This window comes from Providencia sp. CIM-Carb-044 (genome assembly GCF_033901115.1).
In the GTDB taxonomy this organism is placed as follows: Bacteria; Pseudomonadota; Gammaproteobacteria; order Enterobacterales; family Enterobacteriaceae; genus Providencia; species Providencia hangzhouensis.
This window is the reverse complement of sequence record NZ_JAXADV010000010.1, coordinates 57672-115342: the sequence shown is the minus strand read 5'-3', so window position 1 is coordinate 115342 and position 57671 is coordinate 57672. Positions and strand designations below refer to the sequence as shown.

The 57671-nt window shown below is 41.2% G+C and carries 57 protein-coding genes (2 of these 57 cut by a window edge); 26 read left to right on the top strand and 31 right to left on the bottom strand.

The window, feature by feature from the left end; all coding sequences use genetic code 11:
* The 4 genes in view from mlaC to mlaF are tightly spaced (at most 35 nt apart) and all read right to left on the bottom strand, a layout consistent with a single transcriptional unit that may run on beyond the window.
* Window positions 1-75: the beginning of a phospholipid-binding protein MlaC gene (gene mlaC, locus SJ312_RS17685; RefSeq protein WP_004258271.1), read on the bottom strand. 555 nt of this gene lie to the left of the window's left edge; 75 of the gene's 630 nt are visible here — the first part of the coding sequence; its start codon is at window positions 73-75; its stop codon lies beyond the left edge, outside the window.
* A gap of 35 nt (window positions 76-110) precedes the next feature.
* Entirely contained in the window at window positions 111-614 is a 504-nt protein-coding gene (mlaD, locus tag SJ312_RS17680) for an outer membrane lipid asymmetry maintenance protein MlaD (protein ID WP_004258272.1), read from the bottom strand.
* 3 nt (window positions 615-617) lie between these two features.
* On the bottom strand, window positions 618-1400 hold the full coding sequence (gene mlaE, locus SJ312_RS17675) for a lipid asymmetry maintenance ABC transporter permease subunit MlaE (RefSeq protein ID WP_004258277.1): 783 nt from the start codon (window positions 1398-1400) through the stop codon (window positions 618-620).
* Window positions 1401-1406: 6 nt separating this feature from the next.
* Window positions 1407-2210, bottom strand: a complete 804-nt coding sequence (gene mlaF, locus SJ312_RS17670) for a phospholipid ABC transporter ATP-binding protein MlaF (RefSeq protein ID WP_004258281.1) — start codon at window positions 2208-2210, stop codon at window positions 1407-1409.
* A gap of 476 nt (window positions 2211-2686) precedes the next feature.
* Between mlaF and kdsD the strand changes: the two genes are divergently transcribed.
* From kdsD to rnk, 11 genes are all read left to right on the top strand, one after another.
* The gene (gene kdsD / locus SJ312_RS17665) at window positions 2687-3655 is read left to right on the top strand and encodes an arabinose-5-phosphate isomerase KdsD (RefSeq protein ID WP_319868152.1); all 969 of its coding nucleotides are present in this window, start codon (window positions 2687-2689) and stop codon (window positions 3653-3655) included.
* 14 nt (window positions 3656-3669) lie between these two features.
* Window positions 3670-4230, top strand: coding sequence for a 3-deoxy-manno-octulosonate-8-phosphatase KdsC (gene kdsC / locus SJ312_RS17660; RefSeq protein WP_004258291.1), 561 nt, complete (start codon window positions 3670-3672; stop codon window positions 4228-4230).
* Between the two features lie 16 nt (window positions 4231-4246).
* Window positions 4247-4822: an LPS export ABC transporter periplasmic protein LptC gene (lptC, locus tag SJ312_RS17655; protein ID WP_004258294.1), complete on the top strand. Its 576-nt coding sequence runs from the start codon at window positions 4247-4249 to the stop codon at window positions 4820-4822.
* 1 nt (window position 4823) lies between these two features.
* Window positions 4824-5384 (top strand): lipopolysaccharide ABC transporter substrate-binding protein LptA, encoded by a 561-nt coding sequence (gene lptA / locus SJ312_RS17650; protein WP_004908264.1) that lies wholly within the window; start codon window positions 4824-4826, stop codon window positions 5382-5384.
* Window positions 5385-5389: 5 nt separating this feature from the next.
* The gene (lptB, locus tag SJ312_RS17645) at window positions 5390-6115 is read left to right on the top strand and encodes an LPS export ABC transporter ATP-binding protein (RefSeq protein WP_004908261.1); all 726 of its coding nucleotides are present in this window, start codon (window positions 5390-5392) and stop codon (window positions 6113-6115) included.
* A 42-nt stretch (window positions 6116-6157) separates the two neighbouring features.
* Window positions 6158-7603 (top strand): RNA polymerase factor sigma-54, encoded by a 1446-nt coding sequence (gene rpoN / locus SJ312_RS17640; protein WP_004258305.1) that lies wholly within the window; start codon window positions 6158-6160, stop codon window positions 7601-7603.
* 22 nt (window positions 7604-7625) lie between these two features.
* Window positions 7626-7913: a ribosome hibernation promoting factor gene (hpf, locus tag SJ312_RS17635; RefSeq protein WP_004258306.1), complete on the top strand. Its 288-nt coding sequence runs from the start codon at window positions 7626-7628 to the stop codon at window positions 7911-7913.
* A gap of 93 nt (window positions 7914-8006) precedes the next feature.
* The gene (ptsN, locus tag SJ312_RS17630; protein ID WP_004258311.1) at window positions 8007-8474 is read left to right on the top strand and encodes a PTS IIA-like nitrogen regulatory protein PtsN; all 468 of its coding nucleotides are present in this window, start codon (window positions 8007-8009) and stop codon (window positions 8472-8474) included.
* A gap of 119 nt (window positions 8475-8593) precedes the next feature.
* Window positions 8594-9445 (top strand): RNase adapter RapZ, encoded by an 852-nt coding sequence (gene rapZ, locus SJ312_RS17625; protein WP_004258318.1) that lies wholly within the window; start codon window positions 8594-8596, stop codon window positions 9443-9445.
* Between the two features lie 5 nt (window positions 9446-9450).
* Window positions 9451-9723, top strand: coding sequence for a PTS phosphocarrier protein NPr (npr, locus tag SJ312_RS17620; protein ID WP_004258320.1), 273 nt, complete (start codon window positions 9451-9453; stop codon window positions 9721-9723).
* A gap of 214 nt (window positions 9724-9937) precedes the next feature.
* Window positions 9938-10348, top strand: coding sequence for a nucleoside diphosphate kinase regulator (rnk, locus tag SJ312_RS17615; protein ID WP_004908251.1), 411 nt, complete (start codon window positions 9938-9940; stop codon window positions 10346-10348).
* Between the two features lie 133 nt (window positions 10349-10481).
* On the opposite strand, the gene pmbA is transcribed toward rnk, so the two are convergent.
* A complete protein-coding gene (gene pmbA / locus SJ312_RS17610; protein WP_319868151.1) occupies window positions 10482-11822 on the bottom strand; it encodes a metalloprotease PmbA in 1341 nt (446 codons plus the stop codon).
* Window positions 11823-12007: 185 nt separating this feature from the next.
* On the opposite strand from pmbA, the gene yjgA reads away from it, so the two are divergent.
* The 3 genes from yjgA to SJ312_RS17595 all read left to right on the top strand — a co-directional run bounded on the left by yjgA (window position 12008) and on the right by SJ312_RS17595 (window position 13286).
* Window positions 12008-12553, top strand: coding sequence for a ribosome biogenesis factor YjgA (yjgA, locus tag SJ312_RS17605; protein ID WP_004258329.1), 546 nt, complete (start codon window positions 12008-12010; stop codon window positions 12551-12553).
* A gap of 173 nt (window positions 12554-12726) precedes the next feature.
* Window positions 12727-12960, top strand: a complete 234-nt coding sequence (locus SJ312_RS17600) for a hypothetical protein (RefSeq protein ID WP_094961512.1) — start codon at window positions 12727-12729, stop codon at window positions 12958-12960.
* The gene (locus tag SJ312_RS17595) at window positions 12957-13286 is read left to right on the top strand and encodes a low molecular weight protein tyrosine phosphatase family protein (RefSeq protein ID WP_004258336.1); all 330 of its coding nucleotides are present in this window, start codon (window positions 12957-12959) and stop codon (window positions 13284-13286) included. Before SJ312_RS17600 ends, SJ312_RS17595 begins: the two co-directional genes overlap by 4 nt.
* Here the strand turns inward: SJ312_RS17595 and SJ312_RS17590 are convergent.
* The 11 genes from SJ312_RS17590 to SJ312_RS17540 all read right to left on the bottom strand — a co-directional run bounded on the left by SJ312_RS17590 (window position 13283) and on the right by SJ312_RS17540 (window position 25654).
* Window positions 13283-13870 (bottom strand): RBBP9/YdeN family alpha/beta hydrolase, encoded by a 588-nt coding sequence (locus SJ312_RS17590; protein WP_094961511.1) that lies wholly within the window; start codon window positions 13868-13870, stop codon window positions 13283-13285. The two genes, SJ312_RS17595 and SJ312_RS17590, sit on opposite strands and share 4 nt — an antisense overlap.
* A gap of 60 nt (window positions 13871-13930) precedes the next feature.
* On the bottom strand, window positions 13931-14218 hold the full coding sequence (locus tag SJ312_RS17585) for a barstar family protein (RefSeq protein ID WP_096864405.1): 288 nt from the start codon (window positions 14216-14218) through the stop codon (window positions 13931-13933).
* Window positions 14219-14231: 13 nt separating this feature from the next.
* On the bottom strand, window positions 14232-14720 hold the full coding sequence (locus SJ312_RS17580; RefSeq protein WP_004258351.1) for a ribonuclease domain-containing protein: 489 nt from the start codon (window positions 14718-14720) through the stop codon (window positions 14232-14234).
* A gap of 109 nt (window positions 14721-14829) precedes the next feature.
* The gene (gene tldD, locus SJ312_RS17575; RefSeq protein WP_319868150.1) at window positions 14830-16275 is read right to left on the bottom strand and encodes a metalloprotease TldD; all 1446 of its coding nucleotides are present in this window, start codon (window positions 16273-16275) and stop codon (window positions 14830-14832) included.
* Between the two features lie 5 nt (window positions 16276-16280).
* Window positions 16281-17132 carry a deaminated glutathione amidase gene (nit1, locus tag SJ312_RS17570; protein ID WP_004258360.1) on the bottom strand — a complete coding sequence of 284 codons (852 nt, stop codon included), beginning with the start codon at window positions 17130-17132 and terminating at the stop codon, window positions 16281-16283.
* Window positions 17132-20923 carry an AsmA2 domain-containing protein YhdP gene (yhdP, locus tag SJ312_RS17565; protein WP_319868149.1) on the bottom strand — a complete coding sequence of 1264 codons (3792 nt, stop codon included), beginning with the start codon at window positions 20921-20923 and terminating at the stop codon, window positions 17132-17134. The genes nit1 and yhdP overlap by 1 nt, the downstream gene beginning before the upstream one ends.
* 12 nt (window positions 20924-20935) lie before the next feature.
* Window positions 20936-22405, bottom strand: a complete 1470-nt coding sequence (gene rng / locus SJ312_RS17560) for a ribonuclease G (protein WP_004258373.1) — start codon at window positions 22403-22405, stop codon at window positions 20936-20938.
* Window positions 22402-22989 carry a Maf family protein gene (locus tag SJ312_RS17555; protein WP_096864402.1) on the bottom strand — a complete coding sequence of 196 codons (588 nt, stop codon included), beginning with the start codon at window positions 22987-22989 and terminating at the stop codon, window positions 22402-22404. Before SJ312_RS17555 ends, rng begins: the two co-directional genes overlap by 4 nt.
* Window positions 22990-23024: 35 nt before the next feature.
* On the bottom strand, window positions 23025-23513 hold the full coding sequence (mreD, locus tag SJ312_RS17550) for a rod shape-determining protein MreD (protein WP_004258382.1): 489 nt from the start codon (window positions 23511-23513) through the stop codon (window positions 23025-23027).
* A gap of 44 nt (window positions 23514-23557) precedes the next feature.
* Window positions 23558-24526: a rod shape-determining protein MreC gene (mreC, locus tag SJ312_RS17545; RefSeq protein WP_004258388.1), complete on the bottom strand. Its 969-nt coding sequence runs from the start codon at window positions 24524-24526 to the stop codon at window positions 23558-23560.
* Window positions 24527-24610: 84 nt separating this feature from the next.
* Window positions 24611-25654: a rod shape-determining protein gene (locus SJ312_RS17540; RefSeq protein ID WP_004908213.1), complete on the bottom strand. Its 1044-nt coding sequence runs from the start codon at window positions 25652-25654 to the stop codon at window positions 24611-24613.
* A gap of 603 nt (window positions 25655-26257) precedes the next feature.
* Between SJ312_RS17540 and SJ312_RS17535 the strand changes: the two genes are divergently transcribed.
* From SJ312_RS17535 to fis, 9 genes are all read left to right on the top strand, one after another.
* Entirely contained in the window at window positions 26258-27238 is a 981-nt protein-coding gene (locus SJ312_RS17535; RefSeq protein ID WP_110591209.1) for an oxidoreductase, read from the top strand.
* Window positions 27239-27473: 235 nt separating this feature from the next.
* Window positions 27474-27938, top strand: a complete 465-nt coding sequence (aroQ, locus tag SJ312_RS17530; protein ID WP_004258402.1) for a type II 3-dehydroquinate dehydratase — start codon at window positions 27474-27476, stop codon at window positions 27936-27938.
* 18 nt (window positions 27939-27956) lie between these two features.
* Window positions 27957-28427 (top strand): acetyl-CoA carboxylase biotin carboxyl carrier protein, encoded by a 471-nt coding sequence (accB, locus tag SJ312_RS17525; protein ID WP_004258405.1) that lies wholly within the window; start codon window positions 27957-27959, stop codon window positions 28425-28427.
* Between the two features lie 12 nt (window positions 28428-28439).
* The gene (accC, locus tag SJ312_RS17520) at window positions 28440-29786 is read left to right on the top strand and encodes an acetyl-CoA carboxylase biotin carboxylase subunit (protein ID WP_004258411.1); all 1347 of its coding nucleotides are present in this window, start codon (window positions 28440-28442) and stop codon (window positions 29784-29786) included.
* A 175-nt stretch (window positions 29787-29961) separates the two neighbouring features.
* On the top strand, window positions 29962-30204 hold the full coding sequence (locus SJ312_RS17515) for a DUF997 family protein (protein WP_004258419.1): 243 nt from the start codon (window positions 29962-29964) through the stop codon (window positions 30202-30204).
* Complete coding sequence (gene panF / locus SJ312_RS17510) at window positions 30194-31654, top strand: sodium/pantothenate symporter (protein WP_036958029.1); 1461 nt, start codon at window positions 30194-30196, stop codon at window positions 31652-31654. Before SJ312_RS17515 ends, panF begins: the two co-directional genes overlap by 11 nt.
* A 198-nt stretch (window positions 31655-31852) precedes the next feature.
* Window positions 31853-32737 (top strand): 50S ribosomal protein L11 methyltransferase, encoded by an 885-nt coding sequence (prmA, locus tag SJ312_RS17505; RefSeq protein ID WP_036958031.1) that lies wholly within the window; start codon window positions 31853-31855, stop codon window positions 32735-32737.
* A 317-nt stretch (window positions 32738-33054) separates the two neighbouring features.
* Entirely contained in the window at window positions 33055-34038 is a 984-nt protein-coding gene (gene dusB, locus SJ312_RS17500; protein ID WP_004258432.1) for a tRNA dihydrouridine synthase DusB, read from the top strand.
* A gap of 7 nt (window positions 34039-34045) precedes the next feature.
* Window positions 34046-34342 (top strand): DNA-binding transcriptional regulator Fis, encoded by a 297-nt coding sequence (fis, locus tag SJ312_RS17495; RefSeq protein WP_004258438.1) that lies wholly within the window; start codon window positions 34046-34048, stop codon window positions 34340-34342.
* A 79-nt stretch (window positions 34343-34421) separates the two neighbouring features.
* Here the strand turns inward: fis and SJ312_RS17490 are convergent, their stop codons facing one another.
* A complete protein-coding gene (locus tag SJ312_RS17490) occupies window positions 34422-35978 on the bottom strand; it encodes a methyl-accepting chemotaxis protein (protein WP_110591208.1) in 1557 nt (518 codons plus the stop codon).
* Between the two features lie 470 nt (window positions 35979-36448).
* Between SJ312_RS17490 and SJ312_RS17485 the strand changes: the two genes are divergently transcribed.
* Together SJ312_RS17485 and SJ312_RS17480 are read left to right on the top strand one after the other, a co-directional pair.
* Window positions 36449-38584 (top strand): TonB-dependent receptor, encoded by a 2136-nt coding sequence (locus SJ312_RS17485; RefSeq protein WP_319868148.1) that lies wholly within the window; start codon window positions 36449-36451, stop codon window positions 38582-38584.
* A gap of 20 nt (window positions 38585-38604) precedes the next feature.
* Window positions 38605-39570: an energy transducer TonB gene (locus tag SJ312_RS17480; protein ID WP_319868147.1), complete on the top strand. Its 966-nt coding sequence runs from the start codon at window positions 38605-38607 to the stop codon at window positions 39568-39570.
* Window positions 39571-39661: 91 nt separating this feature from the next.
* Here SJ312_RS17480 and SJ312_RS17475 read toward each other — a convergent pair whose 3' ends face one another.
* The 7 genes from SJ312_RS17475 to SJ312_RS17445 form a co-directional block, all read right to left on the bottom strand.
* Window positions 39662-40909: an aromatic amino acid transporter gene (locus SJ312_RS17475; protein WP_036958033.1), complete on the bottom strand. Its 1248-nt coding sequence runs from the start codon at window positions 40907-40909 to the stop codon at window positions 39662-39664.
* A 63-nt stretch (window positions 40910-40972) separates the two neighbouring features.
* Window positions 40973-42376: a tryptophanase gene (locus tag SJ312_RS17470; RefSeq protein ID WP_004908186.1), complete on the bottom strand. Its 1404-nt coding sequence runs from the start codon at window positions 42374-42376 to the stop codon at window positions 40973-40975.
* Window positions 42377-42909: 533 nt separating this feature from the next.
* A complete protein-coding gene (locus SJ312_RS17465; RefSeq protein ID WP_094961484.1) occupies window positions 42910-43566 on the bottom strand; it encodes a DUF799 domain-containing protein in 657 nt (218 codons plus the stop codon).
* Window positions 43563-43916 carry a DUF4810 domain-containing protein gene (locus SJ312_RS17460; RefSeq protein ID WP_094961483.1) on the bottom strand — a complete coding sequence of 118 codons (354 nt, stop codon included), beginning with the start codon at window positions 43914-43916 and terminating at the stop codon, window positions 43563-43565. The genes SJ312_RS17465 and SJ312_RS17460 overlap by 4 nt, the downstream gene beginning before the upstream one ends.
* 9 nt (window positions 43917-43925) lie before the next feature.
* Window positions 43926-44600, bottom strand: coding sequence for a CsgG/HfaB family protein (locus tag SJ312_RS17455; protein ID WP_094961482.1), 675 nt, complete (start codon window positions 44598-44600; stop codon window positions 43926-43928).
* A 515-nt stretch (window positions 44601-45115) separates the two neighbouring features.
* Complete coding sequence (locus tag SJ312_RS17450; protein ID WP_110591205.1) at window positions 45116-46246, bottom strand: hypothetical protein; 1131 nt, start codon at window positions 46244-46246, stop codon at window positions 45116-45118.
* Entirely contained in the window at window positions 46243-47496 is a 1254-nt protein-coding gene (locus SJ312_RS17445) for a hypothetical protein (protein ID WP_165119765.1), read from the bottom strand. Before SJ312_RS17445 ends, SJ312_RS17450 begins: the two co-directional genes overlap by 4 nt.
* Before the next feature lie 276 nt (window positions 47497-47772).
* Between SJ312_RS17445 and SJ312_RS17440 the strand changes: the two genes are divergently transcribed.
* Complete coding sequence (locus SJ312_RS17440; protein ID WP_004258469.1) at window positions 47773-48486, top strand: UTRA domain-containing protein; 714 nt, start codon at window positions 47773-47775, stop codon at window positions 48484-48486.
* A gap of 89 nt (window positions 48487-48575) precedes the next feature.
* Here SJ312_RS17440 and SJ312_RS17435 read toward each other — a convergent pair whose 3' ends face one another.
* The 7 genes from SJ312_RS17435 to hutU form a co-directional block, all read right to left on the bottom strand.
* Entirely contained in the window at window positions 48576-50258 is a 1683-nt protein-coding gene (locus tag SJ312_RS17435) for an electron transfer flavoprotein-ubiquinone oxidoreductase (protein WP_319868146.1), read from the bottom strand.
* Between the two features lie 11 nt (window positions 50259-50269).
* Window positions 50270-51220 carry an electron transfer flavoprotein subunit alpha/FixB family protein gene (locus SJ312_RS17430; protein WP_153673839.1) on the bottom strand — a complete coding sequence of 317 codons (951 nt, stop codon included), beginning with the start codon at window positions 51218-51220 and terminating at the stop codon, window positions 50270-50272.
* 15 nt (window positions 51221-51235) lie between these two features.
* A complete protein-coding gene (locus SJ312_RS17425) occupies window positions 51236-51991 on the bottom strand; it encodes an electron transfer flavoprotein subunit beta/FixA family protein (RefSeq protein WP_110591202.1) in 756 nt (251 codons plus the stop codon).
* 152 nt (window positions 51992-52143) lie between these two features.
* Window positions 52144-53583 carry a cytosine permease gene (locus SJ312_RS17420; RefSeq protein WP_319868145.1) on the bottom strand — a complete coding sequence of 480 codons (1440 nt, stop codon included), beginning with the start codon at window positions 53581-53583 and terminating at the stop codon, window positions 52144-52146.
* A 274-nt stretch (window positions 53584-53857) separates the two neighbouring features.
* Window positions 53858-54997: an acyl-CoA dehydrogenase family protein gene (locus SJ312_RS17415; RefSeq protein ID WP_004258492.1), complete on the bottom strand. Its 1140-nt coding sequence runs from the start codon at window positions 54995-54997 to the stop codon at window positions 53858-53860.
* The gene (locus SJ312_RS17410; protein ID WP_110591201.1) at window positions 54994-56178 is read right to left on the bottom strand and encodes a CaiB/BaiF CoA transferase family protein; all 1185 of its coding nucleotides are present in this window, start codon (window positions 56176-56178) and stop codon (window positions 54994-54996) included. The genes SJ312_RS17415 and SJ312_RS17410 overlap by 4 nt, the downstream gene beginning before the upstream one ends.
* Before the next feature lie 56 nt (window positions 56179-56234).
* Window positions 56235-57671: the 3' portion of a urocanate hydratase gene (hutU, locus tag SJ312_RS17405; RefSeq protein ID WP_153673840.1), read on the bottom strand. The gene runs 231 nt beyond the window's last position; 1437 of the gene's 1668 nt are visible here — the last part of the coding sequence; its start codon lies beyond the right edge, outside the window; it ends in the stop codon at window positions 56235-56237.

The window sequence follows — 57671 nt, the reverse complement described above, 5'->3', positions numbered from 1 at the left end:
AGGGTTGGTTTGGTCTACTGCCATGGCAAATGGCGCAATTGCCAACATAGCAACCATCATTAAACGTTTAAACATAATTCATTCCTTTATTCTTCAAAGGGAGCATCAAATTACTGTGCAGTTGACTCTGGCTCTGCACCTTGGCTATCACCACTTTTATATAAAAACTGGCCAATTAAGTCTTCTAATACCATAGCTGGCTTAGTATCTTCAAGACGCCCGCCATTTTTTAAGATTGCTATACCTAATTCTTCATCATCTGGGCCGATATTCATTGCAATATACTGTTCACCCAACAAACCTGACGTGCGAATTGACAGCGAGCTTGAATCAGGAATATTGTCGTATTCACTCAATAAATCAATTTTAACTTCAGGAACATAATTCTTTTTATCTAGTGTGATACTGGCAACGCGGCCAACCACCACACCACCAACTTTAATTGGTGAGCCTTCTTTTAAGCCACCAATATTTTCAAAAGAGGCTGAGATTTGATAGGTGGATTGGCTTCCTATCGATTTTAAATCAGCGACTTTTAAACATAAAAAGATAATTGCGGCAATCGCCAGCAACATAAAACAACCAACCCATATTTCACTTTTTTTACTTTGCATGACTTAGTTCCCAAACATCAGTGCGGTAAGTACGAAATCCAGTCCTAAAACAGACAATGACGCATGCACAACTGTTCTTGTTGTAGCTTGGCTTATCCCCTCCGAAGTTGGGATGGCATCATAGCCATTAAATAATGCGATCCAAGTCACTGTGATAGCAAAGACTAAGCTTTTAATCACACAGTTGACTAAATCTAGCCGCCAATCGACGGAAGATTGCATTGAAGCCCAGAAAAAGCCCTCATCAATCCCCTTCCAGTCAACCCCAACTAGTGCGCCACCTAAAATACCGACAGCAACAAAAATAAGAGATAACAACGGCATACTAATAAAACCAGCCCAAAACCGTGGGGCTATCACACGCCTAAGCGGGTCAACTGCCATCATTTCAAGGCTAGAAATTTGTTCAGTCGCTTTCATTAAGCCAATTTCAGCTGTTAATGCAGAACCCGCTCGTCCAGCAAACAACAAGGCGGTCACAACAGGGCCTAATTCACGTAATAGTGAAAGTGCCACCATCATACCTAAGCTAGCTTCAGCACTAAACGTAGTGAGAACCAAATAACCTTGTAACCCTAAAACCATCCCAATAAATAACCCTGAGACAGCGATGATCAGCAATGACTGCACACCAATGGCGTACAATTGCTTCATCAATAATGGCCATTGTTTACGAAACTCTGGTTTGCCGAGTAAGGCGCGAAACAGCATGTAACCTGCTCGACCAAACGCGGAAAATATATCAATCCATCGGCGTCCGAAGGCTGCTATCGCCTTTATTATCATCTTATTTTACCCTAATAAATCAGCTAGATAATCATTGGCGGGAAAACGGAATGGAACAGGCCCATCCGCAATACCATCAAGAAATTGTCGCACACGAGGGTCTTGGTTTTCACGTAATTCCTCGCCTGTTCCCTGAGCAATGACGTGCTGCTGTGCAACAATATAAGCATTATCTGCGATGCTCAATACTTCTGGAACATCATGGGAAACCACGACACAGGTCACACCCAGTGCTTGATTAAGCTCATCAATCAATTTAACCAAAACCCCCATAGTAATCGGGTCTTGACCGACAAAAGGTTCATCAAACATGATTAAATCTGGGTCAAGTGCGATAGCACGCGCTAATGCAGCACGCCGTGCCATACCACCTGACAATTCGGATGGCATTAATTTTGCGGCGCCACGTAAACCAACCGCCTCTAATTTCATCATTACCGTGGTGTGAATCAGCGATTCTGGCAAATTCGTATGCTCACGTAGAGGGAAAGCCACATTATTGAATACGTTCATATCCGTAAATAGCGCCCCTGATTGAAACAGCATGCTCATCTTTTTACGGGACTGATATAGCTTTGAGCGTGACAGTGTTGGAATATTGTCACCATCAAACCAAATTTCACCTTCGTTTGGCCGTAATTGGCCCCCAATCAAGCGCAGTAATGTGGTTTTACCAATCCCTGACGGCCCCATAATTGCCGTAATTTTTCCACGGGGAACGGTCAGATTAATATTCTCAAATATTTTCCGATTTCCTCGAGTAAAGGACATGTTCCGTACTTCAATTAAGTTGTCTGTCTGTGCTTGCATGTTAAATAACTCGTTATACACCACGCGTAAATGTTTTTATCCGTTCAGATGTTACCGAAAGATAAACTGAAAATCGTCAAATATCACAACAAAATAGAATTTATAGTATTATAGCGTCGAAAATATGACTTTTAGAATTACAACTCTGTTTTTATCAAAAGGAAACAGAGAAAAGACAATATAATTTATTTATAGTCAGCAAAAACTATCACTATTAACAGCAGATAGCTCTTAGAATGTTGTGATTACCTAACTTGAGGATACGCGAATTTGCATATCTATTTTTGGTTCAAGATGCTAATAAAACCATCTTGTACGTATTAAATTCTACATCGAAGCACCCTAAAATACTCATTAAGTATAAAACTAACATTAAAAAGTGCTTAACTGACAAAATACTTACTGATACTAAGTATTCGTTATACAATTTGATTTCGCTAATCCGATTAACTTAAAAGCTACGCATGGAACTAGAAATGTCAAACTTCGATTTTCAGAAAGTAGGTAAAGAAGTTCTCCATATCGAACACGAAGGTTTAAAAAACCTAGAACAATATATCAATACTGACTTTGACAACGCTTGCCAGCTTATTTTTAACTGTGAAGGCAAAGTCGTCGTAATGGGAATGGGGAAATCGGGGCATATTGGCCGTAAAATTGCCGCTACACTAGCAAGTACAGGAACGCCATCATTTTTTGTTCACCCAGGGGAAGCTAGCCACGGTGACCTTGGGATGATTACTCATAAAGATGTTGTGTTAGCTATTTCAAATTCTGGCGAGTCAGGGGAAATTTTAGCCTTACTTCCTGTTTTAAAAAGAATTAAAGTGCCTTTAATCTGTATGACTAACAACCCTGAAAGTAATATGGGAAAATATGCAGATGTCCACTTGTGTATCAAAGTACCTCAAGAAGCCTGTCCTTTGGGGCTAGCACCGACCACGAGTACAACAGCGACACTTGTAATGGGAGATGCATTAGCTATTGCCTTATTAACTGCACGCGGGTTCACGGCGAATGATTTTGCGCTTTCGCATCCAGGTGGCGCACTTGGGCGCAAACTTTTACTCCTCGTTCGTGATTTAATGAATACGGGTGATGAAATCCCCCATATTCCTAAAAGCGCGTCTTTACGTGAGGCTTTAGTGGAAATCACCCGTAAAAAACTGGGGATGACAGTCATTTGTGATAATGACATGAATATTGAAGGTATTTTCACTGATGGGGATTTACGCCGTATCTTTGATATGGGAATCGACCTAAATAACGCTAAGATTGCTGATTTAATGACCCCCGGTGGAATTCGGGTATCACCAACAATGTTAGCGGTTGAAGCACTAAATTTAATGCAATCTCGGCACGTGACTTCGTTATTAGTCGCAAATGATAATAAATTAGTCGGTGTGCTACATATGCATGATCTGCTACAAGCCGGTGTTGTATAACATAAGGAAATACCATGACGTCTACCTTTTTGGAAACCTGCTATGGCCCTGTTGCCAATACTGTTTTAAATAAAGCAGAAAAAATCAAATTACTGATCTGTGATGTTGATGGTGTCATGTCAGATGGCTTGGTCTATATGGGGAATAATGGCGAGGAACTCAAAGCTTTTAATGTCCGTGACGGCTATGGGATACGCTGCTTATTAACTTCCGGTATTGAAGTCGCCATCATAACAGGAAGAAAAGCGAAACTTCTTGAAGATAGGGCTCAAACATTAGGCATTACATATCTTTACCAAGGTCAAAGCGATAAGCTTTTGGCGTATTACGAACTGTTAGATACACTACAATTATCAGCTGAAGAAATAGCTTATATTGGAGACGATCTGATTGACTGGCCTGTTATGGCCAAAGTAGGCTTATCCGTCGCCGTCGCTGATGCCCATCCTTTGTTATTACCGAGAGCTGATTACGTGACTCGTATTGGTGGGGGAAAAGGTGCAGTCCGCGAACTTTGTGACCTTATTTTGCTTTCTCAAGACAAACTGGAAGAAGCAAAAGGTTTATCAATATAACGAATAGATTGAATTCATGAGCAATGCGAAGAAGTGGTTAATTGTTATTTTATCCTTAGTAGTATTAGGCCTTATCGGCTGGAATTTAGCGGGTAATGATTCCGACAGTGCAGAGGATAAAGTAATTAATGATGGGCAACCTAATTATCAAACTGATGATTCAGTGACTTTTGTCTATAATCCAACGGGTAATTTAGCGTATAAACTCGTTTCAGAGAAAATAGATAATTATACTGAAGGAAAAATCACGTGGTTTTCGAAACCTGTTCTAACCACTTATAACGAAGCTGGCGAGCCAACCTGGACGGTTAAGGCTTTCAAAGCACGGTTAACGAACGATAGAATTCTCTATTTATATAGCGATGTTCAGGTTGATAGCTTAACCAAAGAGTCGCAGATCCAACGAATTACAACTGAGAGTGCAGTTGTCAATTTGACAACACAAGACGTTTCATCTGATGATAAAGTGACCATTATTGGACATGGTCTCAATTCTACCGGTATGAAAATGAAGGGAAACCTTCGTACAAAAACGGCTGAATTAATCGAAGATGTAAAAACTCATTATGTGTTACAACCAGAAGAGCATTAAAATGAATCAAGTAACTAAGAAACGTTTTATTCAAGGAGCTGTTGCCAGTGCAATTTTGGCTCTTAGCCTACCTGCGATGGCATTAAAGAGTGATACGCAGCAGCCAATGACGATTAATTCGGTCAAACAATCTCTTGATTTAGAAAAAAACGTCACCACCTTTACTGATGATGTTGTTATTAAACAAGGTTCTATTGATATCAGAGCCAATAAAGTGGTTGTAACACGTCCAAGTAGTGACTCGGATAAAATTGTGATTGAGGCCTTTGGGACCCCGGTTACCTTTTACCAATTACAGGATGATGGTAAACCGATTAAAGGCCATGCCAGCAAAGCCCGTTATGAGGTTGATAAACAACTCGTCACATTAACAGGTAATGCCTATCTTGAGCAGTTAGACAGCAATATTCAGGGTGACAAAATTACCTATTTAGTTCCAACGCAACAAATGGAAGCGTTTAGTGATAAAGGTAAACGCGTCACCACCGTGATACTGCCGGCACAATTGCAAGAAAAAGGCCCTGCGGCAAATAAAAATTCATCAGCAAGTAAGAGTAAATAACTGTTATGGCGACACTAACCGCTGAAAATCTAGCTAAAGCCTATAAAAAACGTAAAGTCGTTGAAGATGTCAGCTTGGAAGTTAAATCAGGTGAAATCGTTGGCTTATTGGGGCCAAATGGTGCCGGTAAAACAACGACCTTTTATATGGTGGTGGGTATTGTTCAGCGGGACGCTGGCAAAATTATGATTGATGGTGAAGATATCAGCCTTCTACCGCTGCATGAACGTGCGCGCCGCGGAATTGGCTATCTTCCTCAAGAAGCCTCAATTTTTCGCCGCCTCAGTGTTTATGATAACTTAATGGCTGTGTTAGAAATTCGCGAAGATTTGAGTTCCCAACAACGTAAAGAACGTGCTGAAGAACTGATGGAAGAATTTAGTATTACCCATCTTCGCGACAGCATGGGGCAGTCGCTATCTGGTGGGGAGCGCCGCCGTGTGGAAATTGCTCGTGCACTTGCTGCTAACCCAAAATTTATTTTATTAGACGAACCTTTTGCGGGTGTTGACCCTATTTCCGTCTTAGATATCAAAAAAATTATTCAGCACTTAAGGGATTACGGCCTCGGTGTGTTAATCACCGACCATAACGTGCGTGAAACCTTAGATGTGTGTGAAAGAGCCTATATTGTCAGCCAAGGGCACTTAATTGCTCATGGGTCACCAACCATGATCTTAGAGAACGAGCAAGTAAAACGTGTATACTTGGGTGAAGGTTTCCGTTTATAAATTATCGTGTTGTCATTTTTTTAGGGAGATTAAAGCAGATTCATGAAGCAAAGTTTGCAGCTTAGAGTCAGTCAACAACTTGCAATGACCCCTCAATTGCAGCAGGCTATCCGCTTGTTGCAGCTGTCTACACTTGAGCTTCAGCAAGAAATTCAACTCGCCTTGGAAACAAACCCACTGCTTGAGCAAGAAGAATTAAATCCCGAGACTGAATCTATTGACTCCCTGAATGAAAATGCGGATACCAGTGAGCTTGATACCAAAGATGCGCTCGAAAACCATGATATGCCGGATGAGCTCCCTTTAGATACTAATTGGGATGAAATATATACGGCAGGAACGCCGTCAGGCACCAGTAATGATTATAATTTTGATGAACTCCCTGTTTATCAAGGTGAAACTACGCAAACATTACAAGATTACCTGACGTGGCAAGCTGAACTGACCCCTTTTACTGACACGGACAGAGCAATAGCTACAGCTATTATTGATTCAATAGATGATTCCGGTTACCTGACAACAGCCATTTCTGATATACATGAAGGGATTGATAACCCAGAGATTAGTATTGAAGAAGTCATTGCTGTCCTAAAACGTATTCAGCATTTCGACCCATTGGGTGTCGCAGCACAAGACTTAAAAGAGTGTTTATTAATCCAATTGTCACTCTACCCTAAGGAAACTGATGGGCTACAAGATGCAAAGCTCATTATCAGTAATCATATTGATTTATTGGCTAACCGTGACTTTCGTCAGTTGGGGAAATTAACTCGTTTAAAAGAAGATGCTCTAAAAACTGCGATAGACTTAATTTTAACGCTGAATCCAAAACCAGGCCAATCCATCAATACTGGGGAGTCGGAATACGTTATTCCAGATGTTTTAGTGAAAAAAATCGCAGGGCACTGGCAAGTTGAATTAAATACAGATAGCATCCCTAAACTAAGTATTAATAACCATTATGCTTCGATGCTAAACAATTCAGCAAATGAAGATGATTCTCAATATATTCGTAGTCATCTACAAGATGCAAAATGGCTGATTAAAAGCCTTGAGAGCCGCCATGAAACACTATTAAAAGTCGCGACTTGTATTGTAGAACAGCAACAAGAATTCTTTGAGCTGGGTGAGGAACACATGAAACCGATGATACTGGCCGATATCGCCTATCAAGTGGACATGCATGAATCAACTATCTCACGAGTGACAACTCAAAAGTTTCTCCATAGCCCACGAGGCATTTTTGAGTTGAAATATTTTTTCTCCAGCCATGTCAATACGGACACAGGTGGCGAAGCCTCCTCAACCGCAATTCGAGCATTGGTGAAAAAACTGGTTGCTGCTGAAAACCCAGCAAAACCATTGAGTGACAGTAAATTGACGAGTATGCTTGCAGAACAAGGCATTCAAGTCGCTCGCAGAACTGTTGCTAAGTATCGAGAATCGTTATCCATTCCGCCCTCTAACCAGCGTAAGCAACTGGTTTAATTGATAAAATAAGGAAGATTGTATGGAATTTCAGATTACTGGACACAATATTGAAGTTACTCCTGCATTGCGCGAGACTGTTGAGAAAAAACTCAAAAAATTGGAGCAATTATTTGATCGCATTAATGGTATCCAAGTTGTCTTGAAAGTTGAAAAAGTTCAGCAAATTGCTGAAGCAACCGTGCAAGTTAATGGAGCGGATCTCCACGCATCAGCGGAAGAAAATGATATGTACGCTGCTATAGATATACTCGTAGACAAGCTGTCGCGCCAATTAACCAAACATAAAGAAAAACTGAGACAACATTAATGCATTGATGCGGCTTATTAATTAGCCGAATAATGTTTCAAACCAGATGGTGGGATACACCATCTGGTTTTGTAGTCCTAAGTGAACAATAAAATGAATAGTGATATAGAAATCCAGTTAAACGTTGTTTTATCATCAGCCTGTACACGTAATAATATTGTGTGCACGAGTAAAAAAAGAGCTTTAGAAATTATTAGTGAGCTGGCTGCCGTTGAATTGGAATTACCTGAAAATACGGTATTTGAAGCGTTATTAACCAGAGAAAAAGTTGGCACAACAGGTATTGGTGGTGGTATTGCCATTCCTCATGGAAAGCTGAATGAAGGTGAAAGTAGTCGTGCTGTCGGCGTCTTTTTACATCTAGAGGAACCCATTGCTTTTGATGCAATTGATAATCAACCTGTGGACTTGCTTTTCGCTTTACTTGTGCCATCTGACCAATGTAAAACGCACCTGCATACGTTGTCGCTTATCGCCAAAAAACTAGCCGATAAAACGCTCTGTAAACGCCTACGCAGTGCACAAAGTGATGAAGAGCTATACAGCATAATTACAGAGTAAGTGATAAATTATGTATCTTGCCATATGCAAATGATATTGTTATGGTTTCTAAATAATATTAATTGGCAAGTACTGCTTTTCAAGAAACTCATTATTAGGAAACAAAAGGGAGCAAGCTCATGGTGCTGATGATAGTCAGCGGCCGTTCCGGTTCGGGGAAATCCGTTGCCTTACGTGCGCTGGAAGATATGGGTTTCTATTGCGTAGATAACCTACCGGTTGTATTACTACCGGAGTTAGCGAATTCACTGGCTGATCGTAACATTTCAGCAGCGGTTAGTATCGACGTGCGTAATATGCCCGATAATCCAGAGATTTTCGAAGAAGCGATTGATAAATTGCCTTCAACCTTCTCTCCTCAATTGTTGTTTCTAGATGCTGACCGCAACACGCTTATTCGCCGTTACAGTGACACTCGTCGGTTGCACCCACTTTCAAGTAAAAATCTTTCACTTGAGAGCGCAATAGATGAAGAAAATGAGTTACTTGAGCCTTTACGCTCTCGTGCTGATTTAGTCATCGATACTTCTGAAATGTCCGTTCATGAATTAGCTGAAATGCTAAGAACACGTTTGATGGGCAAGCGTGAGCGTGAACTGACAATGGTGTTTGAATCCTTTGGTTTCAAACATGGTATTCCTATTGATGCCGATTATGTATTCGATGTACGGTTTTTACCCAACCCACACTGGGACCCGAAATTGCGCCCGATGACAGGCCTTGACCGGCCAGTCGCTGCATTCTTGGATAGGCATACTGAAGTCCATAACTTCATCTATCAAACTCGTAGCTATTTAGAATTATGGCTGCCGATGTTAGAAACCAATAACCGTAGCTACTTAACTGTTGCTATTGGCTGTACGGGAGGTAAACATCGTTCCGTGTATGTCGCAGAGCAACTTGCCGACTATTTCCGTTCCCGTGGTAAAAACGTGCAGTCACGCCACAGAACATTGGAAAAGCGCAAATAACAGCAATGACAGTAAAAGCCACAATAACGCTCAAAAATCGGCTTGGAATGCATGCAAGGCCTGCTATGTTACTCTATGATTTAGTTAAACAATTTAACTCAAGAGTTATTTTGCGTAATAATAATCAAATTGAGGCTGAGGCCGATAGCGTTATTGCGATGTTGATGTTAGACTCAGAACAAGGCAGTAAGATTGATATCGAAGTTAGCGGCCCAGATGAAAACCAGGCCTTGTCCGCAATTATCAACCTATTCGAAAACAGGTTTGATGAAGAATAGCTGATATCGCTGATGAAAAGCAGCTGAGTTTCAAGCTAGCTACTGATAATATCAATCAGTAGATTTTTATCTAGGCAGGCTTAGAGATCGTGATCATGATCTCTTCCCTTTAAAGCGTATAGCGCCTAATATTTTAAACAAACTTATTTCTAGCGACACCCCCTACCTTATGGGTGGGGGGTGTTTGCTTTGTATGTCTCTATTGGAGTGTGGTATGACAAAGCCAACAATTATTATCAATGATTTAGATGCTGAACGTTTAGATGCACTGATGGAACAGCCGGCTTATGCGGGCACACCAGTTGCTGAAGCGCTCAATGATGAACTTGACCGTGCAGATATCTTAAGCCCGCAAGAGATCCCTGCGGATGTGGTCACGATGAACAGTACCGTTCGCTTTTTGGATTTAATCAGCAACGAAGAACGCACACGCACCTTAGTTTACCCTGCGTCCCTGAAAGATAGTGCAGAGCAGCTGTCTGTTATGGCACCGATTGGGGCAGCTTTGTTGGGATTGCATGTAAACGATGAAATCAGCTGGGAACTGCCAAACGGTGTTCAAACGCGTGTTCGCGTACTGGAAATCGTTTATCAGCCAGAAGCGGCTGGTGAGTTCCACCGTTAATAACGATAACGGCTGAATTAAGGAAGGCTTAGCGAAAAAAGTTTTATTTAAAAAACTCAGGTAAGTCCTCTGACATATTCAGGCACTCAATTGAGTGCCTTTTTTGTTGCCTTTAAATGGGCAGAGTAGAAACCTACTCCCCGGCAATACTCATTTCTGGGATCAGTACCGAACCACACTGAATATTACTGCGAGTTTCAATATCATCAGCGATAGTAACCATATTCGCCCACATCTCTTTTAGGTTACCAGCAATGGTAATCTCACTCACAGGATACTGAATTTTACCGTTTTCGACCCAAAAACCTGAAGCCCCACGAGAGTAATCACCAGTGATACCACTAACCCCTTGTCCCATTAATTCAGTAACGACTAGCCCTGTTCCCATTTGTTTCAGCAATGCTTCGAATGAAAGCCCTTGCCCTGCAATACGCCAGTTATGGATGCCTCCAGCATGCCCAGTACTTTGTAAACCCAATTTTCTTGCAGAATAGCTGGTCATTAACCACGTTTGCAAAACGCCATTTTCGACAATATTGCGCTCACAAGTGCGTACGCCTTCGCTATCAAAAGGTGATGACGCCAACCCGCCCATTAAATGGGGTTGCTCATTGATAGTTAGCCAGCTTGGTAAAATTTGCTTTCCTAAGCTATCGAGCAAGAAAGAAGATTTACGGTAAATACTGCTGCCACTAATGGCACCAACTAAGTGACCAAATAGGCCTGTTGCCACTTCTGCAGCAAAAATAACAGGGGCTTTCATTGTCGGTAATTTACGTGGCGATAAACGAGATAAAGTACGACGAGCACACTCCTGCCCAACCCACTCAGGCGACTGTAATGCCCCTAAGCTACGGCCAATCGTATAAGCGTAATCACGCTCCATTTCACCATTTTGCTCAGCAATCACACAACTTGACATCGAATAGCGGCTTGAACAATAGCTTTGCAGCATGCCATGGGAGTTACCAAATACACGAACCCCGTAGTGCCCATTAAAGCTACCGCCTTCCGTATTCACAATGCGGGAGTCTGCATTTAATGCTGACATTTCCGCAATCGACGCTAAGCGGATCGCCTCTTCAGGAGAAAGTTCGCTCGCTTGAAACAAATTGAGGTCTGGTGCTTCAAAAGCCAGCAAAGATTTGTCTGCCGGCCCTGCACACGGGTCTTCTGAGGTATAGTTAGCAATATCAATTGCCGCCTGAACAGTCCGTTCAATAGCTTCAGGGCTTAAATCTGTTGAAGACGCACTGCCTTTACGTTGTTGATAATAAACAGTGATCCCTAGCGCTCCATCACTGTTAAACTCAACATTTTCGACTTCCCCTTGGCGGGTACTTACACTAATCCCAGTGCTTTTGTTTACTGCGACTTCCGCAGCATCACAACGTGTTTTAGCAAATTCTAATGCGTGCGCGACGGCTTCTTCGAGTTTTTTACGTTGTTCGGTGACTTGTTCAGTTACACTCATGCTTTAGTCCAATCAATAATGTGGGGGAAACGTGATTTTCTGCCCTAACAAGCAAATGCTAGGTAGTCATAGAGGGGTTTTCCCAGTTACAATATATAATAGATGAATGTTAACACTCACAACACAGTAAATCATATTAATTACGCGTAATTAAACCACTGTGTTCGGTAAAAAGGAAAATCGATATGGCCAAACAGCCTGATGACTGGCTGGATGATATCCCAGCGCCGCAAGACGAAGAAGACGAGGAAATCATTTGGGTCAGTAAAAGCGAAATTAAACGCGATGCTGAGATCCTCAAAAAGTTAGGGGCTGAGCTCGTTGATTTAAGTAAAAGTGAATTAGAACGCATCCCGTTAGATACTCAATTACTTGAAGCCATTGAACTTGCCCAAAAAATCAAACGTGAAGGCCGTCGCCGCCAATTGCAATTGATTGGTAAGTTATTACGTTCACGTGAGGTTGAGCCCATTACTGAGGCTCTGGACAAGCTTAAAAACCGCCACAACCAGCAAGTGGTAATTTTACATAAACTGGAAGACTTACGTACCCGTTTATTAGATGGCGGTGATGAAGTCATTGAAGACGTGGTTGCCCTGTTCCCACAAACAGACAGGCAACAACTGCGTGCATTAGTCCGTAATGCAAAAAAAGAGCGTGAAGGCAACAAACCGCCGAAAGCTTATCGCCAAATCTTTCAATATTTGAAAGATCTCTCTGAAATGGCTTAATGAATTATCCCCTATGCTACGGCTAGGGGATTTTTCTTTGTAAATTAAGCAATAATCTGAAAAAGCCAGAAGCGTGTTGATAGCGCTGCCGAAACAACCTATCATGCCATTGTTAGACATACTCTGACCCGTATTATCGCGGCTGCTGAACCCCGATAAATAATGAGGAAGATATGGATAATACCCGAAATAGAGCATGGCGCAGAGCCAAAGCTCGAATCAATAAATCCCGTGATCAACTAAATTCACGACTAGTTGACTGCTATACACCTGAAAAAAACTGGAAACAAATGTACGGCCGTAGCGAAAAAATGATCCGTGCAGCCCAATTAGGTATGGCATACCCGCAAGTAAGTAATATACAGCTTGCCCGTATTAGCCTTGAAGAGATACACAACAACTCGTGAATATTTTATTCATTTGCAGTAAAAACCAATGGCGTAGTCCAACCGCTGAACAGATCTGGCGCAACCATGAAAGTTGGGTCACCCGTTCAGCGGGAACGAGCCGCAATGCGAAGCGCCCTGTTAATGCGGATTTAATCCGCTGGGCAGATGTAATTTTTGTGATGGAGCAAAAACATAAAAACCGCTTAAAAGCAGATTTCCCCCGCCTTTTGGAATACAAACCGCTTCATGTTCTGGATATTCCTGATGATTACCCATATATGGACCCAGAGTTGATTGAAATACTCAAAACCAGTGTGCCTAGTATTCTTACCAACCATAACTAGCTAAAATGCGTTTTGATCGTATCAAGTAGTGTTTTGAACTCAGTATAGCCTTCTCTATCAAGGAAATGCCCAGCAGATTCCTCAATAATAACCTGTGTTTTTAAGGCCTCTGCCAATGCTTTCGAAGACCCCGGCGACACAATTTCATCATTGGTTGATATAATCGATATTCGATTATTTGCCACTTTTATGAGTTCGTCATAATTCAATGGTTCAACGGTGTGAGGCTGTAATTCAGGCAATGTAGGCTGTTCTTCGTCAAACCCTGATACCAATACATAACCTGCCACCGATTGCCCTGCATGTTGAAGAAACCGCAATGCAGTAACGCAACCTAAGCTATGGCCAATCAAAATCGTATTTTCATCAATATCAAAAGGTAAATGCTGCAAGCGCTGCTGCCACCTTTCAGGGTTGGGGGCTAAAGAGTCAGGCATGGTGGGGACGTTAACAAAAGCGCCTAAGGCTTCAAGCTCTGATTTCAACCATGGAAACCAATTTTTTTCAGGGGATGCCGTGTAGCCATGAACAATAAGAAATTTTTTTTCTTTTAGTGGAAATGCAGTGCAAGTAACGTTATTCATCCTAAAGACCCCTATCAGCTCAGTTATCTTATTTAGACTTTACCATGAGTGATAGGAATATTAGTTAGAGCTTTTTGTTATATCTAAAGCAAAAATAAACTCTTCTTCCCACATGTCTTGTGCGTCATTCATCACATCAATAACATCTGCGAATTTTATACGTTGTTCCGCGGTCATATGTGAAAACGTGATGGTTACAGGTAACTCAATGCCTGCGGAAACCATGTCCCACAAAGCATCAAGATTATGACCAAACCAATCAGGAAGGGAAAATTGTTGAGCAAATTGGTCATAAAAATCATTCAATGAGTTTATCTGCCTGAAATCAAAGCTCACCTGTTTGCTCATCACGGTATTTCCTTTAGTTGACTTGTGTAAAGCTCTTATAATGGTCATGAGTCACAAAAATCATCCCATCTGATGAGTATAGCAAACGGTCCGCCCCGCGATGACCACAGCGATAATTAATGTCTGCTTCAAACCATTGGCGTCCTTGTGCAATGGGTAAACTTTTCTCACGGTTAGAAAAACGGTCGCCGCCAATCGCTCTTCCAGGTAACACATCGCAAAGATTACCTTTTTTCGCATCCCATCCGGCTTCACGGGCTTGTTTTTTCGTCATATAGAAAGCGGGAAGTTTTTGATATTTTTCCATAAAACTAACCACGTTATCTTGTGCAGTCAGCTTATCAATCGGTTGTGGTGTTTCTTTTGGCGTTATCGCTTCACGAGAAGGTGGATTGCTTTGATTAACGGATGGTTCAGATGGTGTTTTATCTCCACCATTAAAATAAAGGCTAATCACAATCAAAATAGCCATCAATACGACGGGTAAAAAACGTTTATTCATAACACCTCAGTTGTTTTGTGCTTTGCAGGCACACAATCGCCCCAGTCACAACATCGACAAGAAGTTGTTACAAGGGCGAGCAGAGCCTAGTTTATATCGCCAAGAACGATTATGCGGTACCGCCAACAGTCAGTTTGTCCAGTTTTAATGTAGGTTGGCCTACACCAACAGGGACACTTTGGCCTTCTTTGCCACAAACACCAACGCCTTTATCTAGCGCTAAGTCATTACCAACCATTGAAATCTGCTGCATAGCTTCAACACCCGAGCCAATTAACGTCGCTCCCTTCACAGGAGAAGTAATCTTACCTTTTTCAATCAGGTAAGCTTCTGATGTTGAAAATACAAATTTACCTGAGGTGATATCTACCTGACCACCACCAAAGTTTGGTGCATAAATGCCTTTATCCACACTCGCAATAATTTCTTCTGGCGTTGATGTACCTGCTAACATGTAGGTATTGGTCATACGCGGCATAGGTAAGTGCGCATAAGATTCACGACGTGCATTACCTGTTGGAGCAACTCCCATCAGGCGTGCATTCAGTTTATCTTGAATATAATTACGTAAAATACCATTTTCTATTAGGACGTTATACTGCCCAGGTACCCCTTCGTCATCAATGGCGAGAGAGCCTCGACGGCCCGCTATCGTGCCATCATCCACCACAGTGCACAGTGGTGATGCCACTTGTTCGCCTATTTGACCTGAAAAAACAGAGGTGCCGCGACGGTTAAAGTCACCTTCTAAACCATGGCCTACCGCTTCATGCAATAGAACCCCTGGCCAACCAGCACCCAGCACAACCTGCATCATTCCAGCAGGCGCTGCGATCGCAGACAAGTTCACCAGCGCCATACGCACCGCTTCACGTGCATATTGCTCAGCAACCACTTGCCCTTGATGAATTTCCAAGAAATATTCGTAACCATAACGGCCACCACCGCCACTTGCACCGCGTTCGCGCTTACCGTCATGTTCCACCAGCACGCTGACTGACAAACGCACTAACGGACGAACATCTGCCGCCAAAGTGCCATCTGTTGCGGCGACTAGCACTTGTTCATAAACACCCGTTAAACTGGCATTGACTTCGATAACACGTGGGTCTTCTGCGCGTGCAACTTGGTCAACACGGTGCAGCAAATCAATTTTTTGTTCCCGCGATAAGCTTTGCAGTGGATCTGCTGCTGAATACAGTTTTTTATATTCAACATTAGTTAAAATTTGTGATTTACCAGAGCCTTGCTCATTCACAATACTGCGTGCTGCGGTCGCACTTTGTGTCAGCGCATGTAGCGAAATTTGGTCTGCGTAAGCAAAACCGGTTTTTTCACCACTGACTGCTCTCACACCAACACCTTGGTCGATATTGTAAGAGCCATCTTTGATGATCCTATCTTCAAGCACCCATGATTCATGGAAGCTCGATTGAAAGAACAGATCCGCATAATCCAGATGGCGCTCAGATAACAAACCTAAAATGTCATACAGATTTTCTTGCCCAAGGCGGTTGGCGGCCAGCAAATGTTCGCTGACAGAAACTAAACTCATATTCGTTACTCTTTGGTTTCTTTTTTAATCAAGGATGTCAATTGCGGTCTAAAGCGGTTATGTTTCACCACTTTGATTTGCTCTCGCATGACACTCAAGCTGTCCGTTTTAATATTCAGTACCGTAGACGCGACTGCATCCACGTTCTTTTTCATCACTTTACCCCACCCATCAACCGCAAGGCTGTGCCCCCATGTGCGACGTGTGCCGTGCACACCGACTTGAGCAGGCGCTAAAATATAGCATTGGTTTTCTATCGCACGGGCACGTAATAACGGCTCCCAATGTGCTTGCCCGGTGTAACGAGTAAATGCCGCTGGTACAGAGATAATTTCTGCGCCTTGTTCACGTAATGCTTGGAATAAACCAGGAAAACGTAAATCATAGCAAATTGTCATACCAAGACGACCAACGGGTGTATCAACGACAGTGATATGTTCACCGCGTTGATAAATCACAGACTCGTTATAAGTGCCTTGCTCGTCTTCGATATTGACATCAAACATATGAATTTTATCGTAGCGAGCTTTAATATTTCCTTCGGAATCAAATAATAAGCTACTACTCGTAATACGTTCAGGATCTTCACGGCTAATCATTGGCATTGAGCCAATTAAAATCCAAACATGATAACGTTTGGCCATTTCGCTGATCGCACTTTGCAAAGGGCCTTTTCCTTGCTCTTCCGCTTGTTTACGATAAGTCGCCGCATCCGCAAATAACAATGCATTTTCAGGGGTCAGTACTAATTCAACAGTCTCTGGTAACTGTTTGATCTGTTGTTCGATTTGCGCCAAATTGTGTTTAGTATTATTTCCGCTACATAACTGCAAAAGTGCAACGTTGCCATTTTTCATTACTCTTGAGTCTCCTTCAGTTGACGTAATACTTCATCAATTTTCGGCTCGTCCAAACTACCTGTTACTCGGTAACGAATAACGGAAACTTTACTCCATAGTGGACCGAGCACTTTCGTTGCCGCAAATACGGCAGCGCCTGCAAATGGGTTTACTACAAACGCGGTTGCTACTCCTACTGTAGCAGATATTTCCGGTGTAATGACGGCTTCAACATTAATTTGGCGTTTAACAAGGTCAATTTGGCCATTAAAAGCGATATCGGCAACTAAACCATCAACATAGGTATTTTTCGAAACCAGTACACCATTTTTAATGGTCGCATCCCCTTTAATGGAGTCAAAATCAAAGTCATCACTAAATGTATCGCTAAAATCAAATCGTAGTTTACGCAACAGGGCATCAAAACTGACTAGACGCAATATTTGCCCTGCACGACCACCGCCCATTTGTGCAATCGCTCCTTTGCCCAATTTTGCAGACATTTTACCATTTAAAGAGGCGATATCTGGTGACCAAGGCAAATTAGCCCAATTTAAATCAAATTCAATAGTATAAGGTGATTGGATAATGGGAACCAATATACCAAAATACGCCGCCGTTTCGTCAAAAGCTTCACCGGTTAATGAACCTGCAATTTGTGTTTTATTGCCTTTTTCGCTGTTCCAAATAGCATCTAACTTTAATTTCGTGACGCTGTTATCTAGCGTGCCATCTGTCAGTTGCAATAAAGTGCCTTTAGGTTGGATATTAGCGCTAATTTCCCCCAATTTCTGCCCAGCGACCCAACACTCTTTACAGTGAAACTGGAACCGCGGCCATTGGCTAAAATCGATTTGTGTCGTAGCAAGGTCATTGATTTGAGTACTAGAGGATTCACTAGGGTTGTAATACAAATAATCAATGGCGACCTGCCAAGGCTGTGAAGCAAAGATTTGTAACGAACCTTTTAAGTTTTCACTATTGATACTGACTAATTGCTCAGCCCGTTGTAAGTCATAGGAAAAATTTACTGCATTCCATTGCTGCCCAGCGAGGTAGATTGATGGAATATTGACCTCAAGCATATCAGGTAAACCAATATTCATCCCCCCTTCGCGGCTATGGGATGACACTAGCAACCCGGCTAATTTCTCCCAGTTCATATCGGTAATAGGTGGCAAATCAACAACAAAAGTTGCATTTTTAGGTAATTCAGGAATACCATCACGCCATTGAGCAACATGGGCTTTTAATAAGCTTAAAGGCTTACTACTCAGCCCCCATTGAGTATTAAAACCAATGCGCTTACCGATATCACCACCAACCACCAACTGTTCTGTTGTTCCTTTAGCCTGAACATTAATTTGCCCAAGTTCGGCTAATAGAGCGTTATCAATAGCGGGTAGCTGGCTTTTCAGTTGTTTTAGCCCTGCGCTAACGTCTATTTGTAAGCCAACAGGTTCTTTTGCTGTATTCGGAATAGTGATCGCAACTTGGCTTTTCCAGTTAGTGGTTCCTGACACCTTTTGCTTAATCTCAGCAGGCAACATTGCCAACTTATTCACCGCCCAGTTTCCGCTAACATTCACATCCACTAAATAATTTTTTGCTTGATCTGTAGTGGTGAAATCAACAGTAATGGGCTGTTCAAACCAATGGCCACGCAGGTTGTCACCGCGTAAATCTCCATTGTTAAACTCAAAGCTGCCCGTTAAAGCAGAAATAGTGCTATCAATTGGCTGAATATATAAATCATTTTTATTTAGATTGACCTTTCCTTTGGCAACAGCATCCTTACCCGCCACCAATGGAATAGATAACCCTAATTGGCCATTAACAGCCCCCCCAATTTGTAACTCTTCAAGCGTATCGCCAATTGAGTGGTTCATCGGGGTATGCACAAAATATTGCTGAATTTGTTTTCCAGTTCCACTGATATCTGCATTGATATACAGCATTTCTTTAGTGTAATCAGGGATATTGGCATCAAGGTTGGTTGCCGTGGCATCCGCTAATTTCACGCTTGGCGCATGCATATATAGCCCTGCACGCCTAAAGTCTAAGTCCATATCTAAGTTCAATAACGCAGGCCATTCACTGTCATATTCGAATGTTGCATCACGCAAAGGGACATAAACTTGGAATTGCCCATCATTGTTATCATAGGGGAAATGAGCAGGGTCGCCTTTATAGACTAAAGTCGCATTATCTACACTACCGGCAATAATCGCTTTCGTCAGGTAATCGGCCACATCTTGGCCCATTAATTTTTGAGGGAAATAACGCCATGCATCCCCTGCATCATCTAAACGGATTCCGGCAAGAATGGCGAGATCGGCATAATTTCCTTTTTTCGCTTTTGCGTAACGAAACTCACCATTTGCCCAAAGAGACTGAGCTTGTAGCTCTAATGATGGGCTCCACAACTTAAATTCACTGGCATTATTGACCCAATGGAACTGACCTGTTGCCGTTTTTATCGAGAAAGGCGCTTTAAATTCATCACGATAGTCAACTTCACTATCTTGTAAGCTAACGGTGGCACTACCACTTTGCATCCCACCGATTAAAACACCTGAAAAGTGATTAACTGAAGGCAGCTCCTTCCATTTTTTCCAGCTAACATTTTGCCAGTCCATGTTGATTTGTACGTTTTCAGGCATATTTTGCGTGATATCAAGCGCAAATTCACTCACCACACCAGTTGGTTGGCGATGTTGCCAATCCTGTACCATTTCAGGCGTTAAAAAGGAAAAAGTGGGTAAAATTTCACTTAAACGTTCAAGTTCAATATCTTTTGCACGGATGCGCCAATGGTCATTATCTTGATATTTTTTGCTGGCAGGCAAATACAATACAGAGGCGCTCCCTCGTGGCCAGATAAACTCATTGGTTTTCAAGGTATCAAGCTCAGGAATGTTAAATAACCACCCATTTCCCTGCCTTTTCATTCGCAAAAGCAAATCATTGACTTGCAAGTTTTGCGCTAATTCGCCGGTTCCCCAATTGGCTTCCCCTTGCCGTAATTGAATAAGGCCGCTATCAATCCGGTTATTTTTCAGTGTTACCCAAGAAGACAGGCTAAAATTTGCGTCCCGTAATGACGTGTTATCCCGTAGCCAGCGGCTAAGCCATGGCTGCATATCAATATTATCCGCTTGCAAATAAAAAATACCGTCGCTTAACACGCCATTTTTATCTGACACATCAAGCTTTACTTGCAGATAACCATGCTGCTTATTGATGGTTTCAAGACTAACAAAACCTTGAGCGCGATGCCTGTCGTTATCGTTGAGCCAAGAAAGTTCAGGCAAAATCAGCGTCGTTTTTTGTTCTGAAGGTGTGAGGAAGGTTAATTGGCTTTCTTTTAGTACAAAATGGTCAAATTGCCTTAAAAATAGCTCTTCAATACCATCTAAAGACTGCCCTTCCGAGGAATCGCCAAGGCTGAAAGGGACTTTGTGATCGACATTTAACTGGTAAAAGGTTAAGTCACGAAAACGCCAGCGCAGAGAAAATAACGAGCTCCAAATATCTAATTCAACCGTAATAGTATTCGCTGTAATATCGGTAGTTTTATTCTGTAAAACGACATCGGACAACGTCAGTACAGGGCCAAAAGATTGCCAAGCCCCTTCAATTTTACCAATTTGTACCGATACATCGGTCTTTTTTTCAACGTAATCGATCAGGTCTTGCCGATAGTTGTCGATATTTGGCAGAAGAAAACGCAGCCCTGACAGCACTAATGCGCACAGCAATAATATAACCGCAGTCGTCACCAGTGCTACACGTGGCAGTCGTCTCACTCAAATCTCCTTTTACATCATTACGACATCAAAACGTTCCTGACTGTAAAGAGGTTCAGTCTGAACTTTAACTTGCTTTCCAACAAAGATTTCAACTTCTGCGAGGGCGTGTGACTCATCCCCTTTAAGGACATCAACCACCGCTTGGGATGCATAAACTAAGAACCTATCTGCATCGATAGTACGGTGAACACGAACTATTTCACGTAAAATTTCATAACATACCGTTTCTACCGACTTAACGGTTCCGCGCCCTTGGCAAGTCGGGCAATCATCACATAATACGTGTTCTAAGCTTTCTCTTGTACGCTTACGCGTCATTTCGACTAAGCCCAGTTGCGAAAAACCATTAATGGTTGTTTTAACTTTATCTTTACTCAATGCCTGCTCTAATGACGCTAATACACGGCGGCGATGTTCCGGGTCAGCCATATCAATAAAATCAATAATAATAATGCCGCCTAAGTTGCGTAAACGCAGTTGCCTTGCTATCGCTTGGGTTGCTTCGATATTGGTATTAAAGATAGTTTCTTCAAGATTACGGTGCCCAACAAATGCGCCCGTATTAATATCAATGGTCGTCATGGCTTCAGTTTGGTCGATAATCAAATAACCACCTGATTTTAGCTCCACTTTTCGGTCCATTGCTCGCTGAATTTCGTTTTCAACGTCAAACAAGTCAAATATCGGCTGATTCCCTTGATAGAGTTCGAGCTTAGCTGTCATTTCTGGCACATACTCTTCGATAAATTCTTGTAATTGAGTATAGGTCAAACGAGAGTCAACACGAATGCGATCAAGGTGAGCGCCGGCAAAATCACGAATAATACGGTAAGCAAGTGCTAATTCACCATAAATTTTAGTGCGAGTCACATTGCGTTTTTTTCGTTCAATCACTTTTGCCCACAGGCGTTTTAAGAATGCGGCATCCTGTTTAACTTCCTCTTCCCCGACCCCTTCTGCTGCCGTACGAATGATAAAGCCCCCATTTTCATCACAATACTGTGAAACACACTCTTTTAGGCGTTCTCTTTCATCTTCACTTTCAATGCGTTGTGAAACTCCCACATGGGAAGCTCCTGGCATAAAGACCAAATAGCGAGAAGGGAGTGTAATATCCGTAGTTAGGCGAGCACCTTTGGTACCAAGGGGGTCTTTAACAACTTGGACGATTAAATCTTGTCCTTGCTTAACGAGCTCCGCAATATCCCTGACATGAAAGTTTTTTTGTTCATCACCCGCAATACATTCCGTATGAGGCATAATGTCAGAAGCATGCAAAAAAGCTGCTTTATCTAGACCAATATCAACAAAGGCCGCCTGCATTCCCGGTAAAACACGGCTCACACGGCCTTTGTAAATATTCCCTACTAGCCCTCTTTTTGCTTCTCGTTCAACATGAATTTCTTGTAATATCCCACCATCAATATAAGCAACGCGCGTTTCAGATGGCGTAATGTTTACTAATAGTTCCGCAGTCATGACTTCCCCTTACCATCACTTAACGCTAAAAATCGCTGAATTAGCTCGTCTGTTTCAACCAGTGGTAAACCAACAACCCCATGGTAGCTGCCATTAATTTTACGTATAAAACGCCCACCAATTCCTTGTATTCCATAAGCGCCTGCCTTATCCATTGGCTCACCAGATTGTATATAGTCCCGTATTTCGATTAAAGATAACTCGCGGAATGTCACATCTGTCACAATTAGTGACTGCATTGTCTGTTGACGGTTGGATAAGGCAATAGCCGTCATGACCTGATGGGTTTTTCCTGATAATGCACTTAGCATCTCTTCTGCGTGCTGATTATCTCGCGGTTTTTCTAAAATTTCCCCTGCGAGAACAACGATTGTATCTGCGCCCAAAACCGGTTGATTATCGGGTGCAATCGCAACACCGGCTAAAGATTTATCTCGTGCAAGACGTTGAACATAGTCTTGAGGCAACTCCCCCTCCTGCCACTGTTCTTCTACCTCTGGACGTAAAACCTCAAAGGTATAATTAAGTTGCTGAACAAGTTCACGTCGACGGGGTGAGCCGGACGCAAGATAAATTAAACACATAAACTGTATTCCCAGTCAGACCGACAACTAACACCCTAACATACTGAAAATTGCCGACGTATTTTACGTAAAAGCAAAAATAGCCATGGCCATAGAATACCATTCACTAAGCTATTCCAAAATACTTGCGGGTGGAATAATACTTGTGATGATAGAAATTCAGCCCAAAAAACAGCAAGATCTTGAATGATAGTGAGTAACATAATCACCAGAGCTTGCTGCCACAACGCCATATTACGCAACAATTGGTGTTTATAAGAGACGAGATAGCAAATAATGCTAAAAGAAAGAGCATGCACTCCCAGTGCAGAGCCCTGAATGGAATCTACGATAATCCCTAAAATAAAACTCGTACCAACACTCACTCGGTGTGGTAATGCCATCACCCAATAAGTGAGAATCAACAGAAGCCATGATGGCCGGTAAAAACTGAGTTGTTCCGGCCAAGGCATGACTTGTAAAATCAACGCAATAAAAAACGATAACCAAATGATGGCACGGCCATTTCCGCGATACTCATCCATGCTAATTTACTCTCTTGCCCATAACCATACTGTGTTTCCTCTACTTATGGTTGTGACGTCGGAGCCATTGATGGTGGCAATGGAGGCCCCTGAATTTCATTCGGATTAGGTAACACTTGCGGCAATACTTTCATTAATCGTTCATTTGCTGCACGATAAACTTCCGAAGGCTGTAGTGGCGTTTTAGGGTCGCTATCATTTCCCCATAGTAGCAAAAGGTAGCGTAAACGCTGCAATTCGGCACTCGGCTTCGCGCTGATAATAGTATAAGCACGTTGTGTGTCGTGTTTTACGGCAGAGACCACCCCTACAGGATAACCTTCGGGGAAACGCCCTCCTAACCCTGACGTGACAAGGACATCACCAACACGAATATCGGTATTTTCAGGCAACGGTTCTAATTGGATATCATCAGCACATCCGGAACCTGCAGCAATAACACGGACATCATTACGTAATACTTGTACTGGCAGTGCATGGGTAGTGTCGCAAATTAACAGAACACGGCTATTAAAGTTACTAACCCCAACCACTTGGCCAACTACGCCTTTATCACTAATAACGGGCTGCCCTTCATAAACGCCTTCATTGCTGCCCTTGTCTATAACCACTTGGTCACGATATGGCGTATTCGCGCCTGAAATAACTTGCGTGACCATCATGTGTTCATCTTGACGAAGTGGCGAACCAAGTAACTCCCTTAACCGCGCATTTTCCTGCTTAAGTTGTTCTAAAAGCAAGTTGTCCGCTTTTTTCAGTAATAGCTCTTGGCGTAAGGCTTTATTTTCGAATTGCAATTGTTCTCTTGAAGAGAAGCTTTCGGAGATATTATCTAGAAATTGACGTGGGCCATTGGCTAAAAAATAGAATGGGCTAACCGCCGTGTCTAAGTAGTTACGGACTTTATTGAAAGGCTCAAAGCGATGGTCAATCACCACCAGTACAAGTGCAATGATTACCGCAATAAAAATGCGTAGCTGTAGGGATGGACCTCGCCTAAAAATTGGCTTCATGTGTGGCTAAGTTTCACTAATGTCAGAGGAACAAAAAATAGTCAAAACAGTTGGGGACAGCCCCAACTGTTTCTAAAAGGCCATTTAGTCTTCGCTAAACAGGTCGCCACCGTGCATATCAATCATTTCTAACGCTTTACCGCCACCACGAGCGACACAAGTTAGAGGATCTTCAGCAACGATAACTGGGATACCAGTTTCTTCCATCAATAAGCGATCTAAATTACGAAGAAGCGCGCCACCACCGGTTAAGACCATACCGCGCTCTGAGATATCTGAGGCCAATTCAGGAGGACACTGTTCAAGTGCTAGCATGACTGCGCTGACAATTCCTGTAAGCGGTTCTTGCAATGCTTCTAAAATTTCATTGGAGTTCATCTTAAATCCGCGTGGTACACCTTCCGCAAGGTTACGGCCGCGAACTTCAATCTCGTAAACTTCATCTGTTGGGAATGCAGAACCAATTCCATGCTTGATGCGTTCTGCTGTCGCTTCACCTATCAGTGAGCCATAGTTACGACGTACATAGTTAATGATGGACTCATCGAAACGGTCACCACCAATGCGTACAGATGAAGAGTAAACAACGCCATTTAACGAAATAACAGCGACTTCTGTAGTACCACCACCAATATCAACAACCATTGAGCCTGTTGCTTCTGATACAGGTAACCCGGCACCAATAGCTGCGGCCATAGGTTCTTCAATTAAGAAGACTTCCCGTGCGCCCGCACTTAACGCTGACTCACGAATGGCTTTACGTTCAACTTGTGTTGCACCAACAGGGACACAAACAAGGACTCGCGGACTTGGGCGTAAAAAACTGTTGCTATGAACTTGTTTGATGAAGTGTTGCAACATTTTTTCAGTCAGGAAAAAGTCGGCGATAACACCGTCTTTCATTGGCCTGATTGCCGAAATATTACCTGGTGTACGTCCCAGCATCTGCTTCGCTTCACCACCGACAGCAGCAACGCTTTTTGGCGATCCAGAGCGGTCTTGACGAATAGCAACTACAGAGGGTTCATTTAATTTTACGCCTTGTCCTTTGACATAAATAAGGGTATTGGCCGTACCCAAGTCAATAGACAAGTCATTAGAAAACATGCCACGAAATTTTTTAAACATAACGAAAGAGTTATCCTGCAAGCTGGGGACGAATTTAAACCCGTCTACTCTACCAACCACTTGAAGCGGTCTCAAGGCGTTAATGAGCTGCTTCTAAAATATGGTTAATTCATCTATTTTTCACGTACCGTACTGTACATGCTTCTTATCTAAACGAAGCAGATAAAAACCCCAAAAACAGATATTAATTGTATTATTTACCTACAGGATAAAAACACACAAAAAAACACCTATTCTTTGGTTGTTATATACTCCATCTTTTTCTTCCCAGTGTGACAAGTTATTATGGCAACAAGTTCAAATATTATTTAGTTCTTTTTATTATTGCTACACACTGGCTATTTCCAATACAAATTGGGTGAATTCGCTGAGTGTTCGCTCTATTATCTACCAGAAACGCGGCAAATTTATGTCAATATGCAAAATGAATCCGTCAAGATGCGATATTTTGCATGATAAAAGCCTATTTATGCCAGAAAAAAATAAATTTTTACAAATTAATTACAATATTAATAGCTTAAATACTGTTACTACGTCAATGAAATACACTCAAATTTTAGTCATTTTCAAAATACATATTTAATCATTATATAGGAGTGAAAGATGAAAGCTCTCGTCCTACAACAAACTGACGAAAAAATCGTCTCTGGCATTCAACCATTAACTACAGAAATGCTTCCAGCCGGAGATATTATAGTCGATATTTATTGGTCTACACTTAATTATAAAGATGCATTAGCTATTTGTGGAAAAGCGGGCGTTGTTCGCCAATACCCGATGGTACCTGGTATCGATTTTTCAGGTGTGATCCACCACAGTGAAGACCCTCGTTTCCAAGTTGGCCAACATGTACTACTGACTGGATGGGGGGTGGGTGAAACGCATTGGGGCGGGTTAGCCTCTCAAGCAAGAGTCCCCGCAAAGTATTTAACCCCTCTTCCAGAAAATTTGTCCTTAAAACAAGCGATGGTTATTGGCACCGCCGGCTTTACAGCAATGCTTTGCGTAAATGCCCTAGAAGAAGCTGGTGTGACTCCTGATAAAGGCGAAGTCATCGTAAGTGGTGCAAGCGGTGGTGTAGGTAGTACTGCCGTGCAATTACTCTCTTTATTAGGTTATGAGGTTGTCGCGATTTCAGGTCGTGAAGAAAACAGCAGCTACCTGCAAAGTTTAGGTGCCAAGAGGGTATTACCTCGTAGTGATTTCACTCATCCTGCTAAACCATTAGACAAACAGTTGTGGGCGGGTGCGATTGATACAGTAGGTGGTGAATTACTCGCTAATCTTCTTGCGCAAACACACTATAATGGGACTGTTGCCGCCTGCGGCTTAGCGGGTGGCTTCGACTTACCAACCAGTGTCATGCCATTTATTTTACGTAATGTCCGCCTACAAGGTGTAGATTCGGTTTACTACCCTGCCGCAAATCGCCCTAAAGTATGGCAACGACTCGCGGAACTTCTACCTCCGTCTTTCTATGAGCAAGTCAGCAATGAGATTAAATTAGAAGATTCTGTCGAATATGCAAAAAAACTCTTAAAAAATGAAGTGACTGGGCGTACGCTAGTTAACCTGCGAGGTTAGTCACCAATTTATTGCGGTACTTTCGCCTAAATAGGGATTACCGCACATTTTCTAAAATAAATTCGGGTATTTTCTCTGATAAGACCAGTATTTTGCTGCTATATGTCACGAAATAATTATAATGACGAACCTTGTCAGTAGAAAATCCATTTATTTTTATGATAAAAGATGACAAACGCTTAGCATCGCGTTATGTTGTCGGGCTATTGATAATATCGTCGGAGTTAGCAGCATAATGGCAGAAGATATTCACATTTTACTCTTGAATGGGCCAAACCTAAACCTGCTAGGTACACGGGAACCCGATAAATACGGCAACCAAACTCTTGCCGATATCGTATCCAAGCTGGAGTCAGAGGCTAGCCAGTTAGGGGTAAAATTGAGTCATTTTCAGTCAAACGCAGAATTTGAACTAATCGATAAAATTCATGCTGCACGTCATGATGTTGATTTTATTCTCATCAATCCGGCTGCATTCACGCATACCAGTGTTGCACTACGTGATGCATTACTCGCGGTGAGTATCCCGTTTATCGAGATCCACTTGTCTAATGTGCACGCTAGGGAATCATTTCGCCAACATTCTTATTTCTCCGATAAAGCAATCGGTGTAATTTGTGGTCTAGGTGCTGATGGTTATAGTTTTGCTTTACAGGCAGCGGTTAACCGTCTGCGCCTAATTAATTCAATCCAAATATAAGAGTACGGAATCATATCCATGGATATTCGTAAAATTAAAAAGCTGATCGAGCTGGTCGAAGAGTCTGGCATTTCTGAACTGGAAATTTCTGAAGGTGAAGAGTCAGTACGTATCAGCCGCGTTTCACCTGCTTCCCAGGTTATGGCTGCACCTCAACAATATTACTCAGCACCGGTTGCACAACAACCTGCTCTGGCTAATGCGGTTGCACCATCTGAAGCTATGGTAGCGCCAGCTGCACCTGCTGCAGTTGCAGGTCACCAGGTTCGCTCACCAATGGTCGGTACTTTCTACCGCGCGCCAAGCCCTGAAGCGAAACCATTCGTTGAGATTGGTCAAACGGTCAGCGTTGGTGACCCACTTTGCATCGTTGAAGCGATGAAAATGATGAACCAAATCGAAGCAGATAAAGCAGGCGTTGTTAAAGCCATTCTGTTGCAAAACGGTGATGCAGTAGAATTTGACGAGCCATTAGTTGTCATCGAATAACGAGGCGTTTCCATGCTGGAAAAAATTGTTATTGCTAACCGCGGAGAAATCGCATTACGTATTTTGCGTGCCTGTAAAGAACTCGGCATCAAAACAGTAGCGGTTCACTCTACGGCAGATAGCGATCTAAAACACGTGTTACTGGCTGATGAAACAATTTGTATCGGCCCAGCAGCATCAGCGAAAAGTTACTTAAATATCCCTGCGATTATTTCCGCAGCGGAAATTTCAGGTGCTCAAGCGATTCACCCAGGATATGGTTTCTTGGCTGAAAACGCAGATTTTGCAGAACAAGTTGAAAACTCTGGTTTTGTTTTTATCGGTCCAAAAGCTGAAACCATCCGCCTAATGGGTGATAAAGTTTCTGCAATTAACGCGATGAAAAAAGCCGGTGTACCTTGTGTTCCGGGTTCTGATGGCCCATTAGGGAACGACACTGAAAAAAATAAAGCCATCGCAAAACGTATCGGCTTCCCTGTCATCATCAAAGCATCTGGTGGTGGTGGTGGTCGTGGTATGCGTGTGGTACGCAATGAGAAAGATTTAGAATCTTCGATCAACCTGACACGTGCCGAAGCGAAATCCGCTTTTAATAATGATATGGTTTACATGGAAAAATTCCTTGAAAACCCACGTCATATTGAAATTCAAGTCATGGCTGATGGCCAAGGCCATGCAGTTTACTTGGCTGAGCGTGACTGTTCAATGCAACGTCGCCACCAAAAAGTGGTTGAAGAAGCACCAGCACCGGGTATTACGCCTGAAATTCGCCGTAATATCGGTGAGCGCTGTGCTAATGCATGTATTGAAATCGGTTATCGCGGTGCAGGTACCTTCGAATTTTTATTCGAAAACGGTGAGTTCTACTTCATTGAAATGAATACCCGTATTCAAGTTGAACACCCAGTAACTGAAATGATCACTGGTGTAGACTTAATTAAAGAGCAACTGCGTGTTGCCTCTGGGTTACCATTATCTGTGAAGCAAGAAGATATCGTGGTGCATGGCCATGCTGTTGAGTGCCGTATCAACGCAGAAGACCCGAATACTTTCATCCCAAGCCCGGGTAAAATCACCCGTTTCCACTCACCTGGTGGTTTTGGCGTACGTTGGGAATCTCATATTTACGCAGGCTACACTGTACCTCCGTATTATGACTCAATGATTGGTAAATTAATTACCTATGGTGAAACTCGTGAAATCGCTATTTCTCGTATGAAAAATGCGTTAAACGAATTAATCGTCGATGGTATTAAAACCAATATTGAATTGCACCAAATGATTATGAACGATGAAAACTTCCAAAAAGGTGGAACTAATATCCACTATTTAGAGAAAAAACTGGGTATTGCTGAATAAGTCAGCGATAACCTGTTTAACTTATCGTCAATCGATACCGTAACGCCCTGCGTTACGGTATTTTTTTGTGTTAAATACGCTTTAGTGCACTTTTCTTCTGGTATTTTTCCACACTCAGTCCACAGATTATCGTACAATTGCTGATTATTTTTATGGGAATGAAGGGGAATAACGGGTGGATAAACGTTTTCTTCAATCAAATAAAGAAGCGCGCTGGTCATTTTATTTGACTATCGCCTATCTGGTCGGCTGGGTTATTAGTGCCTACCTACCGGACAACACGCTTGGAATTACAGGGCTACCACTGTGGTTTGAATGGTCTTGTCTCATCTTACCCATCATTTTTATTTTGCTCTGCATTATGATGGTTAAACTGATTTTTAAAGACATCTCTTTGGAGGAGAATGATGCAGATTGAAGTTCTCCTGCCTCTCGTCGGCTACCTAGCTCTCGTCTTTTTGCTATCCATTTATGCATATAAAAAACGAACAAAAGGCGAGTTTTTAAATGAATACTTTTTAGGTAATCGTTCAATGGGCGGCTTTGTCCTTGCGATGACCATCACAGCAACCTATATCAGTGCGAGTTCTTTTATTGGAGGACCAGGAGCTGCCTATAAATATGGCCTAGGTTGGGTGCTATTGGCGATGATCCAACTCCCCGCGATTTGGCTTTCCCTCGGCGTGCTAGGTAAAAAATTTGCTATTTTGGCGCGTCGCTATAATGCCGTTACACTCAACGATATGCTGTATGCACGCTACCAAAGTCGGTTTTTAGTGTGGTTTGCCAGTGTTAGCCTACTCATTGCCTTTTTTGGCGCGATGACAGTGCAATTTATTGGTGGTGCGCGCTTATTAGAAACAGCAGCAGGTATTCCATATACTTACGGGTTAATAATTTTTGGGGTATCTATCGCACTCTATACCGCAATTGGTGGGTTTAGAGCCAGCGTCCTGAATGACGCACTGCAAGGCCTAGTGATGCTTTTAGGTACGGTGATCCTGCTGGTTGCAATTATTTACCATGCAGGTGGTTTACCCGCAGCCATAGAAAAAATGCATACCATAGACCCAAAATTGGTTTCGCCTGAAGGTGCAGATGACATTTTAAGCGGGCCATTTTTAGCTTCGTTTTGGGTTTTAGTCTGTTTTGGGGTGATTGGTTTACCTCATACTGCGGTACGTTGTATTTCATATAAAGACAGTAAAGCAGTTCATCGAGGTATTATTTTGGGAACCATCGTCATGGCGATACTGATGTTTGGTATGCACTTTGCGGGAGCTCTCGGTCGTGCAATTTTACCTGACCTCACAATCCCAGACCAAGTGATCCCTACTTTGATGGTACAAGTTCTACCACCATTTGCAGCGGGAATTTTCTTAGCGGCACCGATGGCCGCAATTATGTCAACGATCAACGCACAACTACTACAGTCCTCGGCAACCATCGTAAAAGATATCTATCTGAATACCATGCCAACACAAATCAAAAATGAAAAGCGTCTTGCACGGATCTCTAGCCTTTCCACTTTGGTCTTAGGTGCATTGCTTTTAGTTGCAGCATGGAACCCGCCTCAGATGATTATCTGGCTGAATTTACTGGCTTTTGGTGGTTTAGAAGCTGTTTTCTTGTGGCCATTAGTCCTCGGGCTCTACTGGGAAAAAGCCAATGGAACAGGTGCTATCAGTGGTATGGTCATCGGAGGCGTCAGTTATGCCATATTGGCAAGTTTTAAAATTGAAATCATGGGCTTTCACGCTATCGTCCCATCACTGATTTTTAGTCTTATTGCCTTCCTTCTAGGTAATCTTTTTGGCAAAAATCCAGTACAATCACCAGCAAACGAACAGGTAACTAGCACTCACTGATTCCTATCTACTGATAGGTGAATTTGGCGTTACCTAATGTAAATGAACAAATGCAATGCTCTAGATAATTCGCGTCATAGATAGGCGGCAAACGAGCTAATCCCTAGGAGCATACACCAGTATGTGACTAGGGTTAGTGAGCGCAGCCAACAACGCTATGGCGTGAAGAATGACGAGCATTTTAGAAGAGAAAAAACAATGCCTTGGATACAAATCAAAATAAACTCAACCGCAAAAGATGCCGAAGCCCTTGGCGATGAGTTAATCGAAAGCGGTGCTGTGTCTGTCACCTTTCAAGACAGCCACGATACTCCTGTTTTTGAGCCGCTTCCGGGGGAAACGCGCCTTTGGGGTGACACCGATGTTATCGGTCTATATGACGCAGAAACCGACATGAAATTTGTCGTCGCTCAACTAGAAAATAGTCCGATATTGAGTCCAGGTTTTATCCATAAAATCGAACAATTAGAAGACAAAGATTGGGAAAGAGAATGGATGGATAACTTTCATCCGATGCGCTTTGGGGAACGCTTGTGGATCTGCCCAAGTTGGCGCGATGTGCCCGATCCAACGGCAGTCAACGTAATGTTAGATCCTGGCCTCGCTTTTGGTACTGGCACGCATCCAACCACCTCATTGTGCCTCCAATGGTTAGATGGCCTTGATCTAGAAGGTAAAACTGTGATCGATTTTGGTTGCGGATCTGGGATTTTAGCGATCGCCGCATTAAAATTAGGTGCCGCTCATGCGATCGGAATCGACATCGACCCTCAAGCTATCACTGCAAGCCGCGATAATGCGCAACGTAACGGTGTTTCAGAGCGTTTATCCCTATACCTACCAAAAGACCAGCCTAATGACTTACAAGCTGATGTCGTGGTTGCTAACATCCTTGCAGGCCCATTGCGTGAGCTCGCCCCTATGATTAGCGTGCTACCCCGCCCAGGTGGGTTATTAGGTCTTTCTGGCGTGCTCGCCACTCAAGCAGAAGGAGTGGCTGACGCTTATCGTTCAACTTTTGAAATCGACCCTGTTGCTGAAAAAGAAGAATGGTGCAGGATTACGGGTGTCAAGCATTTTTAATGAGTTTTTTTATTAAAATTAGAGAATAATTTCTTTGAAAACAACGCCAGAATAGATTATCTTATAGCTCAAATATTGCTCAATAGCTGGCGATAATCTGTTCTGCACGAGATTTGAACAGCACAACAGTTATTTTAATAAATCGTTATAATATCTAATTAACTATTTGTTAAATATAACTAATTTTATAATTGCAGAGATGCAAGATAAAAAAATTAGTGATAAATAACCGTTTGCTCAAAGTTTGTCCTTTCATATCTCGTAAAAAATGCGTAATATACGCGCCCTTGCAGTCACAGTATGGCCCCCATTTAGTTATGCGAATCGGACAATATCAGTTGAGAAACTGTCTTATTGCTGCCCCCATGGCAGGCATTACAGATAAACCGTTTAGGTCGCTCTGTTATGACATGGGTGCTGGGATGACAGTATCAGAGATGCTTTCTTCTAATCCTCAAGTTTGGAAGACCGACAAATCTAGACTCAGAATGGTTCATCGCGATGAACTTGGGGTTCGTTCCGTGCAAATAGCTGGCAATGATCCCGATGAAATGGCTGCCGCGGCTCAAATCAACGTTGAGAGTGGCGCTCAAATCATCGATATCAACATGGGCTGTCCAGCTAAAAAAGTGAATCGTAAGCTTGCAGGCTCTGCACTACTACGCTATCCAGACATCGTTAAATCGATTCTTGAAGGTGTCGTCAAAGCAGTGGATGTGCCTGTCACCCTTAAGATCCGCACAGGCTGGTCACCTGAAGAGCGAAACTGCATAGAGATTGCCAAATTGGCCGAAGATTGCGGCATTCAAGCTCTCACTATTCATGGCAGAACTAGAGCCTGTCTGTTTAATGGGGAAGCTGAATATGACAATATTCGGGCAGTTAAGCAGACTGTTACCATTCCGGTTATTGCCAATGGCGACATTACTGACCCGCTAAAAGCCAGAGCTGTTTTAGACTACACAGGGGCGGATGCCTTGATGGTAGGCAGAGCGGCTCAGGGAAGACCCTGGATCTTCCGGGAAATCCAGCATTATCTGGACACAGGTGAAATATTGCCACCAATGCCAATGGCAGAGGTAAAGCGTATTATGCTAGCGCATGTACAGGAATTGCACGACTTTTACGGTCAAGGCAAAGGAGCCCGTATAGCGCGCAAACATGTTTCTTGGTACTTAAAAGAACATGCACCTGATGACCAGTTTCGGCGCTCATTCAACACCATTGAGGATGCCAGCGAACAGCTGGAGGTGTTGGAAGCATTTTTTGAAAATTTTTGCGTAAATAAAGATAAGAGCTGACAGAACTATGTTCGAACAACGCGTAAATTCTGACGTACTAACCGTTGCTACTGTAAATTCACAAGATCAAGTAACTCAAAAACCGTTACGTGACTCAGTTAAGCAAGCACTGAAGAACTATTTTGCTCAATTAAATAATCAAGATGTTAATGATTTATATGAGCTGGTATTGGCTGAAGTAGAACAGCCTTTGTTGGACATGGTTATGCAATATACCCGTGGAAACCAGACCCGTGCAGCCCTGATGATGGGTATCAACCGCGGCACTCTGCGTAAGAAACTGAAAAAATACGGCATGAACTAATCCTAGTCGGTTAATGCAGTGTTTTTGTGAGCCCTCACTGTGATGCAGTGAGGGCTTTTTATTTGCAAAAAATAATGTGCTAGACCGTTTGTGTGGATAAATTAAACTGCTGAACCGCTTGTTGTAATTCTTGCGTTTGCCCCGCTAATGAACTAGCTGCAGTTGCCACTTGTTCAACTAAAGAGGCATTTTGCTGTGTAACGCCGTCCATCTGTGTAATCGCGACTCCAACTTGGGCTATTCCTTTGCTCTGCTCTTCTGAAGCCACGGTGATTTGCTCCATAATTGCTGTTACCTCATTAATTCCCTGTAAGATATTCTCCATCGTTTTTCCCATTTCATTCACCAAACCCGTTCCTTTCTGAACGCAAGCTCCTGAATCGGCAATTAGCCGTTCAATTTCCATCGCGGCTTCCGCACTGTGGCTCGCTAACTTGCGCACTTCTGCAGCGACTACCATAAAACCGCGTCCATGCACACCAGCACGAGCCGCTTCGATAGAAGCATTGAGCGCTAAGATATTCGTTTGAAAACTAATATCGTTAATCATGTTGATAATATCTGCTATTTTTTGTGAGCTTTGGGAGATTTCAGTCATGGTCACGACAACAGAATCAACAATGCTATTCCCTTTATTAGCGACCACGAACGCTTCGCCTACTAATTGATTAGCTTGGTGTGTGTTTTCCATATTCAGTTGAACTGCAGCGGTAATTTCCTCCATACTCGCAGCCGTCTCTTCTAAAGCGGCGGCCTGCTCTTCTGTTCGAGATGAAAGATCGCTATTACCGTTTGAAATCTCACTTGCCCCCAGATAAATATTTTCACTTCCTTGTCGGATTGTATTGACCGATTCACTTAAATCTTTTCTCATCCCTTCAAGTATTGGAAATAATTTTCCTACACAGCTATTTCCGAACGGCTGTACAGGATGGCTTAAATCCCCTTTCGCAATTTGAGTAAAATGTTGCCTCAGTAGCCCTAATGGTTTTTGCATCATCTCTGCCATATAGCGATCCGTAAAAATGAGCATGAAGATCCCTAATATAGCTGTAACGATCATGACCACTTGTGTAATATCTATCACGCTATCGACATTCTGCCGAGTATGGCTGATCAATTCATCAGCCGTCTGATTAAATTGCTGAATTGAAGCGCCAAAAGCTCGGCTTAATGCAGGTGTTACATTATGGGCATGCGCTAAATATTTGTCCGAATCGTTGTCCATACTCAATGCGAGTTGAGGCGTGACGCCATCATCTAGCAGTGATTGCCAATTATTGATCACCAAATCTGATACTTCAGGATCCATCGGTCCAGGAGAAATCGACTTCATTTGCTCTAAATATTTCCCCATATTGGACATCGCTTCTTTTACAGGGGCATAATCCACATCTTTCCCTTGGCTTTTACTTTCCATGACTCGAGTTAGTCGTGTGACAAAACGAAAATACTGATCATTTCCTTGACTAAGAACGGTCATTTGTTGCACCAATTGCCTATCAATATCATTTCCATCAGCAATGCGTGATAATGACCAACCACTGTATACATTCGTTCCACCCAAGATCAGACACAAAATACTTAATAATACGAAGACCACAGTGCGAATTGAGTAATTTCGAAGTTTCTGCATAGAATTTCTCTTTTGGTGGGATAATCTGACAATATTTAACTTTATCGGCGCTATAGAAAAATATTTTAATCCCTAGATTTGATTAACCAGCACTCGATATAAGTAAAAATACTTACATTTCAAGAGGGTTACTATTTGATTTTGGGAATCAGAGAAAATTAAAAATTTGAAATTAATTTGAGTAATTTGAAGTAGATCGCTAAATGAGAGCATCCAACCTGAGTAAATGTCCCCCTATCTCTATTTTCACACCTAACCTAGCGTAAAAGTTACTATCCACTCAGTAAGATATACCGCCTAAGTCAACAATTTATTTCCACTTAAATCAAATAATTAGCCATATTATAAATTGTTTTAAATTAATTGATCTTGAAATCAATAACAATATAATAAGATTGATTATCATTTGCATTATCATTACAAAAGGCAAGCCTACTCCAATGAAAAACATTTCCTCCGTTGGAAACAATATGGTTAAATTTAAGCCAAATTTTATTTGTTTCATTATGTTATCGACACTTTCTTTTACGACTCATGCAACCAATAAAGAGCTTGAATCACCACAGCTTCAAGAAGCTGCTGATGCAATTGAGCTACAAGATAGCTATGCACGACCTGACTATGTTGAAATTGAACGTTTACGAGATACCAAGCAAATTATTGTTATTTCAAAAGAAGATATTCAAGGCAAAGGAAACCGCACAATCTCTGATGTGCTTAAATCTGTTCCTGGTATTAGTGTCGATACCTCTGGGCAGGGCAACATAGACTTGCGGGGGCAAGGGGCTGAAACCTCACAACGTAACCTACAAGTGTTACTTGATGGGGCTCCAATTACCACATTAGCAAATCACCCTTATACCACTAACTACGATATTATTCCCGTTGAACAACTTGAGCGTATTGAAATCATTCCCGGTGGCGGAAGCGTTATTTACGGCTCAGGGACTGCAGGTGGAGTCATTAATATAACGTCAAACCTGAGAAGTATGGCTAATCCCAAAACAAGTGTTTTATCTGAATGGAACTCAGAAGGATATCGCTTAAATGCTAATTTGGGAGCTCGGGTGAGTGATACCTTTTCAATTTTAGGTACTGCCAGTAAACTAAACCGTGATCTTTACTATAAAGATACCTACCGTAATTCAGAATATTATTCACTAGGCGGTAGATGGGATCTGACTCCAGATCAAAGCCTCATGTTGAGAGGAAGTCATCTCACTGAAAGTTCTCAGTACATAAAAACGCTCACATCACGTAATATCAAAAAGTATGGTAAAGACTACGTTCCACCAGACAAAACCGTCACTGTCGGTATTGATGAGAATGGTAAACTAATTAAAAAAACGATCAGTGGTTATTTGATCGGTGACCGCGAAGTCGATAGCTATAATTTAAGTTACCAAAATGCATTTACGGAAAAACTCAATTTTGCTACAGATGTTTTCTACACTGATGGTTTTTATACTAATAATGCCAACTGGGAACAAAAAGTTAATCAAAAAAGCCACGGAACAAAAATCAAATTAGATATCGGCTATCTCGATGATAGCAATCTACTTTTTGGCGTAGATTATGCCAAACAAAAGGCTTCTATTCATTATATTGGGAGCTATAAAAAAGATAGTAAAGGCCGATATTATGGGGTTCCTCATAATTTTGATTATGATAAAACAACAAAGGCAATTTATGCTCTTAACAGTCTTAAATCAGATCAATTTGTATTTACCCAAGGGTTGAGACGTGAATTGTCGGAATGGTCATTTGATAAAAGTGGCACAGTAAATGGGTCTGGCACTTCAGACCGTTGGAATACGGCAGCTGAACTTTCTCTTGCTTACCTTTATCGCGATACTGGCCGAATTTATGGGCGATATGAACGAGGCTACACCCTTCCCGATGGCTTGCAAATCAGCGACCAATCTGTCGTTAATGGTGAGAAAATTTATACTCCGACTAAGGCCGAAGATGAGAAATATGACTTATTTGAGATCGGTTTAAGAGATAAATTAGCATTTAGTACTGTCAATATCACATTCTGGACATCTAATACGAATAACCAGCTAAATCGTATTTATCTCACTAGTGTCAATGATGCGAAGACAATGAATTTGTTGAAAACTCGCCGTTGGGGAGCCGATGTTGACTTCCAACAAACGCTCGGTAATTTCACCTTCCAAGAATCATATTCATGGCTCAGAGGACGTTCTGATTATAACAATCATGGCCGCCAATTTTTGGAAGAAAACGGCAAAAATACCATTGATTACACGAAAAGTGGTTTAACTAAAGTGCCAGAGCACTCCGTTAAACTAAAAGTAAAATACGATTTTACCGATGATTTATCGGGAGACATTCAGTATACCTATTATGGTTCGTACAATAATTTCCTTTCTGATGCCAATAAAGAAGAAGATGGCGTAGTTAAATCACGTGAACTCATTGACCTCAGTGTTCGTTACGCGCCGATTGAACACATCGAATTATATGGCGGGGTCACTAACTTAATGAACAAAACTTACTACGACTATGTTACCGCAGGTTATGGCTCATTAATTCCTGGAAATGAGCGCTCATTTTTTGCAGGCATTAAAGCTACCTATTAATTAAAACAGGAAATGTTTCAGTGACTATTCGTTATAAACTTGCTTTAGCACTGTCACTCGTTATCCATATTATTGCCATTATGTTTATCGCCCTACAAACAGGTAGGGCGATACCTATAGTCGAGGGTATGGAAACGATAACTCTATCTCTAGGGGGACAAATGGGCTCCTCAGGGGGCACAGGAGAGCAGAGTAATAAAAAACAAGTGCAATCACATGAAGTTATATCAGAATCCCCTTCAAAGGCTGAAGCTGCTTCCCAACAGAAGCAGATGAGCAAGTCTCAACCTAATGAAAGTAAAATACCTTCAAAAACTCAACTTAAAAATTCATTGATTCCTGTGAATATTCCCGTTGATAACACGGTTGAATCGCCTTTACTCACACAAAAAACAAAAGAAAAAACAAAACCGGAAATCAGTCAGTCCGTACAAGGGAAAAAGCCAAAAGAACAAAGTAAGCTACTGAACAATAACACTAAAAATAACACAGAAAATCAACTTATTGCCAATAAGATAAGCCATGAAACGCAGCAAGGCTCACAAGAAGCAGCTAAAGAAATACCACTCCATTCAACTGCTGAAAATCAATCTTCCACAAGCCCATCAGCTTCAGAAAGTGGTCAAAGTGGTAAAGGGAATAATAGATTATCTGGTAATAGCCAATTTGCTGCTAATGGTGATGGCAGCTATACCGCACTCGGTTCGAGTGGTATTTCCTATACAATTTTACAGGATGCGGCTCCTAGGTATCCGAAAGAGGCTCGTTCCTTAGGCTATACAAAAGTTGTTAAAGTGCAAATTCGGTTATTAGTTGGATTAGATGGTCAAATTGAATCCGTTGAAATACTAAATAACAAAATTCCTGATTTAGGTTTTAGAGAAGAAGCGGTTAAAGCAATTAAAAAAATGGCCTTTAAACCCATTATTTATCAAGGTCAAAATATTAAAATGTACTTTAAAAAAACCGTTATATTTCAATATTAGCCTACAATCCGCCATATCGTTGGATAGAAAAAAGGTACAGCGAACCCTCACTGTACCTTTGCAGTTATTTTACAGCTTGTATTTTGAAAAATTAACGGTATATCGGTAACAAATTAAACTGCGCTAACAATTGGCAAATAATGCCGACTACTCCAAAGGCGATAACGGCATAGATTAACCCTTTTCCGCCCCACACTTTGAATCTCGAATCAGGAAAACGCTCTCTTACCTTTAATGCCATAACTGCAGGGCAAATAATCGCCCAGATACATGCAGCCATGCCTGCATATGCTATTGCGATTAAAAAACCATTTGGGAATAACATGCAAAGAATAAGAGGAGGCAAGAAGCATAATAATGCAGATTTCATTCTACCTGATGGGTTGTCCTTAAAATTCAACGAAGCAAGAATGTAATCAAATAACCCAATTGCAACACCTAAGAATGAACAAAATACAGCACTAATAGAGAACCACAGTAAGAATGTCGCAATATTTTTGCTATTCAGTACCGCATATAGTGATTCAATAAAAGCATCTAAATTACCACCTTTATTAATTATTGTTAAAAACTCTGCCCGCGGCAGATTTCCCATTGTCCCCATGATCCAGAGAAAATAGAGCACCAATGCCAATACACAACCGATAACACAACTTTTAACGACCTTTCTTTCATTCTCATGATACAGCTTATACAAGCTACAAACATTCCCATGATAACCAAAAGAAGTAATTGCATAAGGAATAATAATAAAAACAAAAGGTAATAACGCTGTTTGTCCTCCTTCAACGGGGGAAGTTAATAGTAAATCTGTTTTTACGATAAAAAATAAACCGGAGAAAGCTAAAATAAATAGAATTATTTTAATGAATAAAAATAATGATGTTAGACGACTTGCCCCTACGCCACTCCACCAGATGCTCGCACCTAGAATTAATGTAAAAATAATAAATATTAATCTTAAATTAATATTGTATCCGTAAATGGCGGCAGCTTCTTTAATCACTGAACCTGCTGCTGATATATAGGCATAAATTAGTATGTAGAGTACAAATATTAATGCCATATTTGCAATATAGCATGCCCATCTGGGTAATAATTCTTTAGAGATAAAAAAGTAATTCGTTCCTGCTCCATATTTCGATATACATTCTAAAATATAAATCCCTGAATGAAACATAAAAAAGCAAACAACTAACAAGATAACTACAGAGTTAATAAACCAAGCTCCAGCCATAATAGTAGGCAAGCTAAACATCCCCGCCCCAATCATGGCACCGCCTAGCACAAAACCCCCTACCATTATGGAGGGTTCTTTTTTGGCTGCCGAATTATTCATGGTGTTTACCTTAAGAATAAGGATGAGGTTCCCGCATTGCACGGGAACCATACGAGCGACCTATTATTTAATTGGTTTTAATCTAGCAGTAAAGTGTCTTAATACTGGCGGTTCATATTCAAAATCCAGCCCTTTGAGGGTTGCAAATTTATCTTTTAAACCAATCAGAGCATCTGCAATGTAATCCATATGGTCATTGGTATAAACACGTCTTGCAATGGTTAACCGCATAAACTCCATATCTGCGTGTTTTTGCTTACCAGTTTCAGGATCACGCCCTAATAAAAATGAGCCAATTTCAACCGCACGGACACCTGATTCTAAATAAAGTGCGTTAATCACCGCTTGGGCAGGGAACTGATCACCAGGAATATGAGGAACCAGCTTTTTACAATCGACAAATACGGCATGTCCCCCTGTAGGATATTGAATTGAAATTCCACCTTCACGTAAGCGGTCACCTAAATATTTAACTTGGCCAATACGATAATGTAGATATTCTTCTCCAGCCCCTTCTTCAAGACCTTGTACCATTGCAGCCATATCACGACCCGCTAAACCGCCATAGGTCACGAAGCCTTCCATTGGTACACAGCGTTGTCTTGCCAACGTAAAGATTTTCTCGTCATTTTTAATACAAACCAACCCACCAATATTTAATAATGGGTCTTTTTTCGCTGACATCGTTAATGCATCAGCATATTTATACATATCAAGAATAATTTCTTTAATAGTCGAGTTTTTATATTTAGGGTCGCGCTCTTTAATAAAATACGCATTTTCACAGAAACGTGCAGAATCCATGACAACAAAGATATTATGCTGTTTAGCTATTTCATAAACTTCTTTCAAATTCGCCATTGATACTGGCTGACCGCCTGCACTATTACAAGTTACAGTAGATACAATTGCGACTACGTTTTCTGCACCATGCTCAGCAATATTATCTTTTAATTTTTGGATATCAAAATTGCCTTTCCAGTCATCGTAAGTATCCGAGTCATAGGCTTTTTCGGTAACAATATTAATTGCTTTACAACCGTTTAATTCAACATGAGCTGCTGTTGTATCAAAGTGGAAATTAGAAATAAAGACCGGTTTTTTAGCTCCACCTTGTTCCTGTTTTACTTTTAATAAAACAGGGAATAACATATTTTCAGCACCACGACCTTGGTGAGCAGGAATGACATAATCATAGTCAAACATCTCTTTCACTTTATCTTTTAAATCATAATAGTTACGAGATCCTGCATATGCCTCATCACCGGTGATCATTGCTGCCCATTGGTGGTCACTCATCGCATTGGTGCCTGAGTCAGTTAATAAATCAATATAAACTGCACTACTTGGTAATAAGAATGGGTTATATCCCGCTTCTTTTAACGCCGCTTCACGTTCTTCTCTTGATGGAATACGGATATTTTCTACCATTTTAATACGGAATGGTTCTACAATTCTTTTAGCCATGATAATACCTTTAATTTTTCATTAAATAATAAATATTAGAGATCTAACCTATAGTTAAATAAGTTAAAAAAATTTTAAGAAAGGAAAAGAGAAAGGTTATTTGTTTGGAAAGAAGAAGGCTAAAGAAATATCAATATTGAACCATTTCTTCATATAGAAGAAATACCTTGATATAAGTGATTCGTTTAACAAGAACATACTATGACTCCTATCAACGAGGAATTAGTACAACCGACTATTATTATATATATAACAGTTGGGTTACCAAAGTAATCGCTATTGTCATAATATTGTACCTATATCACACTATTAGTGAGATAGACTAGAACAACTTGATTCAAGTCACAGTATTAACTCATATATTAAATAAGAGTTTAATATTATTATTTTTAGTTTAATCATCCCAATTAAAAAAACGTATAAACAATGTAATACGATAATTAAATAAGTTAATTTCACTTAAATAATATTTAACTTAAATAAAATGGGCAAAATATTTTATTCTATTTCGCCCATTATTCAATAATTAATAATTACTGAGCATCTTTACCATATTTAGGCGATCTAGGCCCATATAAGATACCATTAGGCTTACCTGCAGATAATAACCTGACACTTGTTATACCTGCAATTGCATAGCTTTTATCTGTCATTGTATCTACGATTTGGTTAACAACAGCAGATACTAACGCCCCAATAATACCATTTGACGAGGAATTATTTTCAGCACTAGATGCAGTCGCTGAGCCACTCCATAATAACGTTCCTGTTCTAGCGTCAACCAATTTCGCATCCGCAGTGACACGAGTATCACTAGAAATAACCTGATAACTTGTACCGTATTCAGTGATATTCAAGTAAAGTACGGCATCATTACCAAAAATTTCGCGCAATTTTGCAGGTGGAACAGCTTGAATGTCACCTGCATTTGTCATCCCATTTTGCTTAAATGTTTCCTCAACAACAGCAACAGGGAAAACATAGTAGCCAGCCTCAGCTAAAGGAAGAGTCGCTTGTGATAATAAACCATGACTTGCTTGTACTTCTGGTGAACTGTTTTGTGGTAATAGCACCAGAATACTTTTAGGCTTACTTTGATTAAATGCCGTGTAATCAACTTTAGTTGGCTGAGCACATCCCGTTAATAACCATGTCATCACCAATCCGCAGACTATAAGTAAATGTTTCATTTTACTTTTCCTTTATTTTTCATGAGAAAATCCATGTAAGCCGCAGATTCTGGATACAATGCTTTTTCCGCAGTAAATTCTTGCATTGCAAGATCAACCGCTCCAGTTGTTGAATACAATAACCCTAAATGCGCATGCAACCCTGGCGGAGTTGCTAAACCTTTTGCTTTGCTCATTTCCAAATTCTTTTTCAAAGCTTGAATTTGTTCTTGAGGGCCAGTTTCTGTTTGTTGGTAATATTGGTAGACCGTTGTTTGATAACCATCCCAGTTATATAGTGGTTTGGGTTCATTAGCGCAGCCATTTAATAAAATTACGCCGGCTACCATAGCCAATAATTTAATTTTCATCGTATTTCCTTATTTAGCTGGCTGCCATGCACCACTTTCTATACCAGAAACTAAGTTATTTACCGCTTCCCTAATTGCTAAATCTAATACTTTACCATTCAATGTTGAGTCATAACTGGCAGTGCCACCAAAACCAATCACTTCTCTATTTGATAATTCATATTCACCAGCACCTTGTGAAGAAAAGACCACTTCAGATGTTTGAACATTAACAACGTTTAAATTGACTTTGGCATACGCTACTTGTGATTTACCACGACCTAAAATACCGAATAACTGGCGATCCCCAACTTCTTTTCGTCCAAATTCAGTAACATCACCAGTAATTACATAAGTTGCACCTTTTAACTGTTGCGACTGACCTTTAATACCAGCTTCTTCTTTAAGTTCTTGCATATTTGCACGGTCTAATACATTAAAACGACCCGTTTGCTGTAAATGTGTCATCAAAATGGTTTTAGATTGATTACCTAAACGATCAACCCCATCAGAGAAAATGCCATTCATATAACTAGAACGATTATCAAATTTCCCTATTGATATTGGGCTTTTTGGGCCTGAATATTGAGTATTATATGTCGCAACTTTTTCTACGGCTAAAGAACGAGAAGATTCTTTAGCACAACCACTTAATAATGCACTTGCAATAAGAATAGATGCAATGCTGATTTTGGATATATTCATTTAGCTATCTCAATTAAAATAAAATTAGAATTAGAATTAATTTTGCATTGCTATTTTGCATTAAATGAAAAGTAGGGTCTAGTCAATCTTACTTATTTTTTATCTGACATTTAGTTTGTTTTTTAATGACTGCAATACTCATAAAGTAACCAAGGTTTACTAATATTTAATCAAATGGTTGATTAAATATTAATACATCTATAAAGAATAATTAGCTAGTAATCTTTAATGATGATATTGAATATCATCATCTATAGTTAATACTATATATTATTAACTACATTTCTTTTATTTTTATTATATATTTCTAATTATACAACTTACTTCCATATAATGAGTTAAAATCGTTTAATTTTTATCTATTTTTAGTCTATCATTAAAACGTACTCTTCCTCTCCTTAAACTGCAAACTATACCTATTTTAGTATTAGCTTAACCTTTAAATAACAATAACAAAAAAGATAGGGAAAACCCTATCCTTATTGAATGAGAACACACTAAATCATCTTTACGCATCAATGCAATGATTGATAAGAAACTTGTGCTCCTTTAGTCAGCGCACTTTCATTTGAATAAGTACTTTCTATTTCAATCAAGGATTGGTCCGCCATATTGTATATTTTGTTATACAAAGGAAATTCAGGACGATAACTGATCTCTTTTGTTACAAAATCCATCATTAGATATTGTTGTGAACCTCTAATTGAATTCGAAACAATCAACCCTTGATTTCCAACGTTTAAGCTATTCAAGTGGTTATAACCGCTTTCTGCGATTACTTCAAAATGACCATTTGTATGAAATTGCATCAAAGAAAACAAACGACGTGAAGGCTCTTGAGCAACCACAAAAATATCGCCTTTAAGATTTTGTGCAGCTTCATTAATTCTAACAGGCAACCATTTGCTACTAATAACCTGCTTAGTCGGGATATCCATGATAACTTCTAATGAGCCCATTTGATTACCATAGCTGTACCACATTACGATTTTATCTCGATATGTTGCATAGGAAAAATTTGAATTACCTTCAATTTCTTCAGGGAATAATGATTTAGCTAAATCACGAACATTCATAAAATGTTCCCATGTCATTCCTTTATCAGCGCTGATAAAAATATTTTCATTATCCGCAACAACATAGAAAGGAGAGCTTTTAGATAAGTAGATTTTTCCCATAATCAACGTTGAAAATAGCTTGCCAGTTTTTTTACTCCAAGGTGTAAATTCACTCACTGAAAAATCAGTTAAGTTAATTTTTTGATAGCCATCACTGAACATCATTAAACACTGTTTTCTTTCACAGACTGCATTATAAAAACTTTGATCGCTATAAGTAATAAAATGCACGCCATTATTATCTGCAAATAAAATCTGGTTATCATATTCACTTGAAGGCATATAAGTATTATAAGACGAGTAATAATAATTAGAGCGGCCACTTTTTTGAGCTATAACTAACATCCCATTTTCTGCTGGAAATGTTGTTGCAAAATCATAACTACCAATCGGGAAGCTATTTTCATTATGGTTTTTCCACTGCCAATCAACCGTACCAGTACGAATAAAAATAATAAAAGTGAAAGCGAGGCTTAATACAAACACCAAAGCCAAAAAGAGAAAACGTTTACTCAGAAATGGGTTCATGAGCGCACCTCCGTCACATAATCCGTTTGGCCATTCTTACGACGTAGATGCTTCAAAATATATTGCGCTTGATAATACCCATTTCCACGCTGAGATAATTTAAAATATATCGCCACGCACAAAGCAATAAGAAAACTGATACCAAATAAAATCGTTACTGCGAAACTGATAAATAGCACACCTGTATCCACAATATTAACCCAGTCCCAATAATCCCAATATCCACCTTTCTCTAGGGTTTCAGAAATTGATAACCCTCCGGCCATAAAGACAAAGAACATTAAAAGTAAGCAAATGCCCCCCCACAGCCCGAAATAAAAACCTCGTTCTTGAGGAGCCCCCTTACCAATCAAGCTATAGGCAAGCCCGTCTTGGTGATTGTAAATACCAAAAATGACCTGCTCTTTTGAATGCGCTTGGATATTTTTATGAAAAACTTCAAGTTCATCACCTTGAGCAATAAATAGATTGTGGTTGTTGAATAAGGGTTCATTTGCTGAAATTAGAACATCCATATGGCTTTTATTAATCTGCAAACCAACATGATTGAGCTTTTGTTCTGCATCCCCTCTCGCAACAGTTAAGCTAAGGGTTGATGTAATATTAACCTTCCCACGGGTGACGAGTAATGACGCTTTATCACGATAGTTATCTACTGATTTACGTAATTTATTGGCTTTATTTTTTGAGCTTTTAATTCCTAAAATTTCAATTTGTTGCTCTTGTTCACTCTTTTGATATTGCCCATCAATAACTAAATCCAACGCTTTTAAAATTGATTTTCGTTTTGGACTTAAAATATGCTTAGTCTCGGCCAGTGCAAGAGCAAACAAAACTATTCCACCAAAGGCAGCACAACCTAAAAGTGAGACTAAGATAATCATTAAGAAGCTATCATCTGCATTAATAAAACAGTAATACACTGCAGGTATCAGGGCCATTAAGGCTAACGAAATTAAATACTGTTTTCCTAGTGAGCGATTAAAACTAATGGTTCTATCTGGCTCAAGTCGACCATGCTTTTCATGGTAAACCCACTCAGCCCAATAACTGCCATCATTCATCTCTTCTGCACAAATAACTAAGGTATCGCCTTGTTGTAAGCGTTCTAAAAAAATTTCACTATTTGAAAAATCACCTTGATTAAAGAAAAATACTTTTTGGGAGGCAATCAATCTTACCATTCCCATTGGGCTGACATTTTGATAGTCACATTGAGTAAGACTGACATGGAAATATTGAACTCGCATGAATAAATGCCTATTTCGCTAAGTAAATTTAACATTATGATAATAAATAAAGGTATATAGCCCTAGTAAAACTTACCTTATAATTAAATAATTCAGATAAGGACGAGCACCTTAAACAGCTATTTAACTCAGGTTAATCATTAGAAATAGGTATCTCCTACTAGCAAAGCCAGTAATTACTGATAAACTTGCATTCAATAAAAAGTTTGTGAGTGAAATGTGGCAATAAAACAATGTTACCACTCCTTCCTTTAACAATAATTTTGAATAACAGCGATGACATTACAACCTGCATATAAGCAAATTCAGTCTTACATTTTACGCAGTATTGATTTAGGTATTTTTAAGCCTGAAACACAAATACCGACAGAATTAGAGCTATGTGCTCAATTCAATGTAAGCCGTATGACCGTGAATAAAGCCATTTCAGAGTTAAGTCAAAAAGGGATCCTACATCGTATTGCGGGCAAAGGCACATTTGTCGCCACTCAAAAACATGAGCTTCCCGTAACAAAAGCGTTTGATATTTTTGATGAGATCTCAACAAGTGGTAATAAATATAGCGGCCACCAGCTGCAACTAAAAATTATTCCCGCATCAGCAGAAATTGCACTACAGCTCGGGATTAGTGAAGGAAGTGATGTGGGCTACTGTAAAGTACTACATTTTGAAAACGATATTCCTTTAATGTTAGAAGAACGCTATGTTAACCACGCCATTGTGCCCGACTTTGTTAAGCAAAAATATGGTGACACTGAAACTCCTAGCGGTTATTTGCAACGCCATTTTCCTGTCAGTGAAATGGAACATACCATTGAAGCTGCATTAGCCACAAAATCTATTGCTCAATCATTATCAATTAAAGAAAACTCACCTTGCTTACAACTTAGCCGTCGCACTTGGACAGGTAACACTCTAATTAGCTATGTTAATATGATCACAGCTGGCTCTCGTTACAAATTAAAATTACATTCTCGAATTGAGAATTAATGCAAAAATAAAAAAATGGGGCAAAATTGCCCCAAAGCGACTGATAAAACAAAAAATATCAAGCACAACTACATCACAATAAATTCGTTTTACATTCCTTGATAAATAGGCCCTTCCCCTCCTTGGGGAGCAGTCCAGGTGATATTTTGTAACGGATCTTTAATGTCACAAGCCTTACAATGCAGGCAGTTTTGCGCATTAATTTGCAGTTTTTCCTCACTTTTATTCCCTACAATTTCATAAACTCCCGCGGGGCAATAACGCGTCTCGGGTGCAGCATATTTCATTAAATTAACTTGGATAGGGACATTAATATCAGCCAGTTTTAAATGGCAAGGTTGTTCCTCTTCATGGTTAGTATTCGATAAAAATACGGAAGAAGACTTATCAAACGTTAATTTACCGTCGGGTTTTGGGTAATCTATCGGTGTAAAACCCTTGGCTTCCTTTATTCCTTCATGATCTGATTGTTTTAATTTCAACGTCCACGGGGTACGCCCCTTTAATAACAGTTGTTCTGCACCAAATAGCATTGAACCAACCACTAACCCTTTTTTCATATAGGGCTTGAAATTGCGTGTTTGATAAAGCTCTTGATATAACCAGCTCTCTTCAAATAGCTGGCGAAATTGCTTTTTAAACTGTAAATAGTCAAACATTCCATTCTGGTTAGCACTGAACCAAGCTTCTGCTGCTAATAACCCACTTTTCACCGCACAATGGGTGCCTTTAATTCGAGCTGCATTAAGAAAACCTGCATCATCACCAATTAACACACCTCCGGGAAAGCTTAGTTCAGGTAACGCGGCTAACCCACCCGCCACCATCGTTCTAGCACCATAGCTGATCCGTTCTCCACCCGATAAGAAATCACTAAAAGCAGGATGGGTTTTTAAGCGTTGAAACTCATCAAACGGTGATAAATACGGATTTTCATAATTTAACCCGACCACCAAACCCACTGCGACTAAGTTATCCCCATAATGATAAGCAAAGCCACCACCATAGGTGTGGTTATCTAGCGGCCAGCCAACGGAATGGACAACTAACCCTGCTTGATGTTGCTCTTTTGGAATTTGCCAAATTTCCTTGATCCCCAAACCATAGGTTTGTTTACCGCTCTCTGTGGCTAAATTAAAATGATTTATCAATTGCTTACCTAGCTGACCACGGCACCCTTCCGCAAAAAAGGTCATTTTTGCCAGTAAATTCATACCCGGTTGGTACATCTGTGTTGGGTTGCCTAATTTATCAAGCCCCATATCTCCAGTTGTGACGCCTATCACTTGGTTTTTATCATCAAATAACACCTCTGTGGCAGCAAAACCGGCAAAAACATCAACACCTAATTCTTCTGCCTCCACGGCTAGTGCAGCACTTATCTCCCCTAAGCTACCAATGAAATTACCATTGTTTTTCAAACAGTTTGGCAATAAAGAGAGGGGTAAATGACTCGCTTTATTTTCTTTTAGCCATAAAAAACGGTCATGGCTTACAGGTGTTAAAGAAGCCGAAACCTTTTGCTGCCAATCTGGTAGCAATTCATCGAGAGCACGTGGGTCTATCACTGCACCAGATAAAATATGAGCTCCTATCTGTGCACCTTTATCAATTAAACAAACCGAAATTTCTGTTCCTTTCTTTGCCGCTAGCTGCTTTAAACGTATTGCTGCAGATAACCCCGCGGGCCCACCACCGACAATCAGGACGTCGAACTCCATCGATTCCCGCTCGGGTGCCTCATTTATTTTCTCAATATTGTCGATAGCCATGAGCCCCTCCATTACACCAATGCTTTGTCAAATTCAGGTAAGATCTCAAACAGATCGCCAACAATGCCATAATCCGCAACTTGGAAAATCGGTGCCTCAGGATCACTATTGATAGCAACGATCACTTTGCTTTCTTTCATTCCTGCAACATGCTGAATTGCCCCCGAAATTCCTACAGCTATGTACAAATCAGGTGCGACAATTTTCCCTGTTTGTCCTACTTGGTAGTCATTTGGCACAAAACCAGCGTCTACCGCAGCACGTGAAGCCCCAACCGCAGCCCCTAGCTTGTCAGCTATCGTTTCCAATAACGCAAAATTTTCACCTGAGCTCAAGCCTCTCCCGCCTGAAATAACCACTTTTGCAGAGCTCAATTCCGCACGGCTAACTTGAGTTAACGATTGGCTTTTTAATTGACTACGCAGCGGTATATCGGCAAGGGAAACTTTCTCTATTTCAGCACTATTTTGCGTTTCATATCCCCCTGAAAATGCCGAACTACGCACCGTAATGACCACTTTCTGACCATTGTTTTGTACCGTTGCTAACGCATTCCCTGCATAAATAGGTCTAACAAAAGTTTGCGAATCAATAACTTGAGTAATATCTGAAACTTGTGCGATCCCTAACTTTGCAGCAACCCGTGGGGCAATATTTTTACCAAATGTCGTCGCTGGAAACAGTAAATGAGTATATTCTTCTGCAATATTCACCACCGCATGAGCCATCGGTTCTGCAAGTTGGTTTTTAAGGTTATCTGATTGTATTTCTAGGACTTTACTCACGCCTTTTATACTCGCAGCTAGCTGAGCGACCAATTCTGTCTCACTTCCTGCAACTAATAAGTGCAAATGGCCACCTGCGGTGAGAAGTTGTTTTGCAGCGTTAATACTATGATAAGTAGAGGTTTTTATTGTTTGATTATCATGCTCGACAACCACTAATACAGATATTTGGCTCATAGGTATTTTCCTCGATTAAATCACTTCTTTCGCTTGTAATGCACTGACTAGCTCTGTCGCACTGCTTAGCAATGTACATTGCCCCGCTCGTTTTTTGGGTTCTGAGACACTAAGCGTTTTAATTTGCCCTAATGGGGTAAAATCCATATCAGTAATATCGATAATATCTAACGTTTTTTTCTTCGCTTTCATGATATTAGGTAAAGTTGCATAACGAGGTTCATTGAGCCGTAAGTCTGTTGTGATGACCGCTGGCAATGGCATTTCTAACGTTTCTAAACCACCGTCAATTTCCCTCGTAACTTGCAGTGATTGCCCTTCAAGCTTAACTTGAGAAGCAAATGTCGCTTGCGGGTAATCCAATAATGCGCTGAGCATTTGGCCTATTTGATTGCAATCATCATCAATAGCTTGTTTGCCTAATAAAATAAGATCTGGCTGTTCCCTTTCTACGATTTGTTGAAGTAAACGCGCTATATCCAGTGGCTCTAGTGTTACCCCCCCAGATCTTTGGACTAAAATCCCACGATCAGCGCCAATCGCCATCGCACTACGTAATGTTTCTTGATAACCAATGTCACCGATGGAAACCGCAATCACTTCTGTTGCTTTTCCCGCCTCTTTTAAACGCACAGCTTCTTCGACGGCAATTTCATCAAATGGGTTAATTGCCATTTTGACATTCGCCAATTCAACCCCTGAACCATCGGCTTTTACTCTTATTTTGACGTTATGGTCTATCACTCGCTTCACTGCGACTAAAATTTTCATAGCAACTCCTATCCCAATTCTTCAACGATTGGTGGGTATGGTAATGTTCTAAAACCGTTTTTTAGGTTGAGAGAAACCGTAACAGTGATAGTTACACTGCTACTGGCTATCTCAATTTTTACGCTTTTTAATGCTAGTTTTTTATGAAATGGTTATTTTGTTGTCGGTAATATCAACCGATCTGCGACTGACATAGGCCATTTTTTAATCGCAACATAGTAAAGAATACTTGTTGCTACTAAGCCAACAATCCATGAAATATCGACACCACCGAGTTTTTCGACTAAAGGCCCGGTATAAAAACCTGTTGATATAAATGGTAATTGTATTAATACACCGGCAATGTAAGTGAATATCCCGACTTTATTCCAACGCCCATAGCGGCCATTTGGGTTTGCAAGTTCGGGAACGTCGTAGCGACCTTTAGTGACCCAATAGTAGTCAACTAAGTTAATTGCACTCCAAGGGGTAAAGAATGCAAGTAAAAACAATAAGAAAGCAGAGAAGAGTTTTAAAAATGAGTGCTGGCCCGCTAACCCAAGTAGTGTTGAAAAACTGACCATTAGAATAATAAAGAACAACCGTTGGCCACGAGAAATTTGGCTTTTCCCACGGAAACCACACCAAATCGCAGCCATAGACATAAAGCTACCATAGGCATTCAATGCAGTTATTGTCACTTTCCCATAGAAAATACTGATGTATAGCAACGCCGCGATTAAACCTGTGCTGCCTAAGCCCACAATATACGAGACTTCATTACCGGCAAACTTATTGCCAGCAAGCGCTGCGGCAAAAACCCCTAAAATCATTGAGGCTTGCGTACCAATTACTGTGCCTGAACCCACAGCCAAGAAGGCTTTAATTGTCGGGGTTTTAGTCGGTAAATAACGAGAATAGTCAGCAACATAAGGCCCAAATGCAATTTGCCAAGAAGCAGACAATGACATCGCTAATAAAAAGTTCGTCCAGCTAAAATGGCGGTTTTCCAGTAATACCGAAACATCATTCATATAAAATAGACGGAAAAATAGATAAAAGAACGTAATCACGCCGATAACGCTCGCTACTTTCCCTAAAATATGAATGATGCGATAACCACAAATTGTAATGCCGATAATCACCATACCAAAAATAATAATTCCAACCCAATCAGTCACATGTAACAACTGACCAACCGCTTGCCCTGCCAGCACGGTACCACTAGCAGAAAACCCGACATACATCATGCAAACTAATAAAATAGGGATGACGGCACCGTATACGCCAAACTGTACACGACTCGAGATCATTTGTGGTAACCCCAATTTCGGCCCTTGCACCGCATGCAAGGCCATCACCGCACCACCTAATAATTGGCCAATAAACAAGCCAATTAATGACCAGAATACATCTCCGCCAAGCACGACTGCCAAGGCCCCCGTTACAATTGCCGTTATTTGCAAATTAGAACCGAACCAAAGTGTGAATTGGCTCGATAAAGTGCCATGGCGCTCGGACTCTGGAATGTAATCGATGGAACGCGCTTCGATTAAGGGGACATTCTCCTGCCGGTTTTTTTGCCCTGTAGCGATGTCGTTTGAAACTGTCATGGTAACTCCTCTTTAAGCAAGGCTGGCTTAAAGAATGAACCAATTAATCGTAATGGAACCGCAATAACTACAGTTGTAAGGTACAGTTATTAAGCATTACGCTGGGTGATGTTTTATCTGTTATTCACCCTGAATAACTAATTGAAATACATTCTTAAACCTGATTGTTGTTGTGTTTTTAATTCCATGATCCTGTTGTCAGGTAGTGCTTCCTGTGGTGCTCCATAAACGAGTAAACGCCTGTCCCGCTTACTCATTTAATACTTAAAATTAATTAGTGGGCGTCTAAAACAGCACGTGAAATAATAATTTTTTGTATTTCTGATGTCCCTTCAAAAATCCGTAAAATCCGTGCGTCACGCACATAACGTTCAAGAGGGAGGTCACGAATATAGCCGTAGCCGCCATGAAGCTGTAATGCTGCATCCGTAACAAAACCCGCGCACTCAGCGGCAAACAATTTCGCCGTCGCAGATTGCAAACTAAAACGCTCCCCTGAATCACGCAATTCTGCAGCTTGCCAAGTCAACATGCGAGCAGCCTCCAATTGCGTGTGCATATCCGCAATACGCCATTGAGTTCCTTGGTATGCGGCTAATGGCTTTTTACCAATTTGGCGTTCTTTTACCCAACCTAAAGCACTTTCCATCGCAGCCCGAGCAATACCGAGTGACGTTGCGGCCACTTCAACACGCCCTTTATCTAAAACTTCCATGGCGGTGTGGAACCCTTTATTTTCCTCTCCCAGTAATGCCGATTCCGGTAGCCAACAATTCAGCGCTAATTCATAAATCGTGCTACCCCTTAATCCCATGGTTTTTTCAGGTTGAGAAAATGCCACACCTTCAGTGCCTTTAGGGATCATAAATGCACTGATGCCACGGGCTCCCGCTTCAACATCGGTTTTAGCATATAACACAATAAAATCAGCCTCTTTGGCGTTTGTGATATAGTGTTTATTTCCTCGAATACGCCATCCGCCATTTTCACGTACAGCCACAGTACGCATATCCGCAGGGTTAGAGCCCGCAGCCGGCTCAGTTAAGCCGAATGCACCTAATAATTCCCCAGCAGCGGCTTTTGGTAACCAATGATTTTTTTGCTCTTCTGTCCCACCAATTAAAATTGAATCTGTCGCCAAAAAATGCGCCGTTAGAGCCGATGACGTCGATGCACAAGCTGCTGCAACCGCTTCCACGACCTTGCTCATCGCCACACTGCCAATACCAAAACCGCCATACTGTTCAGGTAAATTAATTCCCCAACAGCCCATTTCCCCTAACGCTTGTAAACTTTCAGCACAAAAGGTTTCGGTTTCATCGTATCTTTGTGCATTTGGCTGTAAAATGTCATGGCAAACTTTTTCTACCGCATCTACAACCGCTTGTTCCGTTTCATTAATATCAAAACTCATTGCATCGTCTCCGCATTTTTAATTGTTGTTTTCGCTGGTTTATAAACTAAGTTTGCCTCACCTAATTTCGGGGCACGGCGGGTCGAATGAGGTTTATTTCCATTAAAAAAAACCGGTTGAGAAACCAATGGTGTTCCTCCATCATTCAGGTACGTCAGTACTTTCCTCACTTCGGCATGTTCACTTTGTGTGGCTTGGTGCAAATTATGAATGGGTGAAGCAGGAACCCCCGCGTTTAATAATATGTCACATACCTCTTCAACCGTTTTTTGGCGTGTCCAACTTTCGATTTCTTTTCTAAGTTCAGCTTGATACTGCGTTCTGCTTGGGTCATCACCGTAGCGCGGGTCGTGGCATAACTGCGGTTTTTCCATACATTCGCAAAAGCGTTGAAATAGCTTTTCACTCGCAATCGCGATAACGACTAAACCGTCTTTTGCTTGATAGGTATCAAATGGCGTGGATACTGGGTGGCGGTTCCCCACTAAGCTCGGGGCCTTATCATTTGCAAATAAGTTTGAAAGCCCAGTTAACTGCATGCTCAATAAGACATCTACCATCGCCACATCAATATACTGTGCCGCTTCGCCATGACGCTCTCTCGCAAATAGCGCACTGCTTATCGCCCATGACGCAAACATCCCTGCACACACATCGCCAATTGACTCACCGCTACGTGTTGGCCCTGTTTCTGGGAACCCCGTGACACTCATTAGGCCTGACATCGCTTGTGCCACAATGTCATAAGCCGGGTAACTGGCAAGTGGGCTGTTTTGTCCAAACCCTGAAATACTGGCGTAAATTAATTTAGGGTTGTGCTGCTTTAAGCTCTCAAAATCGATACCAAGTCGTTGAGTCACACCAGGGCGAAAGTTTTCAACCACCACATCACTTTCTTTAACTAATTGAAATAAAATCGCTCGGTCTTCATCCGCTTTAAGATCCAATTCAATACTGCGTTTACCTCGGTTAATCAAACCGTAGTAAACACTTTCGCCATCAATATATGGCCCTAAATGGCGGCTGTCATCACCGTGGTTGGGCACTTCAATTTTGATCACTTCAGCACCAAGATCGGCCATCATACCGGTGCAATAAGGGCCTGCTAACACACGGCTTAAGTCGATCACTTTGATCCCCGCCAGTGGCCCTTGTCTTTTCTGAGTTAACGCAGCATTCATACTGAATTCCTTCTATTCCAGAAAGATGCCAGCTCAACTTCAGCTGGCAAAGGACATTACTTCACCATCGGCAAGTTCAAGCCTTGCTCTTTCGCACAGTTAATGGCGATGTCATAACCTGCATCTGCATGACGCATAACACCCGTTGCAGGGTCATTATGTAAAACGCGCGCTAAACGTTTATCAGCAGCGTCCGTTCCATCACATACAATGACGACACCTGAATGCTGTGAGAAGCCCATGCCAACACCACCACCATGATGTAAACTGACCCATGTTGCCCCACCTGCGGTATTTAACAGTGCGTTTAATAAAGGCCAGTCTGATACGGCATCAGAGCCATCTTTCATGGATTCCGTTTCACGGTGTGGACTCGCAACAGAGCCTGAATCTAAGTGATCACGACCGATGACAATCGGTCCCTTTAACTCACCACTTTTCACCATTTCGTTGAAAGCACGCCCTAATCTTTCTCTGTCTTTTAAACCGACCCAACAAATACGAGCAGGAAGCCCTTGGAATGCGATACGTTCACGTGCCATATCGAGCCAATTATGTAAGTGTTTGTCATCTGGTAATAATTCTTTTACTTTTTGGTCTGTTTTATAGATATCTTCTGGGTCACCTGATAACGCGACCCAACGGAATGGTCCAACACCTTCACAAAATAATGGGCGGATATAAGCAGGAACAAAACCTGGGAAATCAAAGGCATTACTAATTCCTTCATCTTTTGCCATTTGGCGAATATTGTTGCCGTAGTCAAAAGCTGCTGAGCCACGTTTTTGCATCGTTAGCATCGCATCTACTTGTACTGCCATGCTTTTTTTCGCAGCTTTGGTCACTTCAGCAGGGGCAGTTTGTTGTTTTTCACGCCATTGGGTGAGTGTCCAACCCTGTGGTAAGTAGCCATGTACTGGGTCATGGGCACTCGTTTGGTCGGTCACTGAATCAGGGGTGATATTGCGTTTCACCAATTCACTGTAAACATCAGCCGCATTACCTAATAGCCCAACAGAAACGGGTTGGCCATTGGCTTTGGCATCGTCGATATATTGCAATGCTTCATCAAGAGAAGTCGCTTTTTTGTCTACATAACGGGTTCTTAGACGAAAATCGATACGGCTTTCATCGCACTCGACCGCTATCATGCTAAAACCTGCCATAGTTGCTGCTAATGGCTGTGCTCCTCCCATCCCTCCAAGGCCACCGGTTAAGATCCAGCGCCCTGCGGCGTTGCCATTAAAGTGCTGTTTAGCAAGCGAAACAAAGGTTTCATAGGTGCCTTGAACGATCCCTTGAGAACCAATATAGATCCAAGAGCCGGCCGTCATTTGGCCATACATCATTAGGCCTTTGCGATCTAACTCATTAAAGTGATCCCAATTCGCCCAGTGAGGAACAATATTTGAGTTTGCGATCAACACGCGTGGGGCATCTGGATGGGTAGGGAACACACCAACAGGTTTACCTGATTGCACGAGTAATGTTTG

Coding starts and splice junctions, on each gene's coding strand:
- yjgA (WP_004258329.1), top strand. CDS start 12,008: ATGGCCAAACAGCCTGATGACTGGCTGGATGATATCCCAGCGCCGCAA.
- accC (WP_004258411.1), top strand. CDS start 28,440: ATGCTGGAAAAAATTGTTATTGCTAACCGCGGAGAAATCGCATTACGT.
- SJ312_RS17410 (WP_110591201.1), bottom strand. CDS start 56,178: ATGAATGCTGCGTTAACTCAGAAAAGACAAGGGCCACTGGCGGGGATC.
- tldD (WP_319868150.1), bottom strand. CDS start 16,275: ATGAGTTTAGTTTCTGTCAGCGAACATTTGCTGGCCGCCAACCGCCTT.
- SJ312_RS17540 (WP_004908213.1), bottom strand. CDS start 25,654: ATGTTTAAAAAATTTCGTGGCATGTTTTCTAATGACTTGTCTATTGAC.
- aroQ (WP_004258402.1), top strand. CDS start 27,474: ATGGCAGAAGATATTCACATTTTACTCTTGAATGGGCCAAACCTAAAC.
- ptsN (WP_004258311.1), top strand. CDS start 8,007: ATGAATAGTGATATAGAAATCCAGTTAAACGTTGTTTTATCATCAGCC.
- lptB (WP_004908261.1), top strand. CDS start 5,390: ATGGCGACACTAACCGCTGAAAATCTAGCTAAAGCCTATAAAAAACGT.
- SJ312_RS17590 (WP_094961511.1), bottom strand. CDS start 13,870: ATGAATAACGTTACTTGCACTGCATTTCCACTAAAAGAAAAAAAATTT.
- nit1 (WP_004258360.1), bottom strand. CDS start 17,132: ATGAAAAATGGCAACGTTGCACTTTTGCAGTTATGTAGCGGAAATAAT.
- SJ312_RS17445 (WP_165119765.1), bottom strand. CDS start 47,496: ATGCGAGTTCAATATTTCCATGTCAGTCTTACTCAATGTGACTATCAA.
- SJ312_RS17460 (WP_094961483.1), bottom strand. CDS start 43,916: ATGAAAATTAAATTATTGGCTATGGTAGCCGGCGTAATTTTATTAAAT.
- SJ312_RS17585 (WP_096864405.1), bottom strand. CDS start 14,218: ATGAGCAAACAGGTGAGCTTTGATTTCAGGCAGATAAACTCATTGAAT.
- rapZ (WP_004258318.1), top strand. CDS start 8,594: ATGGTGCTGATGATAGTCAGCGGCCGTTCCGGTTCGGGGAAATCCGTT.
- mreD (WP_004258382.1), bottom strand. CDS start 23,513: ATGGATGAGTATCGCGGAAATGGCCGTGCCATCATTTGGTTATCGTTT.
- SJ312_RS17455 (WP_094961482.1), bottom strand. CDS start 44,600: ATGAATATATCCAAAATCAGCATTGCATCTATTCTTATTGCAAGTGCA.
- SJ312_RS17430 (WP_153673839.1), bottom strand. CDS start 51,220: ATGAGCCAAATATCTGTATTAGTGGTTGTCGAGCATGATAATCAAACA.
- kdsC (WP_004258291.1), top strand. CDS start 3,670: ATGACGTCTACCTTTTTGGAAACCTGCTATGGCCCTGTTGCCAATACT.
- fis (WP_004258438.1), top strand. CDS start 34,046: ATGTTCGAACAACGCGTAAATTCTGACGTACTAACCGTTGCTACTGTA.
- SJ312_RS17475 (WP_036958033.1), bottom strand. CDS start 40,909: ATGAATAATTCGGCAGCCAAAAAAGAACCCTCCATAATGGTAGGGGGT.
- SJ312_RS17555 (WP_096864402.1), bottom strand. CDS start 22,989: ATGTGTTTAATTTATCTTGCGTCCGGCTCACCCCGTCGACGTGAACTT.
- prmA (WP_036958031.1), top strand. CDS start 31,853: ATGCCTTGGATACAAATCAAAATAAACTCAACCGCAAAAGATGCCGAA.
- mlaE (WP_004258277.1), bottom strand. CDS start 1,400: ATGATAATAAAGGCGATAGCAGCCTTCGGACGCCGATGGATTGATATA.
- SJ312_RS17485 (WP_319868148.1), top strand. CDS start 36,449: ATGGTTAAATTTAAGCCAAATTTTATTTGTTTCATTATGTTATCGACA.
- SJ312_RS17470 (WP_004908186.1), bottom strand. CDS start 42,376: ATGGCTAAAAGAATTGTAGAACCATTCCGTATTAAAATGGTAGAAAAT.
- lptA (WP_004908264.1), top strand. CDS start 4,824: ATGAATCAAGTAACTAAGAAACGTTTTATTCAAGGAGCTGTTGCCAGT.
- panF (WP_036958029.1), top strand. CDS start 30,194: ATGCAGATTGAAGTTCTCCTGCCTCTCGTCGGCTACCTAGCTCTCGTC.
- SJ312_RS17425 (WP_110591202.1), bottom strand. CDS start 51,991: ATGAAAATTTTAGTCGCAGTGAAGCGAGTGATAGACCATAACGTCAAA.
- rnk (WP_004908251.1), top strand. CDS start 9,938: ATGACAAAGCCAACAATTATTATCAATGATTTAGATGCTGAACGTTTA.
- SJ312_RS17435 (WP_319868146.1), bottom strand. CDS start 50,258: ATGGCTATCGACAATATTGAGAAAATAAATGAGGCACCCGAGCGGGAA.
- SJ312_RS17490 (WP_110591208.1), bottom strand. CDS start 35,978: ATGCAGAAACTTCGAAATTACTCAATTCGCACTGTGGTCTTCGTATTA.
- SJ312_RS17535 (WP_110591209.1), top strand. CDS start 26,258: ATGAAAGCTCTCGTCCTACAACAAACTGACGAAAAAATCGTCTCTGGC.
- kdsD (WP_319868152.1), top strand. CDS start 2,687: ATGTCAAACTTCGATTTTCAGAAAGTAGGTAAAGAAGTTCTCCATATC.
- SJ312_RS17600 (WP_094961512.1), top strand. CDS start 12,727: ATGGATAATACCCGAAATAGAGCATGGCGCAGAGCCAAAGCTCGAATC.
- mlaD (WP_004258272.1), bottom strand. CDS start 614: ATGCAAAGTAAAAAAAGTGAAATATGGGTTGGTTGTTTTATGTTGCTG.
- SJ312_RS17465 (WP_094961484.1), bottom strand. CDS start 43,566: ATGAAACATTTACTTATAGTCTGCGGATTGGTGATGACATGGTTATTA.
- mlaF (WP_004258281.1), bottom strand. CDS start 2,210: ATGCAAGCACAGACAGACAACTTAATTGAAGTACGGAACATGTCCTTT.
- SJ312_RS17580 (WP_004258351.1), bottom strand. CDS start 14,720: ATGAATAAACGTTTTTTACCCGTCGTATTGATGGCTATTTTGATTGTG.
- hpf (WP_004258306.1), top strand. CDS start 7,626: ATGGAATTTCAGATTACTGGACACAATATTGAAGTTACTCCTGCATTG.
- SJ312_RS17420 (WP_319868145.1), bottom strand. CDS start 53,583: ATGACAGTTTCAAACGACATCGCTACAGGGCAAAAAAACCGGCAGGAG.
- npr (WP_004258320.1), top strand. CDS start 9,451: ATGACAGTAAAAGCCACAATAACGCTCAAAAATCGGCTTGGAATGCAT.
- pmbA (WP_319868151.1), bottom strand. CDS start 11,822: ATGAGTGTAACTGAACAAGTCACCGAACAACGTAAAAAACTCGAAGAA.
- rpoN (WP_004258305.1), top strand. CDS start 6,158: ATGAAGCAAAGTTTGCAGCTTAGAGTCAGTCAACAACTTGCAATGACC.
- SJ312_RS17440 (WP_004258469.1), top strand. CDS start 47,773: ATGACATTACAACCTGCATATAAGCAAATTCAGTCTTACATTTTACGC.
- accB (WP_004258405.1), top strand. CDS start 27,957: ATGGATATTCGTAAAATTAAAAAGCTGATCGAGCTGGTCGAAGAGTCT.
- rng (WP_004258373.1), bottom strand. CDS start 22,405: ATGACTGCGGAACTATTAGTAAACATTACGCCATCTGAAACGCGCGTT.
- lptC (WP_004258294.1), top strand. CDS start 4,247: ATGAGCAATGCGAAGAAGTGGTTAATTGTTATTTTATCCTTAGTAGTA.
- mreC (WP_004258388.1), bottom strand. CDS start 24,526: ATGAAGCCAATTTTTAGGCGAGGTCCATCCCTACAGCTACGCATTTTT.
- SJ312_RS17415 (WP_004258492.1), bottom strand. CDS start 54,997: ATGAGTTTTGATATTAATGAAACGGAACAAGCGGTTGTAGATGCGGTA.
- SJ312_RS17450 (WP_110591205.1), bottom strand. CDS start 46,246: ATGAACCCATTTCTGAGTAAACGTTTTCTCTTTTTGGCTTTGGTGTTT.
- dusB (WP_004258432.1), top strand. CDS start 33,055: ATGCGAATCGGACAATATCAGTTGAGAAACTGTCTTATTGCTGCCCCC.